The organism is Alistipes sp. cv1 (assembly GCF_900240235.1).
GTDB lineage: Bacteria > Bacteroidota > Bacteroidia > Bacteroidales > Rikenellaceae > Alistipes_A > Alistipes_A hominis.
Genome location: NZ_OEPW01000002.1, coordinates 230,539 through 288,209, shown reverse-complemented (window position 1 = coordinate 288,209; position 57,671 = coordinate 230,539). Strand labels below are relative to the sequence as shown.

The window sequence follows — 57,671 nt, the reverse complement described above, 5'->3', positions numbered from 1 at the left end:
GCGAAGTTAATAAAAATCATTCGTACGGCCCTATACGATTTCCCTTTTTCTTTCGGCCCGATCCGCCGTAAAAGCAAAAAGCGGCCCGACAGGCCGCTTTCGGTTGTCAGAGTGAGGTTTTTGCGCTTAGGCTTTTGCCTGCCCTCTTTTTTCCATCGGAATGAATTTCTTTTCGGGTCCGACGTTCCGGTAGGCCGGGCGAATGATCCGTTTGCTGTCGAAGTTCAGTTCTTCGATCCGGTGCGCGGCCCATCCGGTGATGCGGCTCATGGCGAACAGCGGGGTGAAGACTTCGCTCGGGAGCCCGATCATTTCGTAAACGAATCCGGAATAGAAGTCGACGTTCGCGCAAACTCTTTTATTTACTTTGTTTCCTTTGAAATTCATGAAGTTTTCGACGGCGCGCTCTTCGAGCAGTTCGAGGAAAGCGAACTCCTCTTCGCGGCCTTTCTCCCGGGCCAGATCGCGGGCCATCTCCTTCAGCAGCAGCGCGCGGGGGTCGGAGATCGTATAAACGGCGTGTCCGATGCCGTAGATCAGCCCGCATTTGTCGTATACCTCTTTGCGTAGCATTTTCTGCAGGTAGTCGTCTATTTCGGAGACGCTTTTCCAGTTGCGGATATTTTCTTTCAGGTGGTTGAACATGCTCACGACCGCGAGGTTGGCTCCGCCGTGCAGCGGCCCTTTCAGCGACCCGATCGCCGCGGCGATCGAAGAGTAGGTATCGGTGCCCGACGAACTGGTCACGCGGACCGTAAACGTGGAGTTGTTGCCGCCGCCGTGTTCGGCATGGAGCATGAGGGCCAGATCCAGCGTCCGGGCATCCAGAGCGGTATAACCTCCTTTCAGCATGTACAGAAAATTCTCCGCGACCGAAAGGTTCTCTTTCGGGAAACGAATGTGCAGCGAACGTCCCTGGTTGCTGTGGCGCATGATGTTGTACGCGTAAGCGATGATGGTCGGGAACTTCGAGATCAGGTCCACCGACTGGCGCATCAGGTTGTTCCGCGAAGTGTCGTCGGGGTTTTCGTCGAAGGTGTACATCTCCAATACGCTGCGGGCCAGGATATTCATGATGTTCTGGCCCTCCAGGTCGAGGATGTTCATTTTGGTCTTCTGGGTCAGCGGCATGCACTGGTGCACCATGTTGCTGAAAGCGGCCAGTTCTTCTTTGTCGGGAAGGTAGCCGGATAGCAATAGGAATGCGGTTTCTTCGAAGCCGAACCGTTTTTCGGCCAGAATGCCCCGAACCAGGTCTTCGACGTCGATGCCGCGGTAGATCAGCCGTCCCGGGATCGCTTTGAGTCCTCCTTCGGGCAATTTTTCGTAACCTACCACGTTTCCGATTTTAGTCAACCCGACCAGCACTCCGGAATGATCTTCGTTGCGAAGTCCCCGTTTTACGTTGTATTCGGTAAAAAGTTCGTTATCAATACGGCTGGTCGTTTTAATCGATTCCGACAATCTGCTGATTATGCATTCCTTTTCCATCTTTATCCTCCTTTATTATCAGTTCAAGCCTCGCAATTTATAAAAAATTTTTGTAATTTACTATCGCCGGAAACGATCCGGTCGTTCTTTTCGGATTTTTTCCCGATCCGGGGTCGAGGTAGCCGATACGGGAACAAGCCACAAGTAGTTACAGGGATGTCCTCCGGTCTGGAGAACCCGCAGTTTGCCCGTAAAACCGGCGTCGGAAAAATGGTCGTCCGGTGTTAAAAATAGTGTACGGGATTGCCCTCGATGGCCGAGAGCAGGTTGTTCGCCAGCGAGCTGGCGCCGATCCGGAAACGTTCCGGCGTAAGCCACTCCTCGCCCAGGATTTCCTGTACGATCGTGTAGTAAAGCGCAGCGTCTTCCGGGGTCGAAATTCCTCCGGCCGCTTTGAATCCCACCTTGCGTCCGGTCTGTGCGGCGAACAGCCTGATGGCTTCGCACATTACTACCGCCGCTTCGGGAGTCGCGGCGACCGAAGCCTTGCCGGTCGAGGTTTTGATGAAATCGGCTCCGGCGAGCATGGCGATCACGGCGGCCCGGTGGATCAGTTCCGGCTCGGCCAGGATGCCCGATTCGAGGATCACTTTCAGGGTGATCTCGTCGCCGATCTCCTTGCGGAGCGTTTCGATTTCGTTGCCCATCAGGTCGTATTCGCCGTTGAGAAACTCTCCGATGCTGATAACGACGTCGATTTCGTCGGCGCCGTTCTCGACGGCCATCGCCGTTTCGAGCATTTTGACCTCCAAGTAAGTCTGCGAAGCGGGGAATCCTCCCGTTACGCTGGTGATCGCCATTTTGGAGTCGCTGATAACCAGGCCTGCCGTTTCGACGAAAGCCGGGTAGATACATACCGATGCGACGCCCGGGATTCCGGAGAAACGATTCGGAAATTCGACGGCTTTCGTGACGAACCGTTCGATCCGCTCGTGCGAATCGGTGCTGTTCAGCGAAGTCAGGTCGATGAAACCGAAACAGCGTTTATAGACCTCCGTATTCCGGTTCTTTTCCGCGAGGGGACGGATACCGGCAACGATTTTATCGACCTGTCCGGCCGGGAGTCCGGCGCCGAACTTTTTCAGATTATTGCTGTATTCCATCTTCGGGGCGGTTAAAAGGTTTCCTTTGCAAAGATACGCATTTTCCGGCGATTTTTCAATAGTTTCCGGGGGGGAGGAATCGGTTTGGCCGCATTCCGCCGGGTCGAAAGGACGGGGCGGCTTTCCGACGGAATTTCCGAAGAACGGTAAGATTTTCCGGACCGGCAGGATAATTTGCGGTACGGAGAAATAAAGTCGGGCCGTTCGATGCGGAGCGGTCCGGCGTACGTAAACGGGTATGAAAACGGTCGTTTCCGCCGTTTCGAGCAAAATTGCGGCGCGAAAAACGAACGGCCGCGCGGCGATTACAAAATAAACGACAGCCCGACGTTGATCTGCTGAACCCGGGGGCCTTTGCCGTCTTTGAAGAGCGTGGAGCGGTAATATGTCGCCGAGATGGCGAAATGGTTGTAGCCGATGTTGAGGGTGTAGCCGTAATGGAAATTACGCAGTCCGAAATTGCTGTGGTTCTTGAATTTGCCGCTCAGCCGCGGGTCGGAGGCTTTGATTTTGGAGTGCGTCCCCATTCGCCATCCGCCGACCATGCCGGCGTTGATAAAGAAGTCGTTGCGGCGCCCCATCTGGAATTCGACCAGTAGCGGAACATTCAGGTAGCAGGTGTATAGTTTCGATTTGCTCAACCGGATGTGTTGTTCTTCGTATTGATAGTCGGGGACGGTGACGCCGTTTTCCTGTTTCAGCGCGATGTTGTTGTCGAAACGGAAATTATTGAATTCGACGCCGATCCCGGTCAGCAAGCCTACGTGCCTGCTTTTCAGTAGCGTATAGTCGATTGGATTCAGCGTGACTCCGATCGATTTGGCGCTTTGGGACAGGTATTGCGCGTCGTCCGGAAGCTGCATGTCTCCGAGGTTGGTGATCAGGCCGCTGTAATGGATGCCGATCCCGGCCCAGTGGCCGTCGTTCCACAGCAGTTTGCTGTGACGATCCGAGTTCGATTTTTGGGAAAAGTTATTGACCGCGACGACGAGCTTGCTTTGGTTCGATCTGCTTTTCGATCTGTCGGGGCGTCCCTCTTCCAGGACGAACGTTTCGCGTTTCTGGGAGACGGTATCCGTGTTTTGCGCCTGTGCCGGACAGATGATATAACCGATGAACAGCGTCGAGAGTAGCGCTTTTTTAATCATGAGCTTCCGTTTTTTGTATTTTGTTGCCGATCCGTAGGATGGATGCAATTTCGATTCCGTGTTCGTTTTCGGTTCGGTAAGTTTTGATCGGAATGATCGGATCGAACGGGGCGAACAGCGAAATCAGGTTGAATTTTTTGGGTTCGGCGCTCTTTTCCGCGCCGGCCTGCGTCTTTGCGCCCGGAGTTCCGGAGATTTCCGCGCCGGTCTTGAGCGCCGCCAGGGCGATCGGTTCGCTCGTCGGCGCGATCAGTTGCGGTTCGCTGCCGATCAGCTCCGACAACGGCTGAATGCGCTCGGGCTGTACGGCCTGGGCGTTCGTCCGGGACGTTGTCGGGACGTTGGTCCGGAGGGCGATGCGGTTGCCGGACGCGGCTCGTTGCGGTACGGCGGCGGCCAGTTGCGGGATGTCTTGTTTCTCTTCGCTGCCGCCCGCGCTTTCCGAAGCGGTCCATTCGTCCTGTTCGGCCGGAAGCTCTTCGCGGAAAACCTCTTTCGCCCGGTCGGCGAGCAACTGCTCCTTCTGCGACGAATGGCTGTCGACCAGCGTAAACAGTCCGATCAGCAGCGATGCCGCCGCCGCTCCGCCCAGAAACGACGTGATCCGGCCGAAGCTCATTGTTTTTCCTCCCCGCAACAGGGAGCGTTTGTCGGGGTAAACGATCTGTTCGGCGACCATTACCGGCATGTCGTCCTGCAAAGACGCGATTTCGCGGGCTATGTCCGCATGCCGGGTAAGGAAGGATTCGAACGAGGCGCGCTCCTCCCTGCTCAGATTACCTTCGATGTAATCCAAGGCCCATTCCTGGTAGTTATCCGGACCGATTTTCATTACAAAATATTATTTATGTCTCCAATGTTCTTTTTCAATGCCACCCGCGCCCTGAAAATGTAGACTTTCACCTGCGCTTCGGTCAGATGGGTCATTTCCGCCATCTCCCGGTAGCTGTATCCTTCGTAATCCCGCAACAGGATCAAGGATTTCTGCATCGGCGGGAGTTCGTTCAAATAGCGTTCGAGCATTTCCCGTGCGTTGTTATATTCTCTTTCCGCCGGGGAGTGTCGGTTTTTCAGCAAGGTTTCGTCGCCGGTGTAACGCTTTTCGAGACGAACATGATCTACGATCAGCCGGTACGCTATGGTAAAAAGATAGGACTTCTCTTTTCCTTCGATGACGGCTTCCCGGTTTTCCCACAATCTCAGAAAACTCTCCTGGACAATATCTTTCGCCTGCTCGTCATTGCGTAATGATTTCAGTATGAAACGGTATAAATTATCGGAATATTGTCTGACACATTTATCGTATTCAGAAACTGTCATTAAGTCCGGTATTTGTCATTACAACGTATTTTCAGCGCAAAAGTTACAGTCGTTCCGCGTTAAATCAGCCGATTCCCGTAATCGTGTATTCGATCTCCTTGAAGAGATACCGGTGCATTTGTCCGTCGCGGTGTCTGACCTCCAATTCGCCGGTCGGAAGAACGCCGCAGATCGTCCCCTCGAAACGGACTTTCGTCCGTCCGTCCACAAACGAATGCGTCTCGCCGAGGCGGTAAAGCCTGGCGGCGTAGTCCGTATCCATCGCCGCGTACCGTTGTTGCTGCAACTGCCCGTAGCGGAAACTCATTTTTTCGTAAAATAGTCTAAAAACTTCCGCCCTGTCCAGCTTCCGGCCCGCGGCGACTGCGAGCGATGTCGGATTCGGCAAGGCCGGATCGAATTCGGTTTGGTTGACGTTGATCCCGATTCCCACGACCGAACGGGAAAGAAAATTTCCCGCCAAATCGTTTTCGATCAAAATGCCGGCCACTTTCCGTCCGTCGATGTAGATGTCGTTCGGCCATTTGACCTGCGGCCGGACGCCGAAGCTTTCCACCGTGTCGCATACGGCCAGCGATACGGCTTTCGACAGGTAAAATTGCTGCGCGGCTTCCAGGAATCCGGGGCACAGTACGACCGAGAAAGTCAGGTTCGCTCCGGCGGAGCTGCTCCAACTGTTCCCGCGCTGTCCGCGTCCGCGGCTTTGCCGTTCGGCGATGACGACCGCTCCGGCGTCGTAGCGCGGGTCGCGGGCGACGTCGTTCGTCGACGTCGTTTCGTCGAGGTAGGCGAGCGTGAATCCGACCTGCCCGGCGAATCGTTCGAGTTCCTGTTTTATTCCCATGATCGGTTATACGGATACATTGAATTCCCGCAGGGCGTCGTTCAGCGTCGTTTTCAGGTCGGTCGAGGCTTTGCGCTGCCCGATGATCAGCGCGCACGGAACCTGGTAAGTTCCGGCGGGGAACTGCTTCGTGTACGAACCGGGGATTACGACCGAGCGGGGCGGAACGTACCCTTTGTAAATTTTCGGTTCCCGACCCGTCACGTCGATGATCTTGGTCGAACCGGTAATCACCACGTTGGCGCCGAGCACCGCTTCGCGGCAGATATGGGCCCCTTCGACGACGATGCAGCGGCTGCCGACGAAACAGTTGTCCTCGATAATCACCGGGGCCGCCTGTACGGGTTCCAGCACGCCGCCGATCCCTACGCCGCCGCTCAGGTGGACGCGTTTGCCGATCTGGGCGCACGAACCCACGGTCACCCACGTATCGACCATCGTCCCTTCATCGACGTAAGCGCCGATGTTGACGTACGACGGCATCATGATTACGCCGGGGGCCAGGTAGGCTCCGTAACGGGCCGTAGCCTGCGGTACGACGCGGACGCCCAGTTCGCGGTATCCGGTTTTCAGTTTCAGTTTGTCGTGAAACTCCAGCGGGCCGGCTTCGATCACTTCGATCTGCTGGATCGGGAAGTAGAGGATGACCGCTTTTTTGACCCATTCGTTCACCTGCCACGTTCCGTCGGCGAGCGGTTCCGCCGTCCGCAGCTTTCCTTTGTCGAGCAGGTCGATCGCGTCGCGGATCGCCTGTTTGACGCGCTCGTCGCCGAGCAATTCCCGGTTATCCCAAGCTTTTTCTACCGTTTTTTTCAATTCTTCGCACATATCCGTTCTCCGTTAAGGTATGATCGCAAAGTTAAAAAAATCTGTCGGATTCCGGGAAACAATCCCTATTTTTGTGCACTGCCCGTCCCTTGGGGCGGACGGCGGAACGATTCAGATATGAGAACGATAGAACTGACCTATCCCGTTGCCCGGCGGGACGATACGACGGACGATTATTTCGGAACCGAAGTGGCCGATCCCTACCGCTGGCTCGAAGACGACCGTTCGGACGAAACCGTCCGCTGGGTGGCGGCCGAGAACGAAGTGACCCGCCGCTACCTGTCGCAGTTTCCGGAACGCGACCGGATCGCCGCCCGGCTGGCCGAATTGTGGGATTATCCGAAGTACGGGATTCCGGAACGCCACGGCGATTCCCGTTTTTTCTTTGAAAACGACGGGTTGCGGAACCAAAGCGTTTTGTACCGGCAGCGGGACGGGAAGGGCCCCGAGGTATTCCTCGATCCGAATACGCTGTCGGAAGAAGGTACGGTCGCGCTGACCGGCGTGTCGTTCTCGCGGGATAATCGTTACATGGCTTTTTCGGCGGCCGAATCGGGTTCGGATTGGGTGGAGCTTCGCATAAAGGAGCTCGCTACGGGAGACCTGCTGCCCGACCGCATCCGTTGGGTCAAATTCTCCGGAGCCGTATGGAGCGGAGACGGGTTTTATTACAGCGGGTACGACCGGCCGGCTCCGGAAAAGGCGCTGTCGGCCTGCAACCACTCTCAAAAAGTGTTTTTTCACCGGATCGGGACCGATCAGTCGGCCGACCGCACGATATATTGCGACGAAGAGCATCCGCTGCGCTACCTGACTGCGGCGGTTAGCCGGGACGACCGGCAGCTCTTCGTTACGGTCGCCGAGGGAACCTGCGGCAACGAAGTGCTGTACCGCGACCTTTCGCGGCACGACCGGACGTTTCGCAAGCTGTTCTTCGGGTTTACCGGCGATTATGCGCTGGTTTATGCGCAAGACGACCGGGCGATTTTCCATACGAACCAGGGAGCGCCGAACGGTCGGCTGTTGCAGGTGGATTTCAGCGCCGGTTATCCGGAGATCACCGAACTGTTGGCCGCATCCGATCGGCAGTTGGTCGCGGCGTCCGTGGCCGGCGGGGCGTTGTTCGCGCATTACCTCGATCGCGCGCACAGCGCCGTCGTGCAGTACGACCTGGGAGGCCGGCCGGTGCGGGAGGTGCGGTTGCCCGGCATTGGGACGGTAACCGGTTTCAGCGGCGGAGACGTTCCGTCCGAGATATTTTATGCTTACGCTTCGTTCACGCAACCGCCGGCCGTTTACCGCTACGATCCGGCGACCGGGGCTTCCGAGCCGTACCGGATTTCGCCGGTGAAGTTTTCCCCGGAGGAATTCGTCGTCGAACGGCACGAATACGAGAGCCGGGACGGAACGCGCGTTCCGATGTTCCTGGCGCACCGCAAAGAGCTGGAACGGAACGGAGAGAATCCCGTTTACCTGTACGGATACGGCGGTTTCAACATCAATCTGACGCCGGGTTTCTCGCCGTTGGCGGTGCTGTTGATGGAGCAGGGCGGCATTTATGCGGTGGCGAACCTGCGCGGCGGCGGCGAGTTCGGGGAACGGTGGCACCGGGCGGGTATGCTTTCCGCTAAGCAGAACGTGTTCGACGACTTTATCGCGGCCGCCGAATACTTGATCGACCGGAAATACACCGCTCCGCATAAGTTGGCGATCGCCGGCGGTTCGAACGGCGGCCTGCTCGTCGGCGCCTGCATGGTGCAGCGGCCCGACCTCTTTGCCGTGGCGCTTCCGGCCGTCGGCGTGATGGACATGTTGCGCTACCATAAGTTTACCGTCGGTTGGGGCTGGGTCGTGGAGTACGGCAGCAGCGACCGCCCGGCCGATTTCGAATACCTGTACCGTTATTCGCCGTTGCACAATATCCGGCCGGGGACGTGTTATCCGGCTACGCTGGTCACGACCGCCGATCACGACGACCGGGTGGTGCCGGCGCACTCGTTCAAGTTCGCCGCGACGTTGCAGGCCGCGCAGGGATGCGACCGGCCGGTGCTGATCCGGATCGATACCGCCGCCGGGCATGGCCTCGGCAAGCCCACCGCGAAAAGGATCGACGAACAGGCGGATGTGCTCGTTTTCCTGTTCCGGAATACCGGTACGGAGGTAAAATGAACGGGGAGTTCCGGTATCGTCGCCGGAACTCCCCGTTGTCGTTCGTATCGAAATCCTACATCATTTCGACCCAGCTCATGAACGGGAACGGTTTTTTCTCGGACTTCATCGCGTTTTTGAAATATTTGATCGTGCGTACCAATCCTTCTTCGATCGGCACCAGCGGTTCCCAGCCCAGCCTCTGGCGGGCATAGCGGATGTCGGGGATCGCATGCTGGACGGAATCGGCCGTTAGGTTCAAGCGCACCGTTTTAGACGAGCTGCCGGTCAGGTTCACCACGTCTTCGGCCAATGCGTCGATTCGCATCGGGTCGATTCCGCCGATGTTGATCGGTTTCGACAGGTTGCCGTCGGTTCCCATCATCCGTACCAACGCTTCGACCGCGTCGTCGATGTACAGGAAGCAGCGCGTCTGCGTTCCGTTGCCGCGGATCGTGATGTTTTCGCCGTAAAGGGCGTTGCGGATAAATCCGGAGATCACTTTGCCGTCGTTCAACGCCATACGCGGGCCGTAAACGTTGAACAGCCGGGCGATCCGCGTGTCGACGCCGTACTGGTTGTGGTAGGCCGTAAAAAGCGATTCTGCGGCGCGTTTGCCCTCTTCGTAAGCGCTGTGTTCGCCGACCGGGTTCACGTTGCCGCGGAACTCTTCCGGGACGGGGCCCGACTGGATCAGGCCGTATACTTTCGAGGAGGAGGCGTGTACGATGCGGGCCCGCATCCGCTTGGCCACTTCGAGCACGTTGATCGATCCGACGAGCGAGGTTTTCAGCGCCATCACCGGATCGTGCATGTAATAGACCGGCGCCGACGGGCAGGCCAGGTTGTAGATGCAGTCGACCTCTTCGAAATAGGGGAATGTGATGTCGTGCCGGATCAGGTGGAACTGCGGGTTGTGCAGCAGGTGTTCCACGTTCTGGCGGTTGCCCGTGACGAAATTGTCCACCGCGACCACTTCGTGCCCGTCCGCCAGCAGACGTTCGCACAGGTGGCTGCCGATGAAACCGGCTCCGCCGGTAACGAGTATCTTTTTTTTCATGATTGCATAAAATGTTTAAAACGGATTAAGCAAGAACCGTTCCAAGAGATTTTGAGGATTTGCGAAGATGGCCGTTCGGCAGACGTTTGTAATGCAATATGTTGTTGTACATCATATTGATTGGCATCGATTCGGGTTTTATAGCCCGCTACTCCCGATCGTAGCCGTAATTTTTGAACAATGGTCGAAATAACGAAAAGCGTTTTACCTGAACGGTAAAACGCTTTTCGTTTCGGATGCCGGATCGACTCCGGCAAATAATGCGAGAAAGCTTAATCTTTCAGTTTGGCGGAAAGGAATTCGCGGTTCAACCGGGCGATGTGGGCGATCGAGATCCCTTTCGGACATTCCGCTTCGCAGGCGCCGGTGTTGGTGCAAGCCCCGAATCCGAGTTCGTCCATCTTAGCGACCATCGCTTTGGCGCGGCGGGCCGCTTCGACGCGGCCCTGCGGCAGCTTGGCCAGCGACGAAACGCGGGCGGCGACGAACAGCATCGCGGAACCGTTCTTGCAGGTGGCTACGCAGGCGCCGCAACCGATGCAGGCGGCCGCGTCCATGCTTTCGTCGGCATCCGGTTTCGGGATCGGAATCGTGTTGGCATCGGGCACGCCGCCGGTATTGACCGAAATGAAACCGCCGGCCTGCAGGATCTTGTCGTAAGCGCTACGGTCTACGGCCAAGTCCTTGATTACCGGGAAAGCGCGCGAACGCCACGGTTCGATCGTGATGGTATCCCCGTCCTTGAACTTGCGCATGTGCAACTGACAGGTGGTGATGTCGGTATCGGGTCCGTGCGCATGACCGTTGATGTGCAACGAGCACATGCCGCAGATGCCTTCGCGGCAGTCATGGTCGAACACGACGGGTTCTTCGTTGTTCTGGATCAGCTTGTTGTTGAGGATATCCAGCATTTCCAGAAACGAGGTGTCGGGGGAGATGTTTTCAACGGTATAGTCGACGAACTTCCCCTGCGCGTGGGCGTTTTGCTGACGCCATATCTTTAATTTCAAATTCATTGTCTTAACGTTTTACCTGTTTGACTCAATTAATCCTTGTAGTTGCGCTGGGCCAGATGCACGGTTTCGAATGCCAGCGGTTCTTTGACCAGTTCCGGTTCCTTGTCCTTGCCGGTATATTCCCATGCAGCCACGTATACGTAGTGTTCGTCGTCGCGCAGCGCTTCGCCTTCCGGGGTCTGGTACTCCACGCGGAAGTGACCGCCGCAGGATTCGTTCCGGTTCAGGGCGTCGCGGGCCATCAGTTCGCCCAGTTCGAGGAAGTCGGCCAGACGAACGGCCTTCTCGAGCTCCTGGTTGAACTCTTTGTCGGTTCCCGGCACGCGGACGTTCGCCCAGAACGACTTGCGCAGCGCCTGAATTTCGACGATCGCTTTTTCGAGGCTCTCCTTGCTGCGGGCCATGCCGACGTTTTCCCACATGATGTGTCCCAGCTTTTTGTGCAGGTCGTCCACCGTCTCTTTACCCTGGATCGACAGCAACTTGGCGATCTTTTCGCGGACGCCTTTTTCGGCTACCTCGAATTCGGGCAGGTCGGTCTTTATTTTCGGAGTCTGAATTTCGTGCGAGAGGTAGTCGCCGATCGTATACGGCAGTACGAAATAGCCGTCGGCCAAACCCTGCATCAGCGCCGATGCGCCCAGACGGTTCGCGCCGTGGTCGGAGAAGTTGGCCTCGCCGATCGCATACAGGCCGGGGATCGTGGTCATCAAGTTGTAATCCACCCAGATACCGCCCATCGTATAGTGCACGGCCGGATAGATCGTCATCGGTTCTTTGTAAGGATTGACGTCGGTGATCTTTTCGTACATCTGGAACAGGTTGCCGTAACGTTCGCGGATCGTCTGTTCGCCGAGGCGGTTGATTGCGGTCGAGAAGTCGAGGAATACGGCCAGACCGGTCTCGTTGACCCCGAAGCCGGCGTCGCAGCGTTCTTTGGCGGCGCGCGACGCCACGTCGCGCGGCACGAGATTCCCGAAGGCCGGGTAACGGCGTTCGAGGTAATAGTCGCGGTCTTCTTCCGGGATCTGCGAAGGTTTCAGTTTCTTCGCGCGGATCTTTTCGACGTCCTCTTTTTTCTTCGGAACCCAAATGCGGCCGTCGTTGCGCAGCGATTCGGACATCAGCGTCAGTTTCGATTGTTGCGTTCCGTGTACCGGGATACAGGTCGGGTGAATCTGCGTGAAACACGGGTTTGCGAATACGGCGCCTTTCTTATAGCACTGCCATGCGGCCGAACCGTTCGAGTTCATTGCGTTGGTAGACAGGAAGAAAACGTTTCCGTAACCGCCGGTGGCGATCACTACGGCATGCGCGCCGAACCGTTCGATTTCGCCGGTTACCACGTTGCGCGTGATGATACCGCGGGCTTTGCCGTCTACGATGACCAGGTCGAGCATCTCGTGACGCGGGTAGCTTTTCACGCTGCCTTTGGCGATCTGGCGGTTCAGCGCGGCGTAAGCGCCGAGCAGCAACTGCTGTCCGGTCTGGCCGCGGGCGTAAAACGTACGCGAAACCTGCGCGCCGCCGAACGAACGGTTGTCGAGCAGTCCGCCGTAATCGCGGGCGAACGGAACGCCCTGTGCGACGCACTGGTCGATAATATGATTCGATACTTCGGCCAGACGGTATACGTTGGCTTCGCGGGCGCGGTAGTCGCCGCCCTTGATCGTATCGTAAAAAAGACGGTATACCGAGTCGTTGTCGTTCTGGTAGTTCTTGGCGGCGTTGATGCCTCCCTGCGCGGCGATGCTGTGCGCGCGGCGCGGGGAGTCGCTGATGCAGAATACCTTTACGTTATATCCGAGTTCGCCGAGCGAAGCGGCTGCGGATGCGCCGCCCAGTCCGGTACCCACTACGATAATGTCGAGTTTTCTCTTATTGGCGGGGCTGACCACTTTGATTTCAGCCTTATGCTTGCTCCATTTGTCGGCCAGCGGGCCCTGCGGAGCTTTCGATTCTAACTTTACCATATCTTATTTTTTGTTTTTTTATTTCTAATTGGTGCAATCAAATTAGTAGCAGAACCCGCCGCACAGGCTGCGCAGGTAGAAAACGACTACGACCAGAGCGAAACCGAGGAAAACGACGGTCGCAAAGACGTTGGCCAGGCATTTGAGGCGTTTCATCCAGATCTGGTTGTCCCATCCGATCGTCTGGAAGGCGCTCCAGAAACCGTGCGTCAGGTGGAACCAGATGGCCAGGAACCAGATCAGATAGATCAGGCAGTAGACCGGGTTGCTGAACAGGTCGGCGATGTAAGCCGCTCCGTCGGTCGGCCCGAACGCTCCGAGCGAGTGGTCTCCGATGATTTCGGCGAACTGCATGTTATACCAGAAGTTGTAAAGATGCAGCAGCAATCCCAATACGACGACGAGTCCCAGCACGAACATGTTCCGCGAAGCCCAGGTTACCGATTTCGGCGTAGCTTCCACGGCATAGCGCTGCGTGCCCCTCGAACTGCGGTTGTGCAGCGTCAGGATCGATGCATAGATGATATGCACCACGAAACCGGCGGCCAGGATCAGCGTCCCGGCGAGTGCGTACCAGTTCGCTCCCAGAAATTCACAGATCGCATTGTAGGCCTCGGTGGAAAATACGGCTGCAATGTTCATCGACATGTGGAACAACAGGAACAGGATCAGAAAAAGACCTGAGATGCTCATAATCAGTTTCCGTCCGATTGTAGATGTAAACAGATTGCCCATAAGTAAAATGAAATTTAGTGATTTTGGTTATTTACGCATTTCGTGTACTTCCGAAAAAACAGAGTACAAAGTTATCCCATTGTTTTTTAAATAACAATCTTTTGACGGAATATTCTGTCCGGAGTTTTAATTTTTTTGAAAAAAACGGTATCTTCGGATTCCGTTTTTAAACCGGATTTGGAGTATGGAGTCGAAGAGTGCGTTACGCCGGATCGTTCGCGATCGCGGAGAACTGTACGACGGGCGGACGCGAGCCGCGATGTCGCAGCGGGTCATGGAAGCCGTCGGCCGTTTCCCGCCGTTCGCCGATGCCGCGAGCGTGGCGCTTTATTGGTCGCTGCCTGCGGAGGTAGATACACATGCTTTCGTCGAAAAATGGGCCGTCCGCAAAAAGGTTTACCTTCCGGTAATGCGAGGCGACGGACTGTCGCTCAGGAAGTTTACCGGCCGAAACGAACTGCGGGAAGCCCGTTTCGGGATCAGGGAGCCGGTCGGGGAGGAAGAGACCTGCCTGCGGCGGATCGACCTGATCGTGGTTCCGGCCATGGGATACGATCCGTACGGAAACCGTCTCGGGCACGGCAAAGGATTCTACGATCGGTTGCTGACGCGCGAAGGACCGCTGAAAATCGGCGTTTGTTTCGAATACCAGTTTTTCGAGCATGTTCCCGCCGATGCGCACGACGTGCCGGTCGACTGGGTCGTATGCGGGTCGGAACGGGAGGCGCGCTGGTACCGGGACGGCGCTTTACGGTCTTTATAATTCGTTCGTATCCCGCGAAATTCGGAAACCGTTCGCAAAAATCCGCTATCTTTGCATTCGGTACGCCGTCGAAAAAACTTAAATGCGAATCATGATGGATGGAAAAACTTATATAGTCCGGTCGCTGAAATACCTCGTGTGGCTGTTGTTGCTTTTTACGCTGGTCTTCACGCTGATGCTGGCGACCGGGACGTCGCGGGCGGATGCCGGGCGCGATCTGGCCGAACTGTTCGGGTCGCAGCGGGGACGGCTGATGTTGGCCGTGATCGTCGTCGTGGCGGCTTTTTATCCGAAATTCGGGTTTGCCCGGCGGACGGTGGCGGCCGATTTTACCGGTGACCGGGAGTTGATTCTCAGTACGTTCCGGGCAAACGGTTTTTCGCTGGTTCGGGAACAGGACGGGACGATGGTCTTCCGGGCTTCGTCGCCGCTGAAAAGGGCTTTGCTGCTGTGGGAAGACCGGATCGCCGTAACCGATGCGGGCGGTTCCGTCGTGTTGGACGGCATTCGCAAGGAGGTCGTGAAAGCGGAGTTCCGGCTCCGGTCGCACATCGAAAACTGACCGGTTTTCGGAAATGCGTAAAGATTTGGTTGTAAATAATATGATTCGTATTCCCGCTTTGGGGATAAAAAAATGAGCGGACGGGGCATACCGCTTTGTTTTTTACGAACGTTAGATAAGGAAATGTTATAAAAATGGAAAGAGTGTATAAGCGACTCAAATACGTGTTGGCGATCGGTGCGATCGTGGCGGCAGCGGGATTTTCGCTGGCTGCGTCGCGTCCCGATTTCGCGCTCGGACGGAATATCCAGATCCTGTTCAACATGTTCCGCGAGGTCAGTCTCTCCTATGTCGATTCGGTCGATACGGACAAACTGCTCGAGGACGCTGCGGCCGGCATGGTCGAGAACCTGGACCCTTACACCGAACTGATTCCGGAGAATAAAATGGCCGATTTCGAAATACAGACGACCGGCAAGTACGGCGGTATCGGGGCCCTGATCCGCAAGAGCGGCGATTACGTGGCGATCGCCCAGCCGTACGAGGGTTTTCCGGCCGATAAGGCGGGGCTGGTTATCGGAGACAAGCTGTTGGCCGTCGACGGCGAGAACCTGAAAGGGTACGACGTTTCGAAAGTTAGCGAATTGTTGAAAGGAACGCCCGGCACTTCGATGAAACTGACCGTCGAGAAACTGCTGACGGGCAATCCGGTCGATGTTTCGGTCAAGCGGGAGCGGATCGTGATCTCAGGGGTACCTTATTACGGCGTGATCGACGGCGATGTGGGTTATATCTTGCACGACGATTTCTCGGAGGATTGCAGCGACGATATGCGGACCGCTTTCGAGAAACTGAAAAAACAGGGGATCACTTCGCTGATCATCGACCTGCGGGGCAATGGCGGCGGCATTTTGCAGGAAGCCGTGAAGATTCTTTCGATGTTCGTGCCCAAAGGCACCGAAGTCGTGTCGATGCACGGCCGCACGAAATCATCCGACGCGACGTTCGTGACGCAAGCCGAACCGCTCGATACGCAAATTCCGATCGCCGTGCTGGTGAACAGTATGACGGCCTCTGCCGCCGAGATCGTGTCGGGAGCGTTGCAGGATCTCGACCGTGCCGTGCTGGTCGGACAGCGGACGTTCGGCAAAGGATTGGTGCAGACTCCGCGTCCGCTGGGGTACAACGCTTTCCTGAAAGTGACTACCGCGAAATATTACATTCCCAGCGGCCGTTGTATCCAGGCGATCGATTATACGCACCGCAACGACGACGGCAGCGTGGGGCTGGTGCCGGATTCGTTGATTCGGGAGTACGAGACCGCCGCCGGGCGGAAAGTGTACGACGGGGGCGGCGTAATGCCGGACGTCCGTCTCGACCCGGTCTATACCAGCCGTTTCACGATGGCGCTTTACGGCAAAGGATATATCGAGGATTTTGCGAACGATTACTACAAACGGCACCGCGAAGGCGTGGATGCGGATACGTTCGAATTGCCGGACGGGGAATACGGTCTTTTCGTCGCTTTCATGCAGGACAAGGAGATGGATTTCGAGTCGGAAACTCAGGAAGCCGTCAAAGATCTGCGTAAGAAAGCCGAGCGGGAAAAATACCTCGACCGAATCTCCGGCGAACTCGACGCGATCGGCGAAAAACTGAAAGACGATAAAAATACCGACCTCGAATTGTTCGGCGACGAGATTCGTAAGCTGATCGGCGACGAGATTATCTTGCGTTACCATTACGAGACCGGAGTCGCCCGTCATACGGCGCTGCACGATCCGGAAGTACGACAGGCCGTCGAAGTGCTGAAAGACCAAAACCGTTACCGGCAGATCGTGACTTCGCAGGATACTCCGCGCAAGTAGCTTTCCGGGACGATTCGCAAAACACAGGGGACATCGGGTTCCCGTAAAACTATGAAAAAAAGAGCGCTGCATAAGATGCTTTCTTTTCGGAGCCGGGTGGTCATCATCGTTCTGGGGATGGTGATCGGGATCTCGTCGCTGTTGTTCACCAACGACATGGCGCGCCAGCTCCGGGAGAAAGAACAGAACGAGGTGGCGATCTGGGCGGCGGCCTTCCGCGAGCTGGGGGCCGACCCGGGGAACCCCCTGTTGCTGTCGATCATCACCACGCGCAACAACATTCCGTTCATTCTGACCGACGGGGCGTTGCGGGTGGAGTATTCGCATCTGATTCCCGATTACATCCTGAATCATCCGAACCTGTTGCGCGACAAGCTCGACCAGATGACGAAGGTCAATCCGCACCTGAAGGTGCAGACGCTGTACAACGAGACGCTGTATATCTTTTTCGACGAATCCCGGCTGCTCAAGACGCTGGTCTATTTCCCGTACATCCAGTTGCTGGTGATCATCGTGTTTGTCGTGTTCGGATACATCACGTTCCGTTCGACGAAGCAGGACGAGCAGAACCGCGTCTGGATCGGGCTGGCGAAGGAGACGGCCCACCAGTTGGGTACGCCGACCTCTTCGCTGCTCGGGTGGCTCGAATACCTGAAAACCCAGAACATCGACCAGACCGCCATCGACGAGATGGGCAAGGATATCGTCCGGCTGACCAAGGTGGTCGACCGGTTCTCGAAAATCGGGGCCGCGACTCCGCTCAGCGAAGGGGTGATCAACGAGATCGTCGGCAACAGCGTGATCTATTTCCGCACGCGCGTACCGAAGAACGTCACGCTGACCTATAACGGGCTGGCGATGGCTCAGCAAAAGGCGATGATCAACGAAGCGCTTTTCGAATGGGTGATCGAAAATCTGTTGAAAAACGCGATGGACGCTTTGTCGGGAACCGGGACGATCGACGTCAAACTCTCCAGCGACGCCAACTGGATTTACGTCGATGTCCGGGACAGCGGCAAGGGGATCGCGAAGGGGAATTTCAAACGGATCTTCGAACCCGGTTTTACGACCAAAACGCGCGGTTGGGGGCTCGGACTTTCGCTCAGCAAACGGATTATCGACGGATACCACGGCGGTAAGATCTTCGTGCTCGATTCCGAGATCGACAAAGGAACGACCATCCGCATCGCCCTGAAAAAAATCTATTCATAGACCGGTATGATGGAGTCCCGCTACGTTACCGATTGCGACTGTTACCTTCCGGAAATCGAGCCGCTCGAAGGGGCGAGCGTTCCTTCGCAGGCCGATATTTTCGGCGTGTCGGGGACAGTGGCCGAACGGCCGGACGGGTACGATCCTTTGGCGCTGCCCGCTCTGCAGCCGCACCTGACGGACAGTTATGCTTACCAGGGAGTCGTGCTGGCCGTGTTCATGGTTTTCTGTTACCTGATCCACAGCTACCGGAGCAGTATCGGGATCGTGTTCAAGATCCTGACCGGGCGGGTTTCATCTGACAAGGTTTACGACGAGTATCCGTTGTTTTTCCGCAAGTTCCTGTCATGGACGGCTCTGTGGGGGATGCTGCTGATCGGCGGGCTGTTGATTCGCTACGGCGGACTGTACGGCATCGAGGGGTGGTTGCCCCGGCAAATCCCTTTTGCGACCGACCTGGCCTGCCTGGCCGTGCTGTTTGCCGCCGCCGCCGTTGCGGTTTACCGCAAGATCGTGACGCGGATCATCGGCGGAGTGATCCGGAACGATCTTTTTTTTGAGAAACTCCGGTTCACGATCCGTATTTTTTCGTCGTTTATATATATCCTGCTGACTCCTCTTTTTTTGGTCGTAGCGCTCACCGAAGGCCCCGGAATCGACCGGCTACTGCACGGTACCGCCGTTTTCGCCGCTGCGCTCTATCTGCTGTATTTGGCGAAAAGTTATCGTTTCTTTGTGGTGCGGGATGTTTCAATTCTGCAATGGATTTTGTACCTTTGTGCCGTCGAATTGTTTCCGATAAGCTTTTTCGTGCTTGTTGTAGCCAGAAATTGCTGAGTGTTTTTCCGAGGAGGAGGAGCAGTTCCGTCTCACGGCGGAGTTATCAGAAGAAGCTAACTATAAACAAGTTATTGTTTTGAAAATTAAAAATGTTTTAGTCTCGCAACCGGCTCCGGTCATCGCCGAGAAATCTCCCTTTCATGAGATCGTGCTCAAGCACCGCGTGAATGTGGAATTCCATCCGTTCATTAAGCTGGAGGGGGTCTCCCTGAAAGAGTTCCGCAGCCAGCGGGTGGATATCCTGGCGCATACGGCTGTTATTTTCACGAGCCGCGTTACGATCGATAATTTCTTTCGGATTTGCGAGGAAGCCCGCGTTACGATTCCCGAAACCATGAAATATTTCTGCAATACGGAGGCGATCGCCCTGTACTTGCAAAAATATATCGTTTACCGCAAGCGGAAAATCTTCTTTGCCGAAGGGACTTTCTCTTCGCTGGTCGAACTGATCGCCAAGCACAAGGACGAGAAATTCCTGCTGACGCTTTCCGAGCCGCACAAGCCCGAGATGCCGCTGGCGATGGAGAAGATGAAACTTCAGTTCGGCAAGGTGATCCTGGCCCGTACGGTGAGCGCCGACCTGGATGCGGTCGATGTCCGCAAGTACGATCTGTTGGTCTTTTACAGTCCGTCCGAGATCGCCTCGCTGACCGGAAAATTTACGCTCGGGGAGAACGCTCCGAAAATCGCGACGTTCGGCCACGGGACGGCCAAGGCCGCGCTGACCGAAGGACTGACCGTCCATGTGATGGCGCCTACGCCCGAAGTTCCGTCGATGACCAAGGCGCTCGATATTTATATCCGGAAAATCAATGCCGGAGAGGAGGTTCCGCCGGTGACGCTCGAGGAGCGGTCGCCCGACCTGACTTTCATCGAAAGTTCGAAATACGCCAAAGGCAGGCGGGTGCGCACGGCCGCCAGACCGGGAGCAGCTTCCGGCGAACAAGCGCCGTCCGCGCTGAAAAAAGCCTCGGTAAAAACGGCAGGGGCCGCAACCAAAAGCGCCGGGAAATAGCCCGGCGGGAATGATGGAGAGTTCGGATCATACGTTTCCCCGTGCGGAGCGGCTTCGGTCGCGCAAGCAGATCGCCCGCCTGTTCGAAAAGGGCGAAAGCGGTGTCGTCTACCCGATCCGTTACGTATTTCTCACCGGGGAGGACGATGCCGGCGACGCGACGGACGAAGGCGGGCTGTCGGTGCTGGTTTCCGTTTCGAAGCGCAATCACAAACGGGCCAACGTGCGCAACCTGTTGAAACGCCGGATACGGGAGGCTTACCGTCTGAACCGGAATCCCCTGCGGGAGATCTCGGGAGGCGGACGGTTCAACCTGGGCCTGTTGTATGTTTCTAAAGAGATAGCCGATTATACGTCGATCGAAAATGCCGTGCAGAAGATCATCCGGAACCTTTCCGAAAGGATTTAAGGGGCTTATTTTAGCCCCTTTGCTGGGGTTGATCTGGATATATCGTCATTGCATCTCTCCTTTTACGCCCCCTTCCTGCCGTTTCACGCCCACCTGCTCGGAGTACTGCGCCGAAGCCCTGCGAAAGCACGGCCTGTTCAAGGGGAGCTATCTGGGCCTGAGGCGAATTCTGCGTTGCCATCCGTGGGGAGGAAGCGGTTACGATCCGGTTCCGTAAACGGAACGGACGGACTTCCCGGAGCGATTTTAGTAAGCAATAAAAGGGATTACTCGACCGGCCCGGAAACGCCGAAGACGATGCGTCCCAGCTCTTCCAGTTTGTTGATATAGACGACTTCGATGCCTTTTGGCGGCTTCGGAAGGCTTTTGCGCAGGTAGCCCGATACGACGATCCGTCGGAAGCCGAGCCGGGCCGCTTCGCCGATGCGTTGTTCGCTGCGGGGAGCGGGACGTACTTCGCCGGACAGGCCGATCTCTCCGGCGAAACAGGTTTCCCGGTCTACCGGCCGGTCGAAATACGACGACAGGATAGCCGCGATGACGCTCATGTCGAGCCCCGTGTCGCTGATCTTGAACCCTCCCGCAAAATTTAAAAAGACGTCTTTCTGGTACATCTTCAGGCCGATCCGTTTTTCGAGTACGGCCAGCAGCATGTTCAGCCGCCGCGAGTCGAATCCGGTCGCCGAGCGCTGCGGCGTGCCGTAGGCGGCCGTGCTGACCAGCGCCTGGGTCTCGATCAGGTATGACCGGGCCCCGTCGACGGCCGCGCCGACGGCGATGCCGCTCAGCGGTTCGTCGTAGTGCGACAACAGGATTTCGGACGGATTGTCGACCTCGATCAGCCCTTCGCCGCGCATTTCGAATACGCCGATCTCGAATGTCGCTCCGAACCGGTTCTTGATGCTGCGCAGGATGCGGTAGATGTTGTTGTTGTCGCCTTCGAATTGCAGCACCACGTCGACGATGTGTTCCAGGATTTTCGGACCGGCGATGATGCCGTCCTTGGTGATGTGTCCGATTACGATGATCGATGTGCCGGTCTGCTTGGCATATTTTTGCAGCAAGGCGGCCGATTCGCGGATCTGCGACACGCTGCCCGGCGACGAGTCGATCGTTTCGGTGTAAATTGTCTGGATCGAATCGATCACGACCAGGTCGGGGCCGTGCTGCGTGATCTGGGTGATGATGTTTTCGAGGTTCGTCTCGCTGTAAATGTAGCACGCTTCGTTCACGATACCGATCCGTTCGGCCCGCATCTTGATCTGGTGCGGGGACTCCTCGCCCGATACGTACAGCGTTTTCAGCCCGGCTGCTTTCAGCGCGAGTTGCAGGCTCAGCGTCGATTTGCCGATGCCCGGTTCGCCGCCCAGCAGGATGATCGAGCCCTGCACCAGGCCGCCGCCCAGCACGCGATTCACCTCGCCGTTGGCCAGGTCGGTGCGCGTGAAAGCCTGCCGTTCGATCCCGTGCACCGGCACGGGGCGGTTGCTGCCGCGCGCCGGTGCGAACGAGGTCGTACGCGACGATTCCTTGCCGACGACCTCTTCGACCAGCGTATTCCACTCGCCGCACGCCGGGCATTTGCCGACCCATTTGGCCGACTCGTACCCGCAACTGCGGCAGAAAAACGCTTTTTTTAATTTGGCCATCGCGGGTCGGAACGGTTTATTTGATGAAGAAGCGGTAAATGTCGTTGCCGTTCGCGTAGATCAGCAGCGCGAACAGGATGATGATGCCGAAGAGTTGCGCCCGTTCGAGGAATTTATCGCTCGGTCGTCGCCCGGTGATTACTTCGACCAGTAGGAACAATACGTGTCCGCCGTCCAGCGCCGGAATCGGCAGGATATTCATGACAGCCAGAACGACCGACAGGAATGCCGTGATGCGCCAGAATTGCTCCCAGCTCCAGTAGTTCGGAAAGATGTTGCCGATGGCGATCACGCCTCCCAGCGATTTGTAGGCTTCGGTCTTCGGTGTGAACATCAGTTTGATTTGCTTGGCGTAGCTGCTGATTTCGCTGCCCGTCCGTTGGATACCGGCCGGGATCGCCTGCCAGAAATTGTACCGGTGCGTGCTCAGCGCGAGCAGGCTGGCCGGGGATACCGGATAGACGCCGATCGTCCCTTTCTCGGAAACTTTGACCGGAAGGGTAATCAGCCGCGTGATTCCCGCCGAATCGCGCATCACGCCCAGCGTGACCGTGTCGGATGCGTACGTCTCGAAAGCCTGGCGGTACTGGTCGAAGTAGCGCATCGATTCGCCGTTGAACGACACCAGCGTGTCCCCGGCGAGCAGTCCGGCCTGGGCGGCGGGACCGCCGGCGACCGTCTCTCCGACCACGAACGGGATCCGTACCGTCGCGAAATCGGGCGATTTGAGCAACTGGGCGATCGCTTCTTCCGGAATGTCGATCCGGATGCGCTGTCCGTCGCGGTCGACCGTGACGGTTTTCGCCTGGTCGATCACGATCGTCTGCCAGATCGCTCCGGCGTCTTCGACCGCTTCGCCGTCGATGTCGACGATCTTATCGCCGTTGCGGAAACCCATTTCCCGGGCCAGATCGTTGTAGACGTAGCCGTATTTGACGTCCTTGTTGTCGAGGTAGGTCTTTCCCCACGTATAGCTCATTCCGATGTAGATGAATACGGCGAGCAGGATATTCATCAGCACGCCGCCGACCATGATCAGCAATCGTTGCCAGGCCGGTTTCGCCCGGAACTCGTACGGTTGGACGGGCTGTTTCATCTGGTCGGTGTCCATCGACTCGTCGATCATCCCGGCGATTTTCACGTAGCCGCCGAACGGAATCCAGCCGATACCGTATTCGGTGCCCCCCTTTTTGAACTTGAAAAGCGAGAACCACGGGTTGAAAAACAGGTAGAATTTTTCGACGCGCGTCTTGAACAGCCGCGCGAACAGGAAGTGCCCGAATTCGTGGATGATGACCAGCAGCGAGAAACTGAGTATGAATTGCAGAATTTTAATCAGAATGTCCATGTTTTATCGTACTAACGTGAGTATTTTGAATTTATAATATCGATAGGGCGGTTTGCCGCGCTTCGCGATCGGTGCGGCGGTACTCTTCCAGCGAAACGCATTCGCGCAGCGTCGTCCGGCCGAGCGTCTCTTCGTTGATCCGGGCGATGTCGGTGAAGCGGATTTTCCGGTCGAGGAATGCCGCTACGGCCACTTCGTTCGCTGCGTTCAGCACGGCTCCGGCATTGCCGCCGCGCCGCAGGCATTCGAACGCCAGCGCGAGATTCGGGAAGCGCATCGGGTCGGGTTCGAAAAATTCGAGGCATCCCAACTTACAGAAGTCGATCCGCGGGCCTTGCAGCGGCAACCGCTGCGGAAAGGTCAGCGCGTACTGGATCGGAAGGTGCATGTCCGGCGTGCCGATTTGCGCCTTGACGGCTCCGTCGCCGAACTGTACCATCGAGTGGATTACCGAGCGCGGGTGGATGACCACGTCGATCTGTTCGGGCCGCAGTCCGAACAGCCAGCGCGCTTCGATCACCTCGAAACCCTTGTTCATCAGCGAGGCGGAGTCGATCGTGACTTTCGCGCCCATGCACCAGCTCGGGTGGTTCAACGCCTCTTCGACGCTGACCCGTTCGAGTTCTTCGGCCGGGCGGTGCAGGAACGGGCCGCCGGATGCGGTCAGGATCACCTTTTCGACCGCCGAATGTTCGCCGGTCAGGCATTGGAAAATGGCCGAATGTTCCGAGTCGACCGGAATGATCGGAGCCCGGTGTTCGGCGGACAGCCTGGTGACGATCTCTCCGGCCACGACCAGGCACTCCTTGTTGGCCAGCGCGACTTTTTTGCCGTGTTTCAGCGCGCTGACCGTCGGGAACAGCCCGCTGTAACCGACCAGGGCCATGACGACCGTGTCGACCTGTTCCGAGCAGACGACCTGTTCGAGCGCATCGCTGCCCGCGTATACTTTGACCGGATGGTCCGCCAACGCGTCTCGCACGGCGGTATAATGAGTTTTGTCGGCGATCACCACGTTGTCGGGGGTGAATTCGACGGCCTGTTCGACCAACTTTTTCCAGTTGCTGTGGGCCGACAGCGTCGTTATTTCGAACCGGTCGCCGTATCGCCTGACGATATCGAGCGTCTGGGTTCCGATCGAACCGGTCGAGCCGAGAACGGCTAATCGCTGTTTGCTTTGTGTCATTTCCGTTAAAGGGAAAACCGTGTCGGGTTTTCCGTCGTCTTCATTTAAAATAGTTTAAAAAACGATGTATCCTTCCGGATCGATCGGCGTTCCGTTATGCCACAGTTCGAACTCGAACAGGTTCTGTCCGCCGCCTGCGGATTTTTCGCCGCCGGTGTAACCGACGATCTCGCCGCTCGATACGCGTTCCCCCGCCTTTTTCAGTACGCTGGTGTTATGCCGGTAAACCGATAGCATATTGCCTCCGTGCTGGATGAACAGCACGAAGCCGTCTTCGGGCGTCCACGACGACGAGACGACCGTTCCGTCCATCACCGCCATCACCTGCTGGTTGCCTGCGGTGGCGAGCGTCGTTCCGTACCGGTTGTCGATCGGGCTGAATTTTTCGGTGACGACGCCTTTGACCGGCGTATAGAGTTCCATCGCGCTGCGCAGGTTCTTGCGCGCCGCGTCCGGATCGTTCAGACTATAAATGCCGCCCGGGGTCTCCATCTGCCTGCGCAGCAGCGAGTCCTCGACGATGGTCGCCGCCGCGTCCGCGTTTTTTTTCGACAGTGAGTCGGAACTTTGCACGTTATTTCGTGTGACGGGATTTTTGCCCGCCATGATGAGCGCAATGTTATCGCTGTATATCTGCATGTTGCGCACTTCTTGTTCCAACGAGTCGAGCCGGATGATGTTTTCGATCAGCATCGTCCGCGACTTGTTGCCCGGATAACCGGGAATCAGGTCCAGCACCGGCGTGTAGGCCACGGTGATCGTGATGACGATAAACAGGATCAGCACCAGCGCCAGAAAGCCGGCCAGCAGGTTCAACGGGCTGATATACATATACCAAACCTCCGAATCGTTATGCTGATTCCGGATGCTGAGACGGTGCTTCTCGCGCAGGTTCCGTATGAAGTATGAAACGCTCGTTTTGAAGTTCATGGAACTTTTATGCATAATTCGACCTACAAAGATAATAATTTCCCTCGGGTAATGACAGAACGGGGAAAATATGTCAAAGATTATTTGACAGACGGTTTTTTCGGAGGAATCGATTTTGAAAATAAGTTATAAAGTGTAAATTTGCGTAGCGTTTGGACGCGGATACCCGCTTTCCGTCCTGTTTTCCGATCCGGGGCGGCGGTATTTCCGATGCGGGACGATGCGTCCGCGGCCGAAACGAAGATTTAAAAAGACGACAAAAACATGGTAAAACCTACACTTTTGGTATTGGCTGCGGGAATGGGATCCCGGTACGGTTCGTTGAAACAGATGGACGGCGTGGGGCCGGGCGGAGAGGCCATTATCGACTATTCGATCTACGATGCCATCCGCGCCGGATTCGGCCGCGTGGTTTTCGTGATCCGTCACCTGTTCGAAAAGGAGTTCCGGGAGATGTTCACGCCGGAACGTTTCGGGGGTAAGATCGAGATCGATTTCGTTTTTCAGGAACTGGATAAATTGCCGGCCGGGTTTACGGTGCCCGCCGACCGCGTAAAGCCGTGGGGGACGAACCATGCGGTGATGATGGCCGCCGATACGATCCGCGAGGAGCCTTTCGCCGTGATCAACGCCGACGACTTTTACGGGGCGGAAGCTTATAAGACCATCGCGGATTACCTACGCAGCGTGGCCGCGCAGCGCAACCATTACTGCATGGTCGGTTACGAACTGAAAAACACGCTGTCCGATTATGGGTCCGTATCGCGCGGCATCTGCAGCGTCGATAGCAACGGCAACCTGACCTCGATGGTCGAGCGGACGAAGATCGAGCGCCGCGAAGACAAGATCGTTTACGAGGACGAAAAGGGCAATGTGTTCCCGCTGGCCGGGGATACGCTGGTATCGATGAACATGTTCGGTTTTACGCCCGATTATTTCAAATATTCCGAAGATTTTTTCAGCGCCTACCTGAAAGACAATATCGGGAATCCGAAATCCGAATTTTACATTCCGACGATGGTCAATAAATTGGTTGCCGACGGAAAGGCTCAGTTGCGGGTGCTGCACAGCGCGGCCCAGTGGTTCGGCGTAACCTACAAGGAAGACCGCCCGGCCGTCGTCGAACGGATCCGCAAGTTGATCGCCGCCGGGGTTTATCCCGACAAACTCTGGGCATAGTCCCGCAAAAGCGCTCGAAACGATGGAAATAGAACAGAATATCTGGGGTTTTACCGCCGAAGGCGAAGCGATCGTCCTTTACAAGATGACCAATGCGGGCGGCGCATCCGTGAAGTTGACCAATATCGGCGCGACGGTCGTATCGGTGGAGGTTCCCGACCGGGACGGCCGGCTCGCGAACGTGGCCCTCGGTTACGACGATTTCAAAAGTTATTTCGGCGACGGGCCGTGCATGGGGAAAACGGTCGGCCGGTTCGCCAACCGGATCCGGGGAGCGAAATTTACGTTGGACGGCGTGGAGTACCGATTGTCGGCGAACTGCTCCGAAGGGCGGCACCATACGCACGGCGGCGGCATCAACGGCTTTGCGAACAAAATTTGGGAGAGCCGCGTGGAGACCGACCGGGTCGTTTTCTCGCTGTTCAGTCCCGACGGCGACCAGGGGTATCCGGGCGACCTGAACGCCGAGGTCGTTTACGACTGGAGCGACGATTGCGAGCTGGAGATTACCTATTACGCCAAGACGACCGCTCCTACTATTATCAACCTTACGAATCACTCCTATTTTAACCTCAAAGGCGAGGATCGGCCGGGCGCGATGGATCAGTTGCTTCAGATCAACGGATCGAAATACTTGCGCTACGACGCCGACTGCGTCTGTACCGGCGAGTTGGTCGACGTGAAAGGCACGCCGATGGATTTCAGCGAACCGAAAGCGCTGTCCGCGGAGATCGACGCCGATTACGAACCGCTGCGTTTCGGTTCCGGTTACGACCAGAGCTGGGCGATCGACGGGTATGAAAAGGGAAAACTTTCCGAAGCGGGCGTGCTGTACGACCCGCAGAGCGGACGGCGGATGCGGATCCGGACGACCCAGCCGTCGATCCATATCTATGCCGGAAACTATCTGGAAGGCTGTCCGCAAAGTATCAGCGGCCATCCGTACGGGCGCCGCGCCGGCGTGGCGATCGAGTGCCAGGCCTATCCGAACAGTCCGAACTGCCCCGGCTTTCCGTCGACCGTATTGCGTCCCGGGGAGATCTATAACGAGAAAATCGTCTTCCGTTTCGAAACGGATGCGAATTAATCCGCAGAGCCAATTATTAACCTAAAATAGATAAGGATGGAATCAACTAAACAAAAGAGTTACGCATTGCCGATAGCGATGATGTTCGCGCTCTTCTTCATGATCGCGTTCGTTACGGGGCTTCAGAACCCGATGGGCATTATCGTGAAGGAACAGTTCCAGGTACCGAACTGGATGTCGCAGTTGGGAAACTTCGCCAACTTCATCGCTTACGCCTGCATGGGTATTCCGGCGGGTATCATGCTGCAACGCATCGGTTATAAGAAGACGGCTCTTACGGCCATTGTCGTCGGTTTCGTCGGCGTAGGGATTTCTTTCCTGTCCGGACAGGTCGAAAGTTTTACCGTCTATCTGATCGGCGCTTTCGTATCCGGTTTTTCGATGTGTATGCTGAACGCCGTGGTAAACCCGATGCTCAATACGCTCGGGGGCGGAGGTAATCGCGGGAACCAGCTGGTGCAGTTCGGCGGTTCGTGCAACTCGATCGGCGCTACGATCGTACCGGTGCTGGTCGGCTACCTGATGGGCGACGTATACAGCGCCTCGATCAGCAAGGCCAACCCGGCGCTTTTCCTGGCGATGGGAATTTTCGCGCTGGCGTTTATCGTACTTTCGTTCGTGAAGATTCCGGAACCGCATCTGGTGACCGCGAAAAAGGAAAAAGAGAAACACAGTCCGTTTTCGTTCCGCCATTTCGTTCTCGGAACGCTGGCGATTTTCTTTTACGTGGGCGTCGAAGTCGGGATCGCCAACTTTGCGAACCTGTTTATGACGCAGAGCGTCGATAAGGGCGGTCTCGCTATCGATACGACGGTCGCCGGGACGATCGCCGGAACCTACTGGTTCCTGATGCTGATCGGCCGTTTGACCGGCGCGTCGCTGGGTGCGAAATTTTCCAGCAAATCCATGCTGACGTTCGTTTCTTCGCTGGGCATCCTGCTGATCCTGCTGGCGATCTTCCTGCCGCTGTCGACGACGGTCAACATGCCGGTGTTCAAATCCGATATCTCGTTCGGTCTGGCTGAAGTGCCGATCGGTATCATGTTGATGATCCTTTGCGGGTTGTGCACCTCGGTGATGTGGGGTAATATTTTCAACCTGGCCGTCGAGGGGCTGGGTAAATATACGGCCGCCGCGTCCGGCATTTTCATGGTGATGGTATGCGGCGGTGGTGTTCTGCCGTTGATCCAGGGCGCCGTTGCAGACGGTTTCGGTTACCTGGCCAGTTTCTGGGTGATTATCGTCGCTCTGGCTTACATCCTGTATTACGCCCAAGTCGGTTCCAGAAACGTGAACAAGGACATTCCGGTCGAATAATTCCGCTGTCCGGAGATATTTAAAAAAAGTAAAATCGGGAGGGCGGCCATAGCCGCCCTCCGCTATTTTCGAGAACGATGAGAAAATTATTTTTTATAAGTATCGTGGCGGCCGCTCTGGTTTTTTGGTCGGAAAGGTCGTCCGCACAGGCGGTCGAGAGCGACCAGTGGGCCGCGACGGACGGTCTCGGCCGCGCTTTGCCCGGGCGGGAACAGACCCGCGCCCGCAGAGACGACCGCAAAGTGGCGATGTTTTACTGGACGTGGCACACCAGTCCGATTACCGACTACCGGCGGATCGGCAACATTACGCAGATTCTCCGCGAACATCCCGAGGCGATCGACGATTACGACCACCCCGCCTGGGATATCGGCGGAAATTCTTATTTCTGGGACGAGCCGCTGCTGGGGTATTACAAGACGACCGACCCGTGGGTGCTGCGCAAACATGCCGAAATGCTGGCCGATGCCGGTGTGGACGTCGTGTTTTTCGACTGTACGAACGCTTCCCTTACCTGGAAATCTTCGTACGACGTATTGATCGACGTCTGGACGAAGGCGCAGGGGGACGGCGTGAATGTGCCGAAGATCGCGTTCATGCTGCCGTTCGGGCCTGTGGATCGGTCGCTCGTTTCGCTGCGCCAGCTTTATGAGGATATTTACAAGCCGGGCCGGGCCGAAAACCTTTGGTTTTACCTGCACGGCAAACCCTGTATCATGGCTTATCCGGACAACCTGACCGATTCGCCCGAAGACCGGACGATCCGCGATTTTTTCACGTTCCGTCCCGGTCAACCCGACATCGTGGACGGCCCCGGGCGTCCCGACCAGTGGGGTTGGCTCGAAACCTATCCGCAGCATAAGTTCGTCGAACGTCCGGACGGCGGCTGCGAAGAGATGGTGGTCTGCGTGGCGCAAAATGCGAACGATGCCAGCGGCGGCCACTGCTGTGCTTTCAATGCGCCGGGAACTTACGGGCGCAGTTATACCCAACAGCGCGGGCAGGATACCCGCGAGGATGCTTACCTGTACGGATTGAATATCCAGGAGCAGTGGGATTATGCGCTGCAGTGCGATCCCGACCTGATTTTCGTTACCGGCTGGAACGAATTCATCGCCGGGAAGCACATCGGCTGGCATCCCGCCCGCCCCTATTATCCGTTTGCATTCCCCGATCAGTTCGACTGGGAACGCAGCCGCGATATCGAACCGGTCAAGGCGTGGGGCGATAAGGGCGATGCCTATTACATCCAGTTGGTCGACAATATCCGCCGTTACAAGGGCGTTTCGGAGTCGCAGGCGGTGTCGCAGCCCCGGAGCTTCCGGATCGGCCGTTTCGACGGTTGGGACGGCGTATCGCCCGATTTCAGGCATTATCCGGGCAATACGATGCACCGGAATCACAAAGGTCATGCGAACATGTTTTATACCAATACGACCGGGCGCAACGACATCGTGGACGCGAAAGTGGCCCGCGATCGCAGGTACGTTTATTTTTACGTCGAAACCGCCGATAAGCTGACCCCGTCGACCGACCGCAACTGGATGATGCTGTTCATTGACGTCGACCGTGACAAAGCGACCGGATGGGAGGGGTACGATTTCGTGCTGAACTACGAAAAGCCGCAGGACGGCAAATCCGTATTGTCCCGCCATAGCGGCGACGGCTGGAATTGGGAGCGCGCCGCGGAGGCGGATTATGCCGTCGACGGCAACCGGATGGAGATTCGGATACCGCGTTTGTTGCTCGGTGAGTTCGGAAAGTCGCTGAACATCGAATTCAAATGGAGCGACAACATGCAGGAAGAGGGGAATATCATGGATTTTTACGTGAACGGCGATGCGGCCCCGGGCGGCCGGTTCAATTTTGTTTACGACGAGCGTGCCGGGCAGAATCGCTAACGGTTTTCGTAAAGCGTGTTCCATTAAAAAACCGGGTCGGACTGAAGTCCGACCCGGTTTTTAATTCCGGAAACGATTATCCGGCAGTGTTCCGTCTATTTTTCGTAGGTAACGCTCTCGATAACGACGGGGCCCATCAAACCTGCCTTTTGCAGCGGGGAATCCGCTGTCCACGGGCTGCACGGCGTCCATGTCGTGCGTTGTGCTTCGGGCAGTTTTTGGTCGCCGATCAGGCGATTCACCCAAGTGTTTACCACTTCGATTTCCAGTTCGTTGTCGCCTTCTTTGACAAAGTCGGTGATGTCCAGTTCATACGGAGCCGTCCATACGCCGCCGGCATCCTGTCCGTTGACCTTCACGCGGGCCATGGCCACGAAGTCGTTCAGGTTGATCAGGATGTTCTCGTCGGTCGGGGCTTTGTCCAGTTTGAAGTTGGTCTTATAGGTGGCCGTACCGGAGTAATATTTGATCTTGTCGTCGGCGTTGGTCGACCAGTCGGTCAGCGATTCGAATACGACCGGTTCTTGCGGGCCGCGTATCTTGTCGGCGAAATCGACCGTCCACGGGCCTTTCAGATCGGCGATCTGGGCCGGAACCGGGAAGTTGGCTGCCACGTCGGTCGACGAAGCGGCACCCGCTTTGTCCTTGAACACGATGAACATGCTTTCGTACGGAGCCATTTCGAGCGGAACGGCCGTAGCGCCCTGTTTCTGCTCGTAAGCGGGCAGTTTGCGTATCACGCCGGTGGTCGGGGCCCACAGTTCGGGCTGCATACCGGTTACGCGGAATTCCGGCGTAACGACGATCGTTTCGTCGCTCTGGTTGCTTACGAAATAAATTTCGGCATTGTCCAGCGTGCGGTGTCCGTAGTGTACCGGCGCGCCTTCCGGAATGTTGAGGTCGGGGATGCAGTCGATCGTGGCGAAGGCTTCTTCCATCGTCATGCCGTTTAGGATCATGCCTTTGCCCAGTTTGCGCGATTTGACGTTCACGCCGTCCACGTCGCCCCAGATTTCGGCGGCCATCGCTTTCACCTGCTGGTCGGCGGCCGGCTGATTCTGCAGGCTCGGCGAGCGGCTTGGGGCCGGGCCCATCACGACGGCGCCTTTCTCGATCAGTTCTTTGATCTTGGCCAGCAGTTCCGGACGCATCGTTTCGAGTTTCGGCAGCACCAGGATGCGGTATTGCGTACCGTGCGGCAACGTGATCTTACCGTCTTTCACGTCCATGTACTTTTCGATCACTTCGGCGTTCATGTAATCGAACTGGTAGCCGGTCGGAAGGGCCGGGTCGACGATACCGGTCATCTTCGGAGCGTCTTCGCCGATGAAATAGGCTGCGTCGGCTACGTTCAGACCCTGTTGCAGCATGAAGTTCGCGCGCTTGAGGTACGTGAGGTAGTTGTCGATCTGCGAGAACCAAGTGTTGTGGCGGTTGAATTCGTTGCCGAACCAGGCGTTGACGCCCGGGAGCCGGTCGTCCGGCTGCGTGATGTAGACGTGCAGCAGCGTGTTGTTGATGCCTTCGGCGAAGAAACGGTCGCCGCGCTGTTTGATCACGCCCGGGTAACGGGCGTACGAATTGCCGGCGCAGGTGTTCGATTCGGCCGAGATTTTCGTCTTGCCGTAGATGTGGCCGCAGGACGAAGCGGCGCGGTTTTCGATGTCGCCCAGTTCGCCTTCGCTCCAGAACTCGCCGCCGATCTCGTCGGACTGGCCGCCGTACATCAGGAATTCGCCGGGGAAGCCCCAGTGACCGTAGTTTTCGAGCCAGGTATGCAGCCCGTGTTGATGGCTGACGTCGCGCAGGCCGCCCACGTAATCATAAGCGACCTTGTCGGCGATCATCCGGCGCACGTCCCACAGGAAACGGTCGGAGGCCTCTTCGCTGCCCACTACGATGCCGTTGTATACCGGCAAGTAGGGGGTCGGGTCGTAACCGTAGCGGGTCTTGAACTCTTCGATCATGCCGTCCGTGAAGTTCTGTCCGCCGGTTTCGTAGCTGTCCTGCACCACGACTTTGAACGTCTTGCGGTCTTCGGCCGGGATGCGGCGTAGGATTTCGCCCATGTGAGCATCGAAATGACTGGCGATGTGTTCGCGGCTCATTTTGTCGGTTTCATAACCGGTCGCTTCGGGCGCGGCGGGAGAATTGGTCGTCCCGGTCGGAGTCATACCCATGCGCAGGATTACCCATTCGCCTTCCGGAACATCCCATGTCAGCGTGCCGTCGGCAGCCAGGTATTGCGAGATGTCCTGTACCTTCGCGGGATCTACCATCAGCGCGGCGTCTTCCACAGCGGGCTGTACCGGCCATTGATAGTCTTTCCAGTACGGCAGCGGAGTCGGGTGCATCTTCGCCAGCGTCTTTTCGCTGAAGCGTTCTACGCGCGGAGCGGCTGCCAGAGCCACTTCGGCCAAGCCGCTGCCTGCATTGGCGCCTTTGATGATTACCCGGAAATCGGTTCCGGTCGTGGCCGGGATCGATACGACCACCGGTGCGAATTGGTCGAATCCGACGTTCAGCGCGGTATTCGTGCGGTTGATGTCGAATTTCGACAGCGTGCGGTAGTTGTCGCCTTCTTTAACTTGCAACTCGCCTTGTGCGCCCAACGGGTGCTCGGTGGGTTTTACGGTCAGGCTGCGCGCCGTAAACGGAGCGTTGGCTTTCAGGTCGATCGTAATTTCGCCGCCCTTCGGGATGGCGATTCCGCTTTTCTGGTCGCCGTCGGTGATCTTCGTCAGGTCGGCCACTTTCGGCGTCGAGGTGATCGTCCCGTTCGACGCGTTCAGCGTGAGCTGGTCGTCTTTCGGCACCGGGTAAGCGATGACGCGTACGTCCTGGAAAGAGTCGGTCGGCTGTACGAGCTTGGCGTTAAACTTTTGCGGGCCTTTGGCGCGCGTTTCCGACGAAGCGAGATAACGCATCGCCTGGTCGGCTTTTACCCACGGGCCGCCGGACTGACTCCAGCCCGGAGAGTTAAAGATTCCGATTTCGATGTCCAGCTCGGTCGCTTTTTTCAGCGCGGCGTGCAGGATGTCCCACCACTCTTCGCTGAGCATTTTCACGTTGCCGTAGGGTACGTCGTCCTGGCCGATGTTGCCGATGAACGCGCGGTTGATTCCGGCTTTTTTCATCGACTCGAGGTCTTTGATAACGCCTTCTTTCGAAATGTTGTTCGAAATCCAATACCAGTAAACGCTGGTTTGGATCGAGTCGGGCGGGGTTACGAATCCCGAAGCGAGCGCTTCGTGGGAAACGTGTTGCGGACCCGACGCCCCTGTTCCGCAACAGGCGGCCAGCGCGGCTCCTGCCAAAGCGCAGGCGGAAAGTTTAAAAAGATTTTTTTTCATAAAATTTTATGGATGATTTATTTCGTGGTATAAACATAGTTGAACCGTCCTCCGGGCGCGGTGTCTCCGTTGACGTAGAAGTCCATGATGTTGCCGTTTTCCTGCATGTTGTCGTTCCATTTGAACTCGATATCGACGTCGTCGCCCGTGAGGTTCATCAGTTGTTTTGCGATAGCCAGTTCGAGCTTGTTGCCGTTGACGGCGAACTTGCTCTCGCCGACGGCTTCCCATTCCCATCGTCCGCCGACGTTCTTTTCGATCACGGCTTTTTTACCGTGCGGACTCGTGCGATTGACGATGAAATCGTATCCGTTCCATCCGGTCGTTTTGTCGCGGTCGACGTCGATAAACAGCATCATCCAGTTGCGGTCGGTCGCCGGGGTCAGCTTGTCGGCGGTTTCGACGTAGAAGTAGACGTTGTCGGCGTCGCGTGCCACTTTCGCTCCGACGATGTCGTTGCGGCCGGTATTGTTGGTGTAGTACTGGTCATACCGTCCGCGGTGGTCGCGGTGCATGGTGTTGCCTTTGTACGATGCGAAGTAGGGAGCCACGTCGTCCCATCCGTCGGCCTTGCCGATCTTGACCGTCTTGGGGGCCGAAGCTTTTTCAGGAGCGTTCATTCCCTTGAATTTACGCACGTTGTCGACCAGTTGCAGGTAATATACGTCTCCTTTGTCGCCCCATCCGGCGTTCGGTTCGATATCGCGGCTGCAGTTCCAGTTGTATTGGTCGACGAACGAGAACGGGAAGCCGTTCCAACTGTGCTCAGGTAGCCATTGTCCGGCGATGAATTCGTTCCATCCGGTGACGAATACCAGTTCCGGGTCGAGTTCGAACGCCCGGCTCCACTGTTCTTGGAAGTTATAGCCGTACAGGTATCCGTCCACGCGCGGGTCGAATCCTTTCAGTACGCTGAAATTCCGTCCGTAAGCGTCTTTCACGTTGAAGGCTCCGCAGTGTCCTTTGCGGTCGGGAGAGGTGTTCTGGGCCACGCCGACCGAAACTTGTTCGAACCCGCCGTCGGGCCCTTTTATGTAGCCGTGCTGCGGATAGATTTCAAGCCAGCTCCACTGGTCTTTGCGCGTCGGGAACGGGCCGTCCACGTAGTCGGGCTGTCCGGGCCGGAACGTGAAAAAATCGCGGATCGCCCGGTCTTCGGGCGAATCGGTCAGGTTGTCCGGATAAGCCATGATACAGGGCTTGCCTTTCCACACGAACCACAGGTTTTCGTAACGCCCCGGTTTGTAAACGTCTTTGTAGAGTTGGCGCAGCGATACCAGCGAGTGCGGAGCCGGGCCGAACGGCAGCATGAAAGCGATCTTCGGCACGTTTACGCCGTCCTTTTGCGCCTGATCCCAGGTCTTCATTAACGCTTCGTACGAATCCTCCCAGGTAAGACTGCCGTTCGTGCAATCGAAGAATACGGCGTCCACGCCTGCGTCGGCCAGCATTTCGGCGTGTTTGCGCAATACCCAGGGGTCGGTCGTTTTGTAGTAACCCAGCAACGGCTGTTCCCAGAAGAAAAAGCCCGGACGTTTGTCGCCCCACGCCGGATGGTTGTAATCCTTCATCGCTTCGGGGTATTTGCGGACGATTTCGGAGATATTCTTCACCTGATAGGTGGTGTCGTCATTGCCTTGATGCCATGTCCAGTAGAACATGGCGATGAACTTGTCCTTTTTCTTGTCGCCGGCATCCTTGTATTCGCTGACTTTGCGTCCGAGCGCGTCGGTCGCCGCCCACGAATCGCTGTTGACAGTTTGTCCGAAAGCGCTTCCGCCGATCAAGCAGACCGTTCCGAGCGCCACAGTAAATTTGGTTAAGAATTTCATTTCTTGTAGGTTTTATTAAAATTAGGTTTTGATGGTGATTGTTTTGTCTGTGTCGATCCTGTATTATCAATGTTTACTTACTTCGGTTTTGTGGTATAAACATAGTTGAACCGTCCTCCGGGCGCGGTGTCTCCGTTGACGTAGAAGTCCATGATGTTGCCGTTTTCCTGCATGTTGTCGTTCCATTTGAATTCGATATCGACGTCGTCGCCCGTGAGGTTCATCAGTTGCTTTGCGATAGCCAGTTCGAGCTTGTTGCCGTTGACGGCGAACTTGCTCTCGCCGACGGCTTCCCATTCCCATCGTCCGCCGACGTTCTTTTCGATCACGGCTTTTTTTCCGTGCGGACTGGTGCGATTGACGATCAGGTCGTATCCGTTCCATCCGGTCGCTTTGTCGCGGTCGACGTCGATCAGCAGCATCATCCAGTTGCGGTCGGTCGCCGGGGTCAGTTTGTCGGCGGTTTCGACGTAGAAGTAGACGTTGTCGGCGTCGCGTGCCACTTTCGCGCCGACGATATCGTTACGGCCGGTGTTGTTCGTGTAGTAGCGGTCGCAATAACCGTAGTGATCCCGGTGCATCGTGTTGCCTTTGTACGATGCGAAGTAGGGAGCCACGCCGTCCCATCCGTCGGCTTTGCCGATTTTGATCGTTTGGGGCGCCGAAGCCTTTTCGGGCGGAGTCATCCCCTTGAATTTTCGGACGTTGTCGACCAACTGTAGGTAATAGGCATCTCCTTTGTCGCCCCAACTTTTGTTCGGTTCGATATCGCGGCTGTGATTCGAATCGAACAGATCGACGAACGAGAACGGGAAGCCGTCCCATCCGTGTTCGGGCAGCCATTGTCCGGCGATGAATTCGTTCCATTCGGTGACGAACACCAGTTCCGGATCGAGTTCGAAGGCGCGGTTCCACTGCTCCTGGAAATTCCATCCGTACAGGTATCCGTCCACGCGCGGATCGAACCCGTTCAGCATACTGAAGTTCCGCCCAAACGTCTCTTTCGTGTTGAATGCGTTGCAATGTCCTTTGAATGCGAACGAAGTGTTTTGGGCCAAACCGACCGAGACCTGCTCGAATCCGCCGTCGGGCCCTTTTACGTAGCCGTGCTGCGGGTAGATTTCGAGCCAACTCCACTGGTCGTTCCGGTTCGGGAACGGGCCGTTTACGTAGTCGGGCTGCCCGGGGCGGAATGTGAAGAAATCGGCGATGGCCCGGTCTTCGGGCGAGTCGGTCAGGTTGTCCGGATAGGCCATGATCAACGGTTTGCCTTTCCAGCGGAACCACAGATTTTCGTAACGCCCCGGTTTGTAGACGTCGTTGTAAAGTTGCCTGAGCGATACGAGCGAGTTCGGCACGGCTCCGAACGGCAGTAAAAAGGCGATTTTAGGCACCTTTACGCCGTCTTTCTGCGCTTGATCCCAGGTTTTCATCAGCGCTTCGTACGAATCCGAATAAGTCAGCGTCCCGTTGGTGCAGTCGCAGAAAACGACGTCGATTCCTGCGTCGGCCAGCATTTCGGCGTGTTTGCGCAACACCCACGGGTCGGTCGTCTTGTAATATCCGAACAACGGTTCGTCCCAGAAGAAGATGCCCGGTTTGGAAGTTCCCCAGGCCGGATGGTTGTAATCTTTCATCGCTTCGGGGTGCTGCCGGACGATTTCGGTGATGTTTTTGACTTGCGAGGTCGTGTCGTTACGACCCATGTGCCAGGTCAGATAGAAGATCCCGACGAACTTGTCTTTTTTCTTGTCGCCGGCATTTTTGTATTCGCGAACTTTGCGTCCGAGCGCGTCGGTCGCGGCCCACGAATCGCTGTTGACGGCTTGTCCTGCCGCCGCCGTTGCCAGCAGCAGGAGCATTCCGAGCGACAGACCGATTTTGATTGAGGTTTTCATAGGGTCGGGCGTTTTGCGGGCAAAGATTTATTTCGCGGTATATACGTAGTTGAACCGTCCTCCGGGCGCGGTGTCTCCGTTGACGTAGAAGTCCATAATATTGCCGTTGTCCTGCATGTTGTCGTTCCATTTGAATTCGATGTCTACCCTGTTTCCGGAGAGTCCCATCAGGGCCTTCGTTACGGCGAATTCGAGACTGTTGCCGTTGACGGCGAACCGGCTTTCCCCGGCTTTCTCCCACTCCCAACGGTTCCCGACGTTCTTCTCGATCACGACCAGGCCGTCGTGCGGACTGACTCGGTTGACGATCAGGTCGTACCCGTTCCATCCGGTCGCTTTGTCGCGGTCGACGTTGATCAGCATCATCATCCAGTTGCGGTCGGTCGACGGGGTCAGTTTGTCGGCTGTTTCGACGTAGAAATAAAGGTTGTCTTTGTCGCGGGCTACTTTCGCTCCGACAATGTCGTTGCGGCCGGTGTTGTTCGTATAGTGCGTGTCGTCGTGTCCTTTGTGGTTCCGGTGCATCGTATTTCCTTTGTAAGAAGCGAAATAGGGCGCCACGTCGTCCCACTCGCCCGCTTTGCCGATCTCGATCGTCTTGGGAGCCGAAGCTTTCTCGGGAGGCGTCATGCCTTTGAATTTTCGGACGTTGTCGATCAGTTGCATATAGTATACGTCGCCCTTGTCGCCCCATCCGGCGTTCGGCTCGATGTCGCGGCTGCAATTCCAGTCGTACTGGTCGGGGAATGCGAACGGTTTATGGGGCTTGCTGGGCGGCCAGTTCTCGTGTTGCCCGGCAGTGAATTCGTTCCATCCGGTAACGAATACGATCTGCGGGTCGAGTTCGAAAGCGCGGCTCCACTGTTCCTGAAAATTCCATCCGTACAGGTAACCGTCCACGCGCGGGTCGAATCCTTTTTGCATCGAAAAACTGCGGCCGAAGGCTTTGGGCGCGTTGAACGCGTAAGCATGTCCTCCGTTCTCGGCGGTAGCGTTTTGCGCGACTCCGACAGTAACCAGTTCGAATTTGCCGTCGGGTCCCTTCACGTAACCGTGCTGCGGATAGTTTTCGAGCCATCCCCACTGGTCGTTGCGGCTCGGGCCGTCCACGTAGTCGGGTTGTCCGGGCCGGAACGTGAAAAATTCGGCGATTTCACGATCCGAGGGAGTGTCCAACAACGATTCGGGATAAGCCATGATACAGGGTTTTCCTTGCCACACGAACCACAGGTTTTCGTAGCGTTTCCGCTTATAAATATCGTTGTATAACTGCCGGATGGATACCTGCGAAGCAGGAAGCGGGGCGAACGGCAGCATGAAAGCGATTTTCGGCACGTTCACGCCGTCCTTCTGGGCCTGATCCCAGACTTTCATCAGCGCATCGTAGGACGATTTCCAGGTGTAGGAACCGTTCGTACAGTCGAAAAATACGACGTCGACTCCTGCGTCGGCCAGCATTTCGGCGTGTTTGCGCAGCACCCACGGATCGGTCGTCCGGTAGTAGCCGAAGAGGGGCTGTTCCCAGAAACAGGTTCCGTGCTTCCAGGCCGGGTGGTTGTAGTCGAAAGCCGCTTCAGGGTATTTCCGGAGCGTTTCGGTGATATTCTGTACCGGTTTTCCGTCTCCGTCCGCGACGAAGTCGGTATGCCACGTCCAATAGAACATCGCTACGAGTTTGTCTTTTTTCTTGTCGCCGGCTTCCTTGTATTCGCGCACCTTGCGTCCGAGCGCGTCGGTCGCCGCCCACGAGTCGCTGTTGACGGTTTGCGCCGGCGCGCCGGCCGCCCATAGGCAGCATATTCCGAGAAGAAGTCCGAGGCAAGTTAGGTTTTTCATGGTTTGTTGGATTTTATTAGGGTTAGATTTTGAATGGGTTATTTCGTGGTATAAACATAGTTGAACCGTCCTCCGGGCGCGGTGTCTCCGTTGACGTAGAAGTCCATGATGTTGCCGTTTTCCTGCATGTTGTCGTTCCATTTGAATTCGATATCGACGTCGTCGCCCGTGAGGTTCATCAGTTGCTTTGCGATAGCCAGTTCGAGCTTGTTGCCGTTGACGGCGAACTTGCTCTCGCCGACGGCTTCCCATTCCCATCGTCCGCCGACGTTCTTTTCGATCACGGCTTTTTTTCCGTGCGGACTGGTGCGATTGACGATCAGGTCGTATCCGTTCCATCCGGTCGCTTTGTCGCGGTCGACGTCGATCAGCAGCATCATCCAGTTGCGGTCGGTCGCCGGGGTCAGTTTGTCGGCGGTTTCGACGTAGAAGTAGACGTTGTCGGCGTCGCGTGCCACTTTTGCGCCGACGATGTCGTTGCGGCCCGAATTATTTTCATAAACGTTTCCTCCGTATCCTTTGTGCCGCCGGTGCATCGTATTGCCTTTGTACGATGCGAAGTAGGGAGCCACGTCGTCCCATCCGTCGGCTTTGCCGATCTTGATCGTTTGGGGCGCCGAAGCCTTTTCGGGCGGAGTCATCCCCTTGAATTTTCGGACGTTGTCGACCAGTTGCAGGTAATATACGTCTCCTTTGTCGCCCCATCCGGCGTTCGGCTCGATATCGCGGCTGCAATTCCAGTCGTACTGATCGGGGAATCCCATATAATAAGGCCTGTGGGGCGGCCAATCGGCGACTCGGCCGGCGATGTATTCGTTCCATCCGGTGACGAACACCAGTTCCGGGTCGAGCTCAAGCGCGCGGTTCCACTGCTCCTGGAAATTCCATCCGTACAGATAGCCGTCCACGCGCGGGTCGAATCCTTTCAGCATACTGAAATTCCGCCCGAAAGTTTCCGGCTCGTTGAAAGAGCAAAAACGGCCTCCGCTGGCGAAACAGGCGTTTTGGGCCACTCCGACGGGCACTTCTTCGTAACCTCCTTCCGGTAGCGGCGCATATCCGTTCTGCGGGTAGAGCTCCAGCCATCCCCAGTTATCTTTTCGCTGCGGGCCGTTCACATAGTCGGGCTGTCCGGGACGGAAGGTGAAGAAATCGGCGATTTCACGGTCTTCAGGCGTATCGCCGAGGTCTTCCGGCCGTGCCATGATGCACGGCTTTCCTTTCCAGACGAACCACAGTTCCCGGTGCCGTCCCGGTTTATAGATGTCTTCGTAGAGCATGTGCAACTGCGGGCCGCCGTATTCCGGCGAACCGAACGGCAGCATGAATGCGATCTTCGGGGCTTTGACGCCGTCTTTTAGCGCTTCGGACCATACCTCCATCAGTACGTCGTAGGATTCTTTCCAGGTCAGTGTCAGGTTCGTACAGTCGAAAAAAACGACGTCGATCCCTGCGTCGGCCAGCATCTCGGCGTGTTTACGCAACACCCACGGGTCGGTCGTTTTATAGTATCCGAAAAGGGGTTGCTCCCAGTAGTACCGGCCCGGATTATTCCAGGCCGGATCGTCGAACGAGCGGATCGCTTCCGGGTGTTCGCGGAGTATCTCGGTCGTGTTGTTGACCTGGCTGCCCGGGGGCATGTCGTAGATGTGCCACGTCCAGTAGAACATGGCGACGAACTTATCTTTTTTGCGTTCCCCGGTTTCCCCGTATTCCCGAACTTTGCGTCCGAGCGCATCGGTCGCCGCCCAGAAATCGCTGTTTACGGATTGGGCCGCCGTGTTGCCGGCAAGTGCGAGACAGATTCCCGCGCATAGCGTGACACAAAGCAGATAGGTTTTCATAATCAGTCGTTTGGACACCCGATCGGTTTGGTTTTTGTTGCAAACACAACATTTTCTGCCTGAAAACGGTCTGCGTTTGCAGGCAAAAATCGTCCTGTTACGTATATTTTGAGCTACAAATACCTCAATAAAGACAAAGTAAACAAATTTTTCAGACTTTCCCGGCGGTTTATGCGTTTTATTTGCAAATTATTTCGCATGGGATCGTTTGTGCTCTTCCTTCCATTTCTCTTTGTAGTCTTTCGGACTCACCCCGAAATATTTTTTGAATGCGGTCGAGAAATGGGACTGTGTGCCGAATCCGGTCTGGTCGGAAATTTCGGCGATGCTCAGATTTCCTTCGAGGATCAGTTTGGCCGCTTTTTTCATTTTGAAATTCCGGACGTAATCGTTCGGAGCCAGGCCGGTTAGGCTTTTCATTTTGCGGTAAAAACTGGTTCGGCTGAAACCCAATTCGACGGCGATCACGTTGATGTTGATATCCGGATTTTCGATGCTTTTGTCGATGAACGAATGCAATTTTTCCATGAAACGTTGGTCGATCTCCGGCAGGTTTCCCGGTATCCGGTCGTTGTCCCCGAAAGGTTCCTCCTGCTCGGCGTGCAGACCTTTGTCGCTGAAATAGGCTTTCAGCCGGTCCCTGTTGTTCGTTTGGCTGTGGATGACCGAAATCAGGTGGTCGGCGCGGAACGGTTTGTTAATATAGGCGTCGGCGCCGCAGTTGTATCCTTCGATCCGCTCTTCGATCCGGTTCTTGGCCGTCAGCAGGATGAAAATGGTATGGCTGAGTTGCGGATCGTTTTTAATGGTTTTACACAGGGCGATCCCGTCCATTTCGGGCATCCGGATGTCGCTGATGATCATTTCCGGCATCTGTTCCCTGGCCATCTGGACGCCTTCCGTTCCGTTATAGGCGTGCAGTAGATCGTATTCGATGTGCAGAATTTCGTGCAGCAGCGTGTGAATCTGCGGGTCGTCCTCCACGATCAGTATCGTGCGTCCTTTGGGGGGCGAGGGCGTTTGAACGACGGGCGTGTCGAAATCCGCTCCGTCGGATTTTGTATTTTCAGGAAGGTTTCCGGGCGTCTGCTGTTCGAAAATTTCGTCGGCCGGGAACGCCTCTCTACCGATTGGGATCACGAAACTCATAATCAGACCTTCCGTTTCGGAGAAGACGGCTTTTATCGATCCTTTCTGTCGGCAGACGAGCATTTTGGTGTAGTGGAGGCCGATGCCGCTTCCCGGAGTCTCTTCCGTACTTTCCGTATTTTCCAACCGCCTGAACCGGTCGAAGATGTGTTCCAATTGCTGCGGATCGATTGTTTTGCAGGAGTTCACGACTCGAAACTCCAGACATTCGGAACCGGGGGCGTCAAATTCGGGATACCGGTCGACCGCAGTGTTCCGGTCGATTTTCCGAAAGTCGATCGAAATACGACCTTGCCGGGGAGTGTATTTTACCGCGTTCGAAACGAGGTTGGTCAGTATTTTTTCGAGCACGTCTTCGTCCGTGTAGATTTGCAGGGAGTCTTCCGTCAGGTGCAGCGAATAATCGATCTCTTTGGTATGGGCGCTGAAACGGAACGAGCCGGCCACATTCCGGATGAGCGGCACGATATCCGTTTGCATGACGTGCAACGGGATCGTTTCGTTACCCATCCGGCTGAAATCCAGCAATTGGTTGACCAGTCGCAGCAGCCGGTTGGAGTTGTAGGACAGAGTCGTTATCAGTTTATGCTCGTTGTCTTCGTTCAGCGCGCCATGCGCCAGCAGTTCGATGTTTCCGTTGATCAGGGTCAGCGGAGTCCGTAATTCGTGGGAGATGTTTCCGTAAAAGTCGATTTTCTGCTGGTTGATCTCCTGTTCGTGGAGTCGCTGTTTTTCGGAGAGGGCGAGCGCTTTTTTATTGTATTTCGTCCTGAAATACAGCTTGGTGACCGTAATAATGAAGGCCAGAACCAGCAGGATATACAGGGCGTAGGCCCAGCCCGTCAGCCATGGGGAAGCTTTTATCCGGATATCGATCCCGGTTTCCGGACTCCATTCCCCGTCCCCGTTCTGCACTTTGAGTTTGAACCGGTACTCTCCCGGCGGAACGTTCGCATAAGAGGCCCGCTTGTTGTTTCCCGCCTCTACCCAGTCTTTATCGAGACCGTCCAGTTTATACGCATAACGAAGTTTGTCCGAGTAATTGTAGTCGATGCCTGCGTAGTCGATACTGAATGAATTTTGCCAGTGGTTCAACGTGATCTTCCGCTCGTAAGCGATGCTTTTGCCGATTGGAGCGTGCTTGCCGCCCGGAGTGACGCTCCGGTTCTGAATCTTAATGTCTTCCAATACGACGGATGGATGGTATCCGTTTTGCTTGACGTCGTTCGGATTGAAACAGTCGGTTCCCAAATTTCCACCGATGTAGATCAGCCCGTCGGATGCGGTCAGCATCGCTCGTTCGAAAAACTGGGTGTTGTTCAGTCCGTCGGTTTCGTTGAAATTACGGAACCGTTTCGTTTTGGGATCGAACCGTGACAGCCCGTTGGAGGTGGCGAGCCAGATACGTCCGTTTCCGTCTTCGGTCAGGGCCAGGATGTCGTTGCTCGGAAGTCCCTCCGTGTAGGTGTACTTTGTGATTTTCCGTGTTTTCGGATCGTATTCGAGCAGCCCTTTGTTGTAGCTTCCGATCCATAGGGAGCCGTTTTCGGATCGGCGGATATCGGTACATGCGTTCAACGCGTGCATGTTGGCGAACTGACCCTCCGGGATCAACGGTTCCGGTTCGAAATCGCGGTGATCGATCGTGAAAACATTTTGCCCGTAGGCGGCGTAAACGATCTGATCGGCTTTATAGGGCTGGATCGTGGTGACCGTCACATTTTTTACGACCTGCGAAGGCTCGGCCGTCACATTTTGACCGAAAAAATAAAGTCCGGAGAATCCCCCCGCCCAGATATTGCCCGACAGATCCTGTCCGATCGCCGTGATCGGCCCGAAATTTTGCAGCGTCGTAATTTCCGAAAATCCGGACGCGTTGAGCTGTCCCACGATCAGGTTACGTCCCGTACTGATCCATATCCTGTTTTGAGAGTCGCAAAACAGGGCCCGTATCGAGTTGTTGCGGATTGAAGCCAGCGCAGGATGGTTGTTCTTTGTGAGATTTTTTACGGAACCGTTTTTCGAATAGCAATAGAGTCCGTCGTATTTGGAGCCGAACCAGATCCGGCCGAACCTTTTGTCTTCGCAAACGACGGTTACCGATTTCCCGTTCAGTGTGACCGAAGATATTTCCGGATGGTTGAACGTATTTTCCGCGGCGTTGACTTTGACGATGCCCTGTTCGAAAGTCCCGAGCCATAGATTTCCCTGCTTGTCTTTCAATGCACAGGTGATGTCGTTGTTTTGATCGTTTTTTTCGCTTTTTACCGGGATGACGGCTATTTCGCCTGTACTGATGCAATATTTATATGCATAATGCGTTGATGTGATGATGTAATTATTCTTGTCTATCAGTTTAATGCTGTTTATTTTTGCGGCAGATAGCTCCGGGTGTTTCCGTATGGATGGCGGAATGGAGGTCAGTTTCCTTCCTTTGATACTGTAAGCGAGTATTCCCTGGTCGGTTCCTATCCATATCTGTGAATCGCCGAATTTGGACAGGCAGTTGATTTCGATATAATCCGGGAGCGTGTACAATTCTGCCGTCTGGTCGTCGATGTTGTATCTGCCGAGCGCCGATCCGGTAGAGTATCCGATCCATAGATTCTGTAAGTCGTCTATAAACAGGGTATGCGCCCGTTGGGAAGCCCGGTTGCCGAACGGAAGGGGCATCGGAGACAAAATGCCCGTCGTGCGGTTCATTTTGAGAATTCCGTTGCTGTAAGTCGCGATCCATAAATTACCGGTGGAATCTTCGGCGAGATCGGTTACGAAGTATTCGTCTTGTCCGTTACTGATGGTATAGGGTGTTATTTTGTCGATGGTTAGATCGTATTTACTTAATCCCCTGGATGTCGCTATCCATAGATTTCCCGTTTTGTCCAAATGCAACCTGTTGATCCGGCTGGATTGGATAGACGTTTCGGGAGCCGATTCGTCCCGGAATAATTGCGCGTATTCATAGCCGTTGTACCGGTCTACACCGCGGGCCGTCGCAATCCAGAGATACCCCAAGGAATCCTGACAGATATCCCGTATCTGAAGGTTTGAGATCCGGGGTGAAAAATGAAAATTTTGTTGGGCTTTTACATCCGTTTTTGACGTTATAAAAGCAAAAACGGACGTAAATAATAAAATGTATCTGCAATTCATCGTTGAAGGTTTCGGCAATTTCATATTCTTGATAGCACAAAAATAATCATTCTTTGATAATTTTTTCGTTTTTGTTTCAAAAAACATTTTATCCTTTTATATATTATTGTTAATAAGAGTTTTATGGATTATGCTTTTGACCAGAATTTAAATGAATATAGCCCGCATGGGTACAAGAATGAACAGTTTTTGAAAAAAATTGAAACAAATGAGTCTATTATTAGCTAATATTTGTAGAATTTCGTGCTATCGGAATTTTCTATAAAAATACGCGGGGAAAATTTGGTAAAACAAGAAAATTAAACCTAAATTTTTATCTATGAACAAAACATTACTTTACTTCAAGACATGGATGAAGGCAACAGGACGCAATCTGGTCAGTGCGAAGGTGCTGAGCCTGGTTGTTTTGTTGTCGGCAGTTCCATACGCGGCTTTCTCTGGCAATGGGAGCCTATCTGAAGTTTCGGAGTCTATGCAGGCTGGAACTCAGACTGTTTCAGGTACCGTTCAGGATCAGGATGGCACTCCCCTGATCGGTGTGACGGTTACTTCGAGTCCGTCGAACGGCGTGGTGACCGACGTGAACGGTAAGTTTACGATCAAAGTTCCCTCGGGAGCCGAGTTGACATTCAGCTATCTGGGCTATAAGACAGTGAAAGTGAAAGTTGGCGCTCGTACCACGATCAACGTGAAGATGGAAAGCGATTCTCAGCAGCTCGAAGAGCAAGTCGTGGTCGGTTACGGGACTCAGAAGAAAGTTTCCGTGGTTGCCTCCATATCGTCGGTTAACAGCAAGGAACTTCGTCAGAGTTCTTCGCCGAACTTGGCCAACGCGTTGGCCGGACGTCTGGCCGGTCTGACCTCGTTGCAGTCCGGCGGTTCTCAGCCGGGTTTCGACGATGCCGACCTGTATCTGCGTGGGGCTTCCACTACGAACGGTACGAGACCGCTGATCCTGATCGACGGTGTGCCTCGTGACAATATCCGTACGTTGGATGCAAACGAGGTCGCTACGGTTTCCGTGCTGAAGGACGCCGCGGCTACCGCCGTATACGGTGTGCGTGGCGCGAACGGTGTGATCCTGATCACGACCAAGCGTGGCGAAGTAGGACAGACTAAGTTGGATATCTCTTTCGACCAGAGTTTCCAGGCGTTCACGCGCGAGCCGGAAAGGGTTAATTCGTGGGAATTTATGACTTTGCGTAACGAAGCGAACCGGAACGACGGTATGAACGAAGAATATTCCGGAAAGATGATTTCCCGTTCGTTGAATCCGTTGATGGGGCTGGATCCGAACGATCCGGATTATGCATTGAAAGCGGCCAGAAGGAATTATATGTATCCTAACCACGACTGGTATCGTGAAATTTTCAAAAAATGGTCGCCTCAGAGCCGTGTGAACATCAATATCAGCGGCGGTACCGAAAAGCTGCAATATTTTGTGAACGCCAGCTATTTGCATCAGGGCGGTAACTTGCATACAGAGCCGAAAAGCAAGCTCGGCTACGATCCTCAGGCAAGGATGACCCGTTACAGCTTCCGTTCGAACTTGGACTATAATATTACGAAAAACTTCAAGGCTTTCCTGAATTTGGGTAGTTACATTGAAAAAGTGGGCATGCCCGGTACTACGACTTACGGCGGAGACAATAAATGGATGATCCGTGACCTTATCCACTGTACGGTAGGTATGAAGCCGATGACCGTAGGTCCTACCACTCCCGATGCGTCTCTGGGCTACGATGTAATTCCGGATAAAGTGATCCGTCCGGTCGAAACCGACCGTTCGCCTTTCGAATCCGTAAACCGTAAAGGTTACCGGGATGAAACCAGAACGAACCTGAATGCGTCTATCGGAGGCGAGTGGAATATGACCTTTATCACCAAAGGTTTGTCTTTGAAAGGTATGGCTTCGTTCGACGCCGTAGCCAATACGATTCTGGGCGGCGACATCACGGAAATGTCTTTCGCAACTTCGGTTGATGAAGATAACGACCAGATCTATTTTGCGGCCGACCGCGAATTGAACGGTACGTTGAGCCTGAGCAAGAGCGGTTATACCAATTATACGGTCAACTTGCAGGGATCGTTGAATTATAGCAGAACTTTTGGCAAGCACGACGTAGGCGCCATGATTCTGGTACAGCGCGATTTTTGGGAAACCAACGGCGCTCCGCTTAACATGCCTTATAATATGATGGGTATGGCTGCCCGCGTTACTTACGGCTTCGATAACCGTTATCTGTTAGACGCCAATATGGGTTACAACGGTTCCGAGCAGTTCTCTCCGAAAAACCGGTTCGGTTTCTTCCCCTCTTTCGCAGTGGGTTGGGTTGTTTCCAATGAAAACTTCCTGAAAGGCAATAAAGTCATCACCAATTTGAAGTTGAGAGCTTCTTATGGTAAAGTAGGTAGCGATAAGATCGGAAACAACCGTTTCCTTTATTTGAGCAATCATACTTATTCTTCAAGTGGCGGCGTTGCCGTCGGCGGTTACGGTACGATCAATGAGAATCGTCCGGGTAACTACAACCTGCAGTGGGAGGTTTCCAAGAAACAGAACTACGGTATCGATCTCCAGTTGTGGAGCGATTGGTCGATCACTTTCGATTACTTTATCGAACAACGTTCGAAGATCCTGAAGACCCAGGGAATGGCTCCGCAGTTTGCGGGTGTGCCCCAGTGGCCTTACTTGAACCTCGGCGTGGTGGATAACTCGGGTTATGAACTCGAAATTAATTACAACAAATCTTTCAACAAGGATCTGTTCCTCTCTGTAAAGGGCAGTTATAACCACAATAAAGTGAAATTCTGGGATGAAGTGCCTTATGCGGACGGTTATTATTACCAGTATCGTACGACCGGACAGTCGCTCAATCAGACTTTCGGTTACAAGATCGACTGGAGCAACGGCAACGGGTATTTCAATACTCAGGAAGAATTGGACAAGTATACGGAAGGATATGTAGACGAGAACGGCGTCGAACACAAGGGTATTACTTACAACCTTTCTACGTCTCCCCAGTTGGGCGATTTCAAATACATCGACCAGAACGGGGACGGAATTATCGACGAGAAAGACCGGGTGCCCATCGGTTACACGAATGTGCCGCGCGTATCTTACGGTCTCAACGTTTCTCTTAATTACAAATGGTTCGACTTTACGGTCTTCCTTCAGGGGGTAGGTAAATATTCGAGCTATTACAGCGGTCAGGGTGTGAACGAGAACATCTATCAGGGTACTTTCTTCAAGTATCACAAAACCGCTTGGACCGCCGAACGTTATGCTGCCGGGCAGAAGATCACTTACCCGAGATTGTCTACCGGGGAAACCTGCTCGAAGATCGAAAATGATTTCTTCGTAATGGACCGTGCTTTTATCCGTCTTAAAGCAATCGAATTGGGTTATACTTTGCCGTCGAATGCTCTGCGTGCAATCGGTATTAATAAATTGAGAGTGTATTTCCGCGGTGATAACCTGGTTACGTGGGATCGTCTGAGAACAAATTCGACAGACCCCGAACAAACGGACCAGATCGGTTATCCTATCGTGAAGACGTTCAACTTTGGATTTAACGTAACATTCTAAGCTACTAAAATTCTCATTATGAAAGTGAAATATATATTTTTATCAGCTATAGCGTCGGTCGTTGCATTGAGTTCGTGCTCGGACGCTTTGGATATGGCTCCGGCTGGTTACATCGACATGTCCACGATATGGCAGGATAACGACAGAGTGGGAGCCTATCTGAATGCTATTTACAGTGGAAACTATATTACGGACAAAGGAATCGGGCAGTGGTATTTTACTACTAATACAGCGGTTGCAATGTCCGACGATGCATGGGACGCGGATGCGGAAGTCGAAACGAGTTTGAACTCTTCACAGGCTTACAACGGTATAGCGTCGGCGAGCAATCATCCTCTGACGAGAGCTGTTTCAGGTGTAGCCCGGATCAGTTGGGGCAATTTGTACGAAGGAATACGTAAGTGTAATGTCTTTTTGACTCACATCGACTCTGCGACGGTTACCGAAGAGAAAAACCGCGCCCGTTGGAAAGCCGAGGCTTATTTGTTGCGGGCTTATTTCTATGCGGAACTGATTCGCTATTACGGTTCGATGGCTCCGATTATAAAGACAGCCACTGCTTATACGGACGATTTTGAACAATATGCGATTAAGTCTACTTACCGTGAGTTGGTCGAGTCTATCATTGCCGATTGCGATTCGGCGTTGGCTGAACCGGCAGTTCCTTGGAGAATTACTACCGGCGGAGAATCGAACCGGGTAACGAAAGCGTTGGCTTGCGCTCTTAAATCCCGTTATTCGCTTTATGCCGCCAGCCCGCTGAACGCGACGAATGCGCTGGATGCGATGACTTGGGAAGAGGCCTATCAGATCAATAAGGAAGCGTTGGCTAGTTTGCGTGAGAACAGCTATGAACTTTATAAAACGTGCAAGAATCCGTCCGAATACGATGTATTCGCTACCAAAGGGCAGGTGAAATGGAAAAAAGGTTCCGACGCTGCGGCGGCAATGCATGAATATTTCTGTTCAACATTGAGTTATGATGCGAATCCGAACGATAAGGAGACGATTTGGCAAGACCGTGGCGCCCGCGGTGATATGTGGTTTATCAACGGGATCGGTTTCCAGGGATATTATAAGTGCGGATTGACGCCGACGCAGGAACTGGTCGATCAGTATGAAAATGTAAAATACAACAGCAGTACTGCCTTGGAAAGTTATCCGGTTGTCGATTTGGCGTTGCCTTACCGGGATAATACGCATTTGAATCCGAATTTTAATCCTGAGAATACGATTTTCGATCAGGTTTCGAATCCTTATGGGGACAGGGATCCGCGTTTCTACGTAACGGTCGTTTACAATGAGTGTGTTCGTACCGCCTTCTGGAAAAACGAAGAGATCGACGGTCGTTCGGGAGTCCATTATGTCGGAAATGCCATCCGTTCCAAAACGATCTGGACGAATAAGGAAGACGATTACACCGGTATCCATAGCAGTCGCCGTCAGAGAACGCGTACCGGTTATTATCTCAATAAATACCTGAGGCCGTCCGAAGGAGAGAACGCAGGCGGTAGCGTAAAGGGTAAAATTTTCCGTTTGGCTGAAATTATTCTGAATACTGCCGAATGCGCTATCAATGCCGGTCATATCCAGGAAGGCATGACGTTGGTCAATGAGATCAGAGACCGCGCGGGAATGCCGGCTTGGCCGACGAGTCTTACGCAGGACGAAGCTCTGTTGTATCTGAAACATGAACGCCGTGTCGAAATGGCGATGGAGGATACCCGTTTGGACGATATGCGTCGTTGGCAGAGGCCCGACGGAGATATGTTGGATTATCAGTGGCCGACGGCTATGGAGATTTCATGGTTGGGCGATGATAAGGAAGGTAAGCCGATGTATACTTACACTCGTAAGCATATTCGGAACTCTCCCCGCCGTTGTTATTCCAATAAGTGGTTGTGGGTGCCCATTCCGTTGAGCGATCAGAATCGGTTGGAAACTTTGACCGGACATGCATGGCAAAATCCCGGATGGTAGTATTTACGGGTTGTGTAAACGATTAAATGATAAATAATATGAGACATAAAGTAAATATTAAAATAGCGCTGTTGCTCACATGCATGTTTTTGAGTGCATTCGGGGCTAAAATCAGTGCGCAGTCGTCAACCGTCTATACCATCAAGGGTGTCGTAACGGACGAGTTTGGCAAGCCGCTGTCCGGAGTGGTCGTTAATTCCGAGACGGGAAAGAACGGAACTTCGACAGATATTGAAGGCTCCTATATCCTGACTGTGGACGATGGAAGTAAAGATATCGTTTTTTCTTATCTCGGTTATAAAGATAAGAAGGTGGCCATCGCAGAGAAGGAAACAATCGATGCGAAATTGGAACCCGACGCTTTGAAAAGCGACGAGATTATCGACATGGGTTTCGTTCAGCAACGGCGGGGAGCAATCTCCGGAGCTGTTAGTTCCGTGAAAGGAACTCCGATAGAAGCCGCTCCCGTTTCGAGTTTCGGTGCTGCTATGAACGGTTTTGTGACCAACTTGATGGTACGGCAGAACAATTATGTGCTTGGTAATGAAACGGTCAGTATGTTGATCCGCGGCGCTTCGAATCCGCAGAATGGGTGGCAGACCCCGTTGATTATGATCGATGGCGTGATGTCTTCTTATAATAGTAACGATGTTTTGCGCTATCTGACTGCAAAAGAGGTCGAATCGATTACTTTGTTGAAAGATGCTTCTACGCAGGCTTTGTACGGGGTTAAGGGAAATGCCGGCGTGCTCGTGATTACGACGAAACGAGGAAAGAAAGGGCCGGTTCGGATCGATGTTTCTTATGATCAGTCTGTACAGCAACCGACGATCTCTCCGAGGTTTTACCATTCTTGGGAGTATGCTACGTTTAAAAATGAAGCTACCTATAACGATAACCCGAGTCTGGGTAAAACGCCTGTTTATTCGCCTGTCGATATCGCCAATTATATCTCCGGAGAAAACAGGGAGTTGTATCCGGATAACAACTGGCGCGATATGTTCTATAAGAAGTTGACCACCATGTCCCGGGCCAATATAAACGTTACCGGTGGTTCGGATAAGTTTACCTATTTCACTCAGGTGAATTTCATGCACCAGGGAGGTCAGTTTAAGACGACTAATGAACGTTATAAGTCAGGATTCAATACCAACTGGTTCAATTACCGTACGAACGTGGATATCAAGGTGAACAAATACCTAAGTTCATACCTGCGGTTGAGCGGTAACGTAAGACGCGACCGCGCTCCCGGAAGCGATGCCTTTTATAACGCGCAGCAGGGATTATATGAAGATATGTATTGGCGCGGAGCGAATATTTACGGTCCTTTGACGCCTGCCGTATATGATCAGGCGACCGGAGAGATGTTGGATCCGGGAGGAAAGTTGGTCGTTGAAGAGAAGAATACTTATTCGATTTACGGAGTGTTGAACCGGATGGGTTATAATAAGGCTACTTCCGTGAACATCAATTCCCAGTTCGGATTGGATCTGGATCTGAGTTTCGTGACCAAAGGGTTGAAATTAGGCGGATATATCGCTTACCAGACTTATGGTTACAATTCTCTTACCGCTATTCAGAGCAATGAACTTGTTAAGAGGAAAACGACCGACGATCCGTCCGTACTCGCTTTCGAAACGATCGGTACGACGAAAGATTCCGAACTGAGTTACGGGAAAGGTTATTCTTCTTACTATCATTTGGATTATCGGGCTTATTTGGATTATCAGCGTACTTTTGGAAAACATAATGTACAGGCTACCGCTTTTATTTACTACCAGAACCTGTCTAAGGCGGATATGGGGTCTTCCAATAATGTTTTGCCTTTCAATACGGTGTTGTCCGGCGTCGAAGCTGCCTATGGTTATGACAACCGTTATTTCGTAAAAGTCGATCTGGGTTATTCTGCAACCGAGCAGTTCGCTCCCGATCGCCGTTGGATCGCTACGCCCGCTATTTCCGGCGCGTGGAATCTGGCGAACGAACATTTTATGAAAAATGTGAAATGGCTGAACGAGTTTAAAATCCGTGCTTCTTACGGACGTACTGCCGAGGACGATTTGCAGAACGGACGTCATGGTTACTTGGATGAGAACCAGTTTGGTACTGGCGGTTCGGTTCCCGTGTTGGCTTATTCTACATGGGAAAATAAAAAGGGATATGCTTTGCTTCAGGCACAAACGATGCTCAAACAAAATTACGGTATCGACGTAGGATTGTTCAACGGGTTTACGTTCTCTTTCGACTATTTCAAAGAACGGATGGATAATATGCTGATCCATGCGACCTCGACGATTCCGAGTTATCAGGGTATTCCCATCAACAATTATCCTGCTACGCAAGTCGGTGTTTACGAGAACAAAGGTTATGATCTGTCGGCTAACTACTACAAACGGATCAATGCGGACTGGAGTTTTAACGTAGGCGGTTGGGTTAGCTATGCCCGTAATAAGGTTATTTACAAAGACGAAACCGAACTGGGTGAAAGCTATTCTTACAGACGTAAAGAGGAAGGATTCCCGCTCGGAACTTCTTTCGGATTGATGGTTGATTATAGCAACGGTAATGGTTATTTCAATTCGCAGGAAGAAATCGATCGTTACGAATGTACTTACGGATGGAACATGCCTTCTCCCAGGGTCGGCGATTTGATCTTCAAGGATATAAACGGAGACTATATCATCGATGAGAAAGATCAGGTTCCTTTCGGATACGGTGGCATACCGCAGGTATTCTACGCTTTCAATGGCGGATTCAAATACAAGAATCTGGAGTTTAGCTTCCTTTTCCAGGGCGTAGCCAGAACGGGGGGATTCGAAAGCAGTACATGGCATCTTAACTACGAAGGGATCTATACCCGGTTGCATGAAGGCGCCTGGACGCCTGAAAGGTATGCCGCAGGGAAAGAGATTACGGCTCCGGCTTTGTCCAATAGTCAGACCTCGAGCGATATGCGTAATAATTCCTATAACTGGAACGACCGGGCATTCCTTCGGTTGAAGAATGTGGAGATCGCTTATACATTGCCGTTGAATGTATCGAAGAAGATTTCTGCGGATAAAATTCGGTTCTCGCTTAGCGGACAGAACCTGGTTACCTGGGGCCGCATGAAAAACAAGGATATTGAACCGGAATACGGCGGTTTGTATACCATTCCTGCCTACCGTGTTTATAACGTAGGTGTCAGCGTTCTTTTCTAACCAGTAAAAGTTCTTTTAACGAGTAAAAAAAAATTGTATGAAAAAACATATATATCTTCTTTTTGCAGCATTTGTTGCCGGAGGGCTTTCCTCTTGCAACGATGCACTCGATCTGCCGGATGACGGACGTATCAGTTACGAGAGTATCTGGTCGGATCGGAACAGAACGATCGGTTATTTGAATACTTGCTATAATTACGTTTCCGGTCCGAGCTTTGGAGTGATATCTTATACGGACGATGCGCAGGACGCATATGATTACATGGCGAATTCCGGAGTTACTTACTGGTACTCTGGTTTGGTCAGTGCGACTTCATGGCCGCTGGGAGGATCTTGGAGTAATGCATTTGTCGGGATCCGTTATTGTAACGTTTTTATTCAGGCATTGCCGAATGCGACCGCCTATGCCCAGGAGGAGGAAAAGAAAGGTTGGATCGCTCAAGCCCAGGCATTACGCGCTTATTATTATTTGACGCTGATCAGGGAGTATGGCGGCGTTCCGTTGATTACGGAGCCTTATTCTTATGATCACGATTTTTCTTCCGACAGGCGTGCTAAAGTTTGGGAAATCGTTAAGCAGATTCTACAGGATACCGATGATGCTCTTGCAGCTCCGGGAGCCGAGGATATGTCTTATACGAGTAAAGGATTCCGTTGGGTATTGGGCTCGAACTATGCCAATATGATGCACCGCGCATTAGCCTATGCGATCCGTTCGGAAGCGATTATGCTGGCCGTAAGTCCGCTCCACGCTAATGAAGAAGGAAATCCTTATACTTGGGAAGATGCCGCTAGAATTACGAAGGAAGCGCTCGACCAATGTCTGGCTCACGATTATTCTTTGTTTACCCGTCTGCCGGTCGTCCAGACCGATTCGAAGGGCGCCTATGATTATTATTTCTTCACTCCGTACGATTATGACCGTACGAGTGATAAGGAAACGATTTATGGAGTTGCCGGTATTTCGGTTTGGAATTATTACGGTCTTCCGACTAATTCCAGGCAGTCTTCTGCCGGAATCAGTCCGACTCAGGAGTTGATTGACTCTTATGAAACGGCCGATGGACACCCGATTCTTAAGAAAACTGGGGATGGCAAATATTATAAAGATGACTCTCATTTGCAACCGAACTTCAATGAAGCTGCCGGATACGACGATCAGAATCCTTATGAGAACCGCGATCCCCGTTTCTATCAATCCGTTTATTTCAATGGGGCACAGCGTCATTGGGACGATCCGGACGAACTTGTGAAGATTTATGACAATGCGCCGAGAGACAGTTCCTGCGCAATTGATAAAACGACCATTCGGAATACGAGAACGGGTTATTACATGAGAAAGTACGACAAACATACTTCATCTTATGAAACACCTGTTACCGGATATGTACGGAGATTCCGGTTAGCAGAGCTTTATCTGAACTTCGCAGAAGCGGCCAATGAAGCTTATGGCCCGACTCAGCAGGTAGAAGGATATAGCGGGCAGGCTTCCATGTCTGCCGTAGAGGCAGTCAATGCAGTCCGTACGAGAGCCGATATGCCGAATGTTAGGGATGAATATACTACGGATAGAGATGTGTTCAGGGACAGGATCTGGAATGAACGTCGGGTAGAATTCGCTTTTGAACCGCTTCGTTTCTACGATATTCGGCGTTGGAAGATCCTTGACGAAGCAGAGACGGTCGTAACGGGTATGCGGGCGACCAAGAACGATAGTGACGGTACGTTTACTTATAAACGGTTCGTTGTCAGCGAACGCAAATCGAATGCGGATACTTATCTGCTTTTCCCGTTGCCTACGGACGAAGTGAATAAGATGTATAAACTTACCGGGACGAACTGGCAGAATCCGGGCTACGAATCTCCCGAATAAGTCGATCGTCTACATGATAAAGAAACGGAAACCAACGGGTTTCCGTTTCTTTTATTTTAGGCGTTGTTGATTATTTTCGCTATAATCATTATATTTACTCTCTGAATAGAACATAAACAAAAGCATAAAATGGGAATTAAACAGATTTTATTAAGTGTTGTGGCTATGTGTGGTATCGTCGGTGCCGGGGCAAAGCCTGCGACGGAAGTGGTTGCGCACCGGGGGTATTGGAAGGCGGAGGGTTCCGCTCAGAATTCGGTCGCGTCGTTGAAAAAGGCGATTGAGATCGGAGCCAGGGGATCGGAATGCGATGTGTATATTACGACGGACGGAGTCGTCGTCGTGCATCATGATCCGACGATCGACGGGAAGCGGATCGACGAAAGCACATACGCGGCTTTGAAAGATTGCAAATTATCGAACGGAGAAGCAATTCCGACGCTGGACGAGCTTCTTGCGATTGCGCGTAAACAGAAACATACGAAATTGATTATCGAGATCAAGTCGCATAATACCCAGGAGAAGGAGGCGGCGGCAGTCGATGCTGTGTTGAAACTGGTGAAAAAAAACAAGATGGATAAGTTGGTCGAATATATTTCGTTCAGTCAAAATGTCTGCGAGCGCCTGATCGCGTTGTCGCCGAAAGCGAAGGTGGCTTATCTTGGCAGCGATCTGACCCCGAAACAGCTCTCCGACAAGGGGTATACCGGATTGGATTATCATATAGGTGCGATGCGGGCCCATGAAGAGTGGTTCGACGAAGCGAAACAATTGGGGTTGGAAGTCAATGTTTGGACCGTCGACGACGAGCCGAATATGAAATGGTTGATCGGTAAAGGCGTTACTTATATTACGACGGACGAGCCCGTTATGTTGCAGAAATTGTTGGCCGAATAGCAAAGGATCGTGTCGGATAAACGATCGTCGGTCTTCTTTTTTCGGATTTTTCGGGAAAAAGAGCGGTGGCGAGGTAAAAAAGTCGCAAGATTTTGCGGATAATTCGATTAATTTTACGAAATTTGCACTCGCTAAATCCGGTTGTGGGAGCACGATCGTTTGGATTTGCCACAATAGCTCAGTCGGTAGAGCATT

At 54.1% G+C, this 57,671-nt stretch carries 39 protein-coding genes and 1 tRNA gene (1 of these 40 running past the window's edge); 19 read left to right on the top strand and 21 right to left on the bottom strand.

What is annotated here, in order from left to right:
* Positions 1–126 precede the first annotated feature (126 nt).
* The 7 genes from C1A08_RS05600 to C1A08_RS05570 all read right to left on the bottom strand — a co-directional run bounded on the left by C1A08_RS05600 (position 127) and on the right by C1A08_RS05570 (position 6,734).
* Positions 127–1,491 carry a citrate/2-methylcitrate synthase gene (locus C1A08_RS05600; protein ID WP_055202824.1) on the bottom strand — a complete coding sequence of 455 codons (1,365 nt, stop codon included), beginning with the start codon at positions 1,489–1,491 and terminating at the stop codon, positions 127–129.
* Positions 1,492–1,715: 224 nt separating this feature from the next.
* Positions 1,716–2,594, bottom strand: coding sequence for a deoxyribose-phosphate aldolase (gene deoC, locus C1A08_RS05595; protein ID WP_055202822.1), 879 nt, complete (start codon positions 2,592–2,594; stop codon positions 1,716–1,718).
* Positions 2,595–2,899: 305 nt separating this feature from the next.
* Positions 2,900–3,742 (bottom strand): outer membrane beta-barrel protein, encoded by an 843-nt coding sequence (locus tag C1A08_RS05590; protein ID WP_055202818.1) that lies wholly within the window; start codon positions 3,740–3,742, stop codon positions 2,900–2,902.
* Complete coding sequence (locus tag C1A08_RS05585; protein WP_101571947.1) at positions 3,735–4,574, bottom strand: hypothetical protein; 840 nt, start codon at positions 4,572–4,574, stop codon at positions 3,735–3,737. Before C1A08_RS05585 ends, C1A08_RS05590 begins: the two co-directional genes overlap by 8 nt.
* On the bottom strand, positions 4,574–5,062 hold the full coding sequence (locus C1A08_RS05580; protein ID WP_055202814.1) for an RNA polymerase sigma factor: 489 nt from the start codon (positions 5,060–5,062) through the stop codon (positions 4,574–4,576). The genes C1A08_RS05585 and C1A08_RS05580 overlap by 1 nt, the downstream gene beginning before the upstream one ends.
* A 64-nt stretch (positions 5,063–5,126) precedes the next feature.
* Positions 5,127–5,906 carry a biotin--[acetyl-CoA-carboxylase] ligase gene (locus C1A08_RS05575; RefSeq protein WP_101571945.1) on the bottom strand — a complete coding sequence of 260 codons (780 nt, stop codon included), beginning with the start codon at positions 5,904–5,906 and terminating at the stop codon, positions 5,127–5,129.
* 6 nt (positions 5,907–5,912) lie between these two features.
* Positions 5,913–6,734 (bottom strand): 2,3,4,5-tetrahydropyridine-2,6-dicarboxylate N-succinyltransferase, encoded by an 822-nt coding sequence (locus C1A08_RS05570; RefSeq protein ID WP_055202810.1) that lies wholly within the window; start codon positions 6,732–6,734, stop codon positions 5,913–5,915.
* A gap of 117 nt (positions 6,735–6,851) precedes the next feature.
* Between C1A08_RS05570 and C1A08_RS05565 the strand changes: the two genes are divergently transcribed.
* A complete protein-coding gene (locus C1A08_RS05565) occupies positions 6,852–8,903 on the top strand; it encodes a prolyl oligopeptidase family serine peptidase (RefSeq protein ID WP_101571943.1) in 2,052 nt (683 codons plus the stop codon).
* Between the two features lie 55 nt (positions 8,904–8,958).
* On the opposite strand, the gene C1A08_RS05560 is transcribed toward C1A08_RS05565, so the two are convergent.
* The 4 genes from C1A08_RS05560 to C1A08_RS05545 all read right to left on the bottom strand — a co-directional run bounded on the left by C1A08_RS05560 (position 8,959) and on the right by C1A08_RS05545 (position 13,666).
* Positions 8,959–9,942, bottom strand: coding sequence for an NAD-dependent epimerase/dehydratase family protein (locus tag C1A08_RS05560; protein WP_101571941.1), 984 nt, complete (start codon positions 9,940–9,942; stop codon positions 8,959–8,961).
* A gap of 272 nt (positions 9,943–10,214) precedes the next feature.
* Positions 10,215–10,958 carry a succinate dehydrogenase/fumarate reductase iron-sulfur subunit gene (locus tag C1A08_RS05555; protein ID WP_055202803.1) on the bottom strand — a complete coding sequence of 248 codons (744 nt, stop codon included), beginning with the start codon at positions 10,956–10,958 and terminating at the stop codon, positions 10,215–10,217.
* Positions 10,959–10,987: 29 nt separating this feature from the next.
* The gene (locus tag C1A08_RS05550; protein WP_101571939.1) at positions 10,988–12,931 is read right to left on the bottom strand and encodes a fumarate reductase/succinate dehydrogenase flavoprotein subunit; all 1,944 of its coding nucleotides are present in this window, start codon (positions 12,929–12,931) and stop codon (positions 10,988–10,990) included.
* A gap of 42 nt (positions 12,932–12,973) precedes the next feature.
* Positions 12,974–13,666: a fumarate reductase gene (locus tag C1A08_RS05545; RefSeq protein ID WP_055202801.1), complete on the bottom strand. Its 693-nt coding sequence runs from the start codon at positions 13,664–13,666 to the stop codon at positions 12,974–12,976.
* A gap of 184 nt (positions 13,667–13,850) precedes the next feature.
* Between C1A08_RS05545 and C1A08_RS05540 the strand changes: the two genes are divergently transcribed.
* The 8 genes from C1A08_RS05540 (at position 13,851) to yidD (ending at position 20,492) form a co-directional block, all read left to right on the top strand.
* Complete coding sequence (locus tag C1A08_RS05540) at positions 13,851–14,429, top strand: 5-formyltetrahydrofolate cyclo-ligase (protein WP_055202799.1); 579 nt, start codon at positions 13,851–13,853, stop codon at positions 14,427–14,429.
* A 91-nt stretch (positions 14,430–14,520) separates the two neighbouring features.
* Complete coding sequence (locus C1A08_RS05535; RefSeq protein ID WP_228385737.1) at positions 14,521–14,991, top strand: hypothetical protein; 471 nt, start codon at positions 14,521–14,523, stop codon at positions 14,989–14,991.
* 134 nt (positions 14,992–15,125) lie between these two features.
* Positions 15,126–16,799, top strand: a complete 1,674-nt coding sequence (locus C1A08_RS05530; RefSeq protein WP_153497751.1) for a S41 family peptidase — start codon at positions 15,126–15,128, stop codon at positions 16,797–16,799.
* 51 nt (positions 16,800–16,850) lie between these two features.
* Positions 16,851–18,011 (top strand): ATP-binding protein, encoded by a 1,161-nt coding sequence (locus tag C1A08_RS05525; protein ID WP_055202794.1) that lies wholly within the window; start codon positions 16,851–16,853, stop codon positions 18,009–18,011.
* Between the two features lie 6 nt (positions 18,012–18,017).
* On the top strand, positions 18,018–18,848 hold the full coding sequence (locus tag C1A08_RS05520; protein ID WP_101571936.1) for a DUF4271 domain-containing protein: 831 nt from the start codon (positions 18,018–18,020) through the stop codon (positions 18,846–18,848).
* A gap of 79 nt (positions 18,849–18,927) precedes the next feature.
* Entirely contained in the window at positions 18,928–19,866 is a 939-nt protein-coding gene (locus C1A08_RS05515; RefSeq protein ID WP_101571934.1) for a uroporphyrinogen-III synthase, read from the top strand.
* Positions 19,867–19,876: 10 nt separating this feature from the next.
* On the top strand, positions 19,877–20,275 hold the full coding sequence (locus tag C1A08_RS05510) for a ribonuclease P protein component (RefSeq protein WP_228385738.1): 399 nt from the start codon (positions 19,877–19,879) through the stop codon (positions 20,273–20,275).
* Positions 20,232–20,492: a membrane protein insertion efficiency factor YidD gene (gene yidD / locus C1A08_RS05505; protein ID WP_101571933.1), complete on the top strand. Its 261-nt coding sequence runs from the start codon at positions 20,232–20,234 to the stop codon at positions 20,490–20,492. Before C1A08_RS05510 ends, yidD begins: the two co-directional genes overlap by 44 nt.
* A 49-nt stretch (positions 20,493–20,541) precedes the next feature.
* Here the strand turns inward: yidD and radA are convergent, their stop codons facing one another.
* The 4 genes from radA to C1A08_RS05485 are packed head-to-tail and all read right to left on the bottom strand — an operon-like array spanning position 20,542 to position 25,388.
* Positions 20,542–21,924, bottom strand: a complete 1,383-nt coding sequence (gene radA / locus C1A08_RS05500) for a DNA repair protein RadA (protein WP_101571931.1) — start codon at positions 21,922–21,924, stop codon at positions 20,542–20,544.
* 16 nt (positions 21,925–21,940) lie between these two features.
* Complete coding sequence (rseP, locus tag C1A08_RS05495; protein WP_101571929.1) at positions 21,941–23,272, bottom strand: RIP metalloprotease RseP; 1,332 nt, start codon at positions 23,270–23,272, stop codon at positions 21,941–21,943.
* 31 nt (positions 23,273–23,303) lie between these two features.
* Positions 23,304–24,458 carry a 1-deoxy-D-xylulose-5-phosphate reductoisomerase gene (locus tag C1A08_RS05490; protein ID WP_055202783.1) on the bottom strand — a complete coding sequence of 385 codons (1,155 nt, stop codon included), beginning with the start codon at positions 24,456–24,458 and terminating at the stop codon, positions 23,304–23,306.
* Between the two features lie 54 nt (positions 24,459–24,512).
* The gene (locus C1A08_RS05485) at positions 24,513–25,388 is read right to left on the bottom strand and encodes a murein hydrolase activator EnvC family protein (protein ID WP_055203539.1); all 876 of its coding nucleotides are present in this window, start codon (positions 25,386–25,388) and stop codon (positions 24,513–24,515) included.
* A 264-nt stretch (positions 25,389–25,652) separates the two neighbouring features.
* On the opposite strand from C1A08_RS05485, the gene C1A08_RS05480 reads away from it, so the two are divergent.
* From C1A08_RS05480 to C1A08_RS05465, 4 genes are all read left to right on the top strand, one after another.
* Entirely contained in the window at positions 25,653–26,567 is a 915-nt protein-coding gene (locus C1A08_RS05480; protein WP_172970724.1) for a nucleotidyltransferase family protein, read from the top strand.
* Positions 26,568–26,589: 22 nt separating this feature from the next.
* Complete coding sequence (locus C1A08_RS05475; protein ID WP_101571927.1) at positions 26,590–27,654, top strand: aldose epimerase family protein; 1,065 nt, start codon at positions 26,590–26,592, stop codon at positions 27,652–27,654.
* 36 nt (positions 27,655–27,690) lie between these two features.
* Positions 27,691–28,971, top strand: coding sequence for an MFS transporter (locus C1A08_RS05470; RefSeq protein ID WP_101571925.1), 1,281 nt, complete (start codon positions 27,691–27,693; stop codon positions 28,969–28,971).
* Between the two features lie 77 nt (positions 28,972–29,048).
* Positions 29,049–30,872, top strand: coding sequence for a hypothetical protein (locus C1A08_RS05465; protein ID WP_101571923.1), 1,824 nt, complete (start codon positions 29,049–29,051; stop codon positions 30,870–30,872).
* A 95-nt stretch (positions 30,873–30,967) separates the two neighbouring features.
* Here the strand turns inward: C1A08_RS05465 and C1A08_RS05460 are convergent, their stop codons facing one another.
* The 6 genes from C1A08_RS05460 to C1A08_RS05435 all read right to left on the bottom strand — a co-directional run bounded on the left by C1A08_RS05460 (position 30,968) and on the right by C1A08_RS05435 (position 45,937).
* A complete protein-coding gene (locus C1A08_RS05460) occupies positions 30,968–34,225 on the bottom strand; it encodes a glycosyl hydrolase (protein WP_101571920.1) in 3,258 nt (1,085 codons plus the stop codon).
* Positions 34,226–34,242: 17 nt separating this feature from the next.
* Positions 34,243–36,057, bottom strand: coding sequence for a hypothetical protein (locus C1A08_RS05455; RefSeq protein WP_228385739.1), 1,815 nt, complete (start codon positions 36,055–36,057; stop codon positions 34,243–34,245).
* A gap of 77 nt (positions 36,058–36,134) precedes the next feature.
* A complete protein-coding gene (locus C1A08_RS05450; RefSeq protein ID WP_257937050.1) occupies positions 36,135–37,955 on the bottom strand; it encodes a hypothetical protein in 1,821 nt (606 codons plus the stop codon).
* Positions 37,956–37,982: 27 nt separating this feature from the next.
* The gene (locus C1A08_RS05445; protein ID WP_101571918.1) at positions 37,983–39,791 is read right to left on the bottom strand and encodes a hypothetical protein; all 1,809 of its coding nucleotides are present in this window, start codon (positions 39,789–39,791) and stop codon (positions 37,983–37,985) included.
* A 38-nt stretch (positions 39,792–39,829) separates the two neighbouring features.
* On the bottom strand, positions 39,830–41,635 hold the full coding sequence (locus C1A08_RS05440) for a hypothetical protein (RefSeq protein ID WP_257937049.1): 1,806 nt from the start codon (positions 41,633–41,635) through the stop codon (positions 39,830–39,832).
* Between the two features lie 189 nt (positions 41,636–41,824).
* A complete protein-coding gene (locus C1A08_RS05435) occupies positions 41,825–45,937 on the bottom strand; it encodes a hybrid sensor histidine kinase/response regulator transcription factor (protein WP_180951529.1) in 4,113 nt (1,370 codons plus the stop codon).
* Between the two features lie 319 nt (positions 45,938–46,256).
* Here C1A08_RS05435 and C1A08_RS05430 point away from each other — a divergent pair, with 319 nt between their 5' ends.
* The 6 genes from C1A08_RS05430 to C1A08_RS05405 all read left to right on the top strand — a co-directional run.
* Positions 46,257–49,526, top strand: a complete 3,270-nt coding sequence (locus C1A08_RS05430) for a SusC/RagA family TonB-linked outer membrane protein (RefSeq protein WP_257937048.1) — start codon at positions 46,257–46,259, stop codon at positions 49,524–49,526.
* An 18-nt stretch (positions 49,527–49,544) separates the two neighbouring features.
* On the top strand, positions 49,545–51,506 hold the full coding sequence (locus C1A08_RS05425; protein ID WP_101571912.1) for a RagB/SusD family nutrient uptake outer membrane protein: 1,962 nt from the start codon (positions 49,545–49,547) through the stop codon (positions 51,504–51,506).
* Between the two features lie 26 nt (positions 51,507–51,532).
* The gene (locus tag C1A08_RS05420; RefSeq protein WP_101571910.1) at positions 51,533–54,706 is read left to right on the top strand and encodes a SusC/RagA family TonB-linked outer membrane protein; all 3,174 of its coding nucleotides are present in this window, start codon (positions 51,533–51,535) and stop codon (positions 54,704–54,706) included.
* A gap of 37 nt (positions 54,707–54,743) precedes the next feature.
* Positions 54,744–56,579, top strand: coding sequence for a RagB/SusD family nutrient uptake outer membrane protein (locus C1A08_RS05415; protein WP_101571908.1), 1,836 nt, complete (start codon positions 54,744–54,746; stop codon positions 56,577–56,579).
* Between the two features lie 129 nt (positions 56,580–56,708).
* Positions 56,709–57,476 (top strand): glycerophosphodiester phosphodiesterase, encoded by a 768-nt coding sequence (locus tag C1A08_RS05410; RefSeq protein ID WP_055202759.1) that lies wholly within the window; start codon positions 56,709–56,711, stop codon positions 57,474–57,476.
* A gap of 167 nt (positions 57,477–57,643) precedes the next feature.
* Positions 57,644–57,671: transfer RNA gene (locus C1A08_RS05405), tRNA-Thr, on the top strand; it runs 45 nt beyond the window's last position.

What these genes read in the sequence shown, in the direction of transcription:
- C1A08_RS05555 (WP_055202803.1), bottom strand. Translation starts at nt 10,958, where the DNA reads ATGAATTTGAAATTAAAGATATGGCGTCAGCAAAACGCCCACGCGCAG.
- C1A08_RS05520 (WP_101571936.1), top strand. Translation starts at nt 18,018, where the DNA reads ATGATGGAGTCCCGCTACGTTACCGATTGCGACTGTTACCTTCCGGAA.
- C1A08_RS05480 (WP_172970724.1), top strand. Translation starts at nt 25,653, where the DNA reads ATGGTAAAACCTACACTTTTGGTATTGGCTGCGGGAATGGGATCCCGG.
- deoC (WP_055202822.1), bottom strand. Translation starts at nt 2,594, where the DNA reads ATGGAATACAGCAATAATCTGAAAAAGTTCGGCGCCGGACTCCCGGCC.
- C1A08_RS05525 (WP_055202794.1), top strand. Translation starts at nt 16,851, where the DNA reads ATGAAAAAAAGAGCGCTGCATAAGATGCTTTCTTTTCGGAGCCGGGTG.
- C1A08_RS05425 (WP_101571912.1), top strand. Translation starts at nt 49,545, where the DNA reads ATGAAAGTGAAATATATATTTTTATCAGCTATAGCGTCGGTCGTTGCA.
- C1A08_RS05465 (WP_101571923.1), top strand. Translation starts at nt 29,049, where the DNA reads ATGAGAAAATTATTTTTTATAAGTATCGTGGCGGCCGCTCTGGTTTTT.
- C1A08_RS05485 (WP_055203539.1), bottom strand. Translation starts at nt 25,388, where the DNA reads ATGAACTTCAAAACGAGCGTTTCATACTTCATACGGAACCTGCGCGAG.
- C1A08_RS05535 (WP_228385737.1), top strand. Translation starts at nt 14,521, where the DNA reads ATGATGGATGGAAAAACTTATATAGTCCGGTCGCTGAAATACCTCGTG.
- rseP (WP_101571929.1), bottom strand. Translation starts at nt 23,272, where the DNA reads ATGGACATTCTGATTAAAATTCTGCAATTCATACTCAGTTTCTCGCTG.
- C1A08_RS05410 (WP_055202759.1), top strand. Translation starts at nt 56,709, where the DNA reads ATGGGAATTAAACAGATTTTATTAAGTGTTGTGGCTATGTGTGGTATC.
- C1A08_RS05540 (WP_055202799.1), top strand. Translation starts at nt 13,851, where the DNA reads ATGGAGTCGAAGAGTGCGTTACGCCGGATCGTTCGCGATCGCGGAGAA.
- C1A08_RS05570 (WP_055202810.1), bottom strand. Translation starts at nt 6,734, where the DNA reads ATGTGCGAAGAATTGAAAAAAACGGTAGAAAAAGCTTGGGATAACCGG.
- C1A08_RS05575 (WP_101571945.1), bottom strand. Translation starts at nt 5,906, where the DNA reads ATGGGAATAAAACAGGAACTCGAACGATTCGCCGGGCAGGTCGGATTC.
- C1A08_RS05550 (WP_101571939.1), bottom strand. Translation starts at nt 12,931, where the DNA reads ATGGTAAAGTTAGAATCGAAAGCTCCGCAGGGCCCGCTGGCCGACAAA.
- C1A08_RS05475 (WP_101571927.1), top strand. Translation starts at nt 26,590, where the DNA reads ATGGAAATAGAACAGAATATCTGGGGTTTTACCGCCGAAGGCGAAGCG.
- C1A08_RS05415 (WP_101571908.1), top strand. Translation starts at nt 54,744, where the DNA reads ATGAAAAAACATATATATCTTCTTTTTGCAGCATTTGTTGCCGGAGGG.
- C1A08_RS05545 (WP_055202801.1), bottom strand. Translation starts at nt 13,666, where the DNA reads ATGGGCAATCTGTTTACATCTACAATCGGACGGAAACTGATTATGAGC.
- yidD (WP_101571933.1), top strand. Translation starts at nt 20,232, where the DNA reads ATGCCGTGCAGAAGATCATCCGGAACCTTTCCGAAAGGATTTAAGGGG.
- C1A08_RS05455 (WP_228385739.1), bottom strand. Translation starts at nt 36,057, where the DNA reads ATGAAATTCTTAACCAAATTTACTGTGGCGCTCGGAACGGTCTGCTTG.
- C1A08_RS05600 (WP_055202824.1), bottom strand. Translation starts at nt 1,491, where the DNA reads ATGGAAAAGGAATGCATAATCAGCAGATTGTCGGAATCGATTAAAACG.
- C1A08_RS05590 (WP_055202818.1), bottom strand. Translation starts at nt 3,742, where the DNA reads ATGATTAAAAAAGCGCTACTCTCGACGCTGTTCATCGGTTATATCATC.
- radA (WP_101571931.1), bottom strand. Translation starts at nt 21,924, where the DNA reads ATGGCCAAATTAAAAAAAGCGTTTTTCTGCCGCAGTTGCGGGTACGAG.
- C1A08_RS05445 (WP_101571918.1), bottom strand. Translation starts at nt 39,791, where the DNA reads ATGAAAAACCTAACTTGCCTCGGACTTCTTCTCGGAATATGCTGCCTA.
- C1A08_RS05560 (WP_101571941.1), bottom strand. Translation starts at nt 9,942, where the DNA reads ATGAAAAAAAAGATACTCGTTACCGGCGGAGCCGGTTTCATCGGCAGC.
- C1A08_RS05440 (WP_257937049.1), bottom strand. Translation starts at nt 41,635, where the DNA reads ATGAAAACCTATCTGCTTTGTGTCACGCTATGCGCGGGAATCTGTCTC.
- C1A08_RS05470 (WP_101571925.1), top strand. Translation starts at nt 27,691, where the DNA reads ATGGAATCAACTAAACAAAAGAGTTACGCATTGCCGATAGCGATGATG.
- C1A08_RS05585 (WP_101571947.1), bottom strand. Translation starts at nt 4,574, where the DNA reads ATGAAAATCGGTCCGGATAACTACCAGGAATGGGCCTTGGATTACATC.
- C1A08_RS05450 (WP_257937050.1), bottom strand. Translation starts at nt 37,955, where the DNA reads ATGAAAACCTCAATCAAAATCGGTCTGTCGCTCGGAATGCTCCTGCTG.
- C1A08_RS05565 (WP_101571943.1), top strand. Translation starts at nt 6,852, where the DNA reads ATGAGAACGATAGAACTGACCTATCCCGTTGCCCGGCGGGACGATACG.
- C1A08_RS05510 (WP_228385738.1), top strand. Translation starts at nt 19,877, where the DNA reads ATGATGGAGAGTTCGGATCATACGTTTCCCCGTGCGGAGCGGCTTCGG.
- C1A08_RS05530 (WP_153497751.1), top strand. Translation starts at nt 15,126, where the DNA reads ATGGAAAGAGTGTATAAGCGACTCAAATACGTGTTGGCGATCGGTGCG.
- C1A08_RS05580 (WP_055202814.1), bottom strand. Translation starts at nt 5,062, where the DNA reads ATGACAGTTTCTGAATACGATAAATGTGTCAGACAATATTCCGATAAT.
- C1A08_RS05430 (WP_257937048.1), top strand. Translation starts at nt 46,257, where the DNA reads ATGAACAAAACATTACTTTACTTCAAGACATGGATGAAGGCAACAGGA.
- C1A08_RS05420 (WP_101571910.1), top strand. Translation starts at nt 51,533, where the DNA reads ATGATAAATAATATGAGACATAAAGTAAATATTAAAATAGCGCTGTTG.
- C1A08_RS05435 (WP_180951529.1), bottom strand. Translation starts at nt 45,937, where the DNA reads ATGAATTGCAGATACATTTTATTATTTACGTCCGTTTTTGCTTTTATA.
- C1A08_RS05460 (WP_101571920.1), bottom strand. Translation starts at nt 34,225, where the DNA reads ATGAAAAAAAATCTTTTTAAACTTTCCGCCTGCGCTTTGGCAGGAGCC.
- C1A08_RS05490 (WP_055202783.1), bottom strand. Translation starts at nt 24,458, where the DNA reads ATGACACAAAGCAAACAGCGATTAGCCGTTCTCGGCTCGACCGGTTCG.